The sequence below is a fragment of the Pseudomonas sp. GD04019 genome (genome assembly GCF_029837695.1).
Classification (GTDB): domain Bacteria; phylum Pseudomonadota; class Gammaproteobacteria; order Pseudomonadales; family Pseudomonadaceae; genus Aquipseudomonas.
Window position 1 is genome coordinate 1 of record NZ_JAOEEA010000007.1, and the last position, 55,742, is coordinate 55,742.

Sequence of the window (55,742 nt, forward strand, 5' to 3'; positions counted from 1 at the left end):
ACGTTTCTGGGGGAGTTGGGCGATCAGTCGCCCCGGTACTCGCATCCACTCGTGCAGGTTTCATGCACACGAATGCGCGACAGTTCCGGTAGCAGCGGCTTGAGCTCCAGCCAGATCCATTTGGCCAGGTTCTCGCTGGTGGGGTTTTCCAGGCCGGGGATGTCGTTCAGGTAGTTGTGGTCGAGGCGCTCGTAGATCGGCTTGAATATCGCCTTGATCTCGGCGAAGTCGCGGATCCAGCCAGTGTGGGGATCGACCTCTCCTTCGATGTAGATAGCGGCGCGGAAGGAGTGCCCATGCAGGCGGCCGCATTTGTGGCCAACTGGCACATGCGGCAGGAGATGGGCGGATTCGAAGGTGAATTCTTTGAACAGTTCCAAGGTAAACGCTCTGCTGGATAGGCCGCGAAGCGGCGTGAAGCTCGCCTCGCAGTTTACCAGCTAGAACCTTTACTGCGCCTGTCGCAGGCGAGTGAGCTCGGCGTTGAGCCAATCGGCAGAAGGCTGCAGCTGGCCTTGGCAATTTACCTGGTAAGGCTCGCCGCTCATGCTGCTTTCGGTCGCCGCGATGGCGATGAAGTCCTCGGACGAGTCGATCTTGTCCTTATCCTCCAGATAGTCGAGCTTCTTTTGCAGGTGCTTACGCGCATCCGCAGGTTGGTGTTCGCTACCGTTGCGAATAAACAGGCAACCGCTGCTTTCGACGAAAGCGAGCAGGGCATCAACTTCTTTTTTCCCTTCTTCATCGAGGGCGGCCTGACTACTGCCGCAGACGAGCAGCGTGGAAAGAGCGAGCGTTCTGGTGAGGGACATTATTGCTTCCTTGCAGTGTGTGAGTCAGAGAGGTTGCAGGCGTTCGCCAAGGCGTCCGCTGTCAGCCAGCTCGAGGAATTCGTCACCCATGCGCTGGCTTTCCGCCATGGCCTTGCGCCAATAGCGCTCGCGGCCGATGTCGTCGCCCAGATAGCGCTTGAAGTCGCTGCGGTCTGGCAGCTTGCCGTGGGGAAGACCTGCGAGGTACTCGCGGGATGGTGCCAGCAGCAGTACATCCTGCAAGCGATCACTGTTGCCGCGTCGCCAGGGCAGGCCCTTGTCGAACCAGCCGGGGACGACCCGGTCGGTGAAGTGCGGATAGAGCACCACGCCTTCGCTCTGATAGGGCAGGTCGAGGTGATAGTCGAGCAGGCCGCCGTCACGATAAGCGCCCGGCTCCAGCCCGGGAATCTCGCGGATCGCCTCCATCACCATGGGAATCGAGCCGGAGGCGAGCAGGGCGTGACGCAGGTTGCCTTCGGCCAGCGTGTGGAAGTGCGAGCGGAAGTCGTTCAACGTGGCGAGCGGCGGTGCCAGGCGCGCATCGTGCAGGATCACCCGCTCGAAGTGTCGACCCAGGCGGCTGCGGCTCAGCAGGTTGTTGCCGATCACCGACGATAGCCCCAGTCCCAGCTTGCCGCGATGATCGTGTTGCAGCAGGCCGTGGCTGCGTACCACCACGATGTTCAGGCGATACAGCTGATTGTTCAGCACCGCGGCATCCTGCCCTTCAAACAGATCGTCGAGCAGCTGCACACAGCTACGGGAGACCTCGGCCATGCTCACGCCCTTGGCGAAGCGCTGGCTGGTATATAGCTCGCCGAGGCGCTTGATACCGGCGCAGGCATCGGGCAGGCAGGCGCTGGCGAAGCGCCAGGAGCCGATCGATGCACCGATCAGGGTTCGTTCGCGTGGCGCGCGTGGCAGCCAGTCGCCGAACAGGGCCAGGTCCAGGCCTTGAATGCCCAGGCCTTTCGGGCCGCCCGCAGCGCCCGGCAGGATACCGACGTCGGCCGGCTGCAAACCCTCCTCGCGGATACGCGCAAGCGCGCGCTTGCCGGCGCGCAGGCTGAGGGCGGGGGATTTGATCTGAATAGCGGTCATGCTCGGCTCCACACTGCAAGCCAGCGATTATAGTGGCCTCGCCTGGCAGGCCAAGCGGCTTCAGGACGTGAATGACGTGGCAGTTGTGAGCCACAGCCGACATCGGGACAATTCAGCTTCAATTAAGTCGGCTTGAGTATCTTGGGCACCGTAGACAAACAGACACCCCCGAGGAGAACACCATGAACAAGCTGACCAGCCTCTTTGCCATAACCGCCCTGGCCGCCACCGCCGGCATCGCCCAGGCCCGTGACCTGGGTCCAGACGAGGCGCTGAAACTGCGCGATGCCGGTACCATCCAGAGCTTCGAGAAGCTTAACGCCGCAGCTTTAGCCAAGTACCCGGGTGGCAAGGTCGAGGACACCGAACTTGAGCAGGAGCAGGGCCGTTACGTCTATCAGGTCGAAGTGCGCGACGCCCAGGGCGTGCAATGGGATGTGGAGCTGGACGCCACCAACGGCCAGATCCTAAAAGAGCACCGGGATGACTGATGAAATTCGTTGCACGCTATAGCGGCATAGTCGTCCTGATCCTGGCGGTGCTTGCGCTCGATGCGCAGGCTCGCGACCTGGACCAGGACGAGGCCCTGAAGCTGCGCCGCGAAGGCGTTATTCAGCCGCTGGAAATGCTGATGGAGCCGGCCCTGGGGCGTTACCCCGGGGCCGTGCTGCTGGAGGCGGAACTGGAAGAGGAAGACGATGTGCTGGTTTACGAGGTCGAGTTGCTGACCGCTGACGGCACCGTCCGCGAACTGGAGCTGGATGCCCGTGACGGCCGCATCCTCAAGGACGAAGTGGAGGACTGATGCGTCTGTTGCTGGTTGAAGATCATGTGCCCCTGGCCGACGAGCTGGTCGCCGGCCTGAGTCGCCAGGGCTATGCAGTGGACTGGTTGGCGGACGGCCGCGATGCGGTTTACCAGGGCGCCAGCGAACCTTACGACCTGATCATTCTCGACCTTGGCCTGCCCGGCAAGCCGGGGCTCGAGGTGCTGCGCGAGTGGCGCGCCGGTAGCTTGGCCACGCCAGTGCTGATCCTCACCGCGCGCGGCTCCTGGGCCGAGCGCATCGACGGCCTCAAGGCCGGCGCCGACGACTACCTGACCAAACCCTTCCATCCGGAAGAGCTGGCCCTGCGCATCCAGGCGCTGCTGCGTCGCGCCCATGGCCTGGCCAACCAGCCGCAACTGGAGGCCGCGGGCCTGCAGCTGGATGAGAGTCGGCAGTGCGTGAGCCGTGACGGCAAAGAGATCGAGCTGACCTCCGCTGAATTCCGTCTGCTGCGCTACTTCATGCTGCATCCGGGTCAGATCCTGTCGAAGAGCCAGCTGGCCGATCACCTGTATGACGGCGAGAGCGAACGTGATTCCAATGTGCTGGAGGTTCACGTCAACCGCCTGCGCGGCAAGCTCGGCCGCAAGGTGATAGAAACCCGCCGCGGCCAGGGTTACCGCTACGCCGGGGTCAGCGCTTGAGGTCGATCCAGCGTCGCCTCAGCCTGAGCTTGGCCGGTGTGCTGGTGGCGGTAGGGCTGATTCTGGCGCAGAGCAGCCTGTGGCTGTTCGACCACAGCCTGCGCCGTTACCTGCAGGAAGACCTGAAAGACGAGGCGCAGGGCCTGCTGATCGCCCTGGTGCGTGGCCAGAACGGCATTCAGTTGGATGAACGGCGCCTCGATCCGGCGTTTCAGCGGCCGTTCTCCGGCCACTATTTCCGTATCGATTTCGCCGACGAGACCTGGCGCTCGCGCTCGCTGTGGGATCGCGAACTGCAGCCGCCACCGGCAGAGGGTTTGCAAGGCGGCCTGGGCGATGGCCCGCGTGGCCAGCGCCTGCTGGTGTTTCGTGCGGACTACCAGCGTTTCGGCAAGGCCTTCTCCATCAGCGTGGCGCAGGACTACACGCCGATCCTGCAGAGCTTCCGCCGCCTGCAGTGGTTCGGCCTGGGTCTGGGCGGGGCGGCGCTGCTGCTGATTTTGCTGGCCCAGCGCTATACGGTGCGTGCGGCGTTGCGTCCGCTGGAGCGTGTGCGTGGACAGATCGCCCAATTGCAGCGGGGCCAGCGCAGCGAGCTGGATGCCCGTGTGCCGCAGGAGCTGGAGCCGCTGGTAGGGCAGGTCAATCACCTGCTGACCCACACTGAGGACACGCTCAGGCGCTCGCGCAACGCGCTGGGTAACCTAGGTCATGCCCTCAAGACGCCATTGGCCGTACTGGTCAGCCTCAGCGAACGCGAAGACCTGCGTGCCCAGCCTGAGTTGCAGGCCACCCTGCGTGAGCAGCTCGCGCAGATCCAACAGCGCCTGGAGCGCGAGTTGGGCCGCGCCCGTCTGGCGGGCGAGGCTTTGCCTGGCGCGCACTTCGATTGCGCCGCGGAGCTGCCGGGACTGTTTTCCACCCTGGGCATGATCCACAGCCACGGCCTCGAACTGGGGTGGCAGGCCGAGCCCGGTCTGTGTCTGCCCTGGGACCGCGAAGACCTGCTGGAACTGCTCGGCAACCTGCTGGACAACGCCTGCAAATGGGCAGACGCGCAGGTGCGCCTGAGCCTGGTGGAAGAGGCGGATGGCTATCGCCTGTGCATCGACGACGATGGTCCCGGCATCGCCGAGGAGCGGCGCGATGAGGTCATGGGCCGTGGTGCTCGCCTGGACGAGCAGGTAGCCGGTCACGGTCTGGGGTTGGGCATAGTGCGCGACATCGTCGATGCCTGGGGCGGCACCCTGCGCCTGGCAGACAGCCCGCTGGGCGGGCTGAGGGTGGAGATATTGCTGCCGAAGCGGCGCTGATCACATGCCGTTGGCGAAGGATGGGTTGCTTAGGTCGATGCTCGCGCGCACCGGCTTGAGCGCCTCGGCGTACTTGCCGAGGATGTCCAGGGCGTAGTCGGCGCGCTTGCGGATGCGCAGGTCGTCCTCGCCATTGGCCTCGCCCTCGTTGAGCACTGCTTCCACATGCCGCACGATCAGGTGCTCCGGCAGGTAACCGATGCGGCAGTTCTTGTAGCCCGAGGCGCGTAGTTCGCTGATCGGGTAGGCGCCGCCAATCCCCGAGGAAACCCCCACCAGCAGCGCCGGCTTATGCGCCAGCTCGGCCTTGCTCGCATAGAGGAAGAAATTCTTCACTGCCGGGCAGGCCATGCCGTTCCATTCAGGGGCGATCACCACCAGTGCGTCGGCGGCGGCCAACTGCTGCTGATACTCGGCCCAGGGCCCCTTGTCGTCGGCCGGCCACAGGGGCAGGGCGCGCTCGCCCAGATCGATCAGGCTGCTCTGCGCGGCGCTGGTCAGGCCCAGGTCGATCAGGCGTTGGCGCAGGTAGCGGGCGACCTTGGCGGATTGGCTGCCGCTGCGGCTGGAGCCGGCGACCAGGGCGATATTGAGCATCTTCGGGACCTCTTGTGAATGATGGCGCGCAGGCTACCGGCGGCTCTGCGACGGGGCAAGTGAGCGAGCGTCAGGATGGTTGGCGGATGGCGCCAAGAAAAACGCCCGGCGAGGCCGGGCGTTGTCATGCGGACCTGGCTCAGACGCGGAATTGATCCATCAGGCCCTGCTGGTGGTTGGCCAGGCTGTTGAGGGTCTGGCTGACCCGTGCCGACTCGTCGGCCTGGCCGGACAGGGCCTCGGTAACGTCGCGGATGGTCGCCACGTTACGATTCACCTCCTCGGCCACTGCGCTCTGCTCCTCGGCGGCGGAAGCGATCTGCAGGTTCATGTCGTTGATCACGGTGACCGCATCGCCGATGCGGCGCAGCGAGGTAACGGCCTGCTCGACCAGCTCGACGCTGCCCTGGGCCTGCTTGTGGCTGCTGTGCATGGAGCCGACCACGTCGCGGGTGCCGTTCTGCAGGTTCTCGATCACCTGGCGGATTTCTTCCACCGAGTCCTGGGTGCGCTTGGCCAGGTTGCGTACCTCGTCGGCGACCACAGCAAAGCCGCGACCGGCTTCGCCGGCGCGGGCGGCTTCGATGGCGGCGTTGAGGGCGAGGAGGTTGGTCTGCTCGGCGATGGCGCGGATCACCTCCAGCACCGAGCCGATCTGCTCGCTGCTGCTGGCCAGGCTTTCCACCTCCTGCATGGCCGCGTTCAGCTCGTTGGCCAATTGCTCGATGGACAGGGTGGTGCGGTCGATCACCGCCAGGCCCTCGCGGGCGGCGGCATCCGCGCCACGGGCGGCATCGGCGGCCTGGGAGGCGTTGTTGGCGACGTCGTGGGCGGTGGCGCTCATTTCCTGGGAGGCGGTGGCCACCTGGTCCACTTCACGGAACTGCTGCTGCATGCCGGCGCTGGTCTGGCTGGCGATGGCGGCGGACTGGTCGGCGGTGCTGCGGGCGTCCTGCACCGAGCGCTTCACGTCGGCGATGATCGGCTGCAGCTTGTCGAGGAAGCGGTTGAACCAGCCGGCCAGCTCGCCCAACTCGTCCTGCCTGGCGTAGTCCAGGCGCTTGGTCAGGTCGCCTTCGCCGCTGGCGATGTTCTTCAGCATGCTGGCCACGCCGAGGATGGGGCGGGTGACGCCGAGCGCGGTCAGCCACATTAGGGCGAGGCCGAGGAGAATGGCGATCAGCGCCAGCACCACCGAGAAGGTGGTGTCGCTGGTACGGCGCTCGTCCAGCTGCTTTTCCAGCGCCAGCGCCGGGCCGAGCAGGGTGGCCTTGGGCACCTCCAGCAGCACGCCCCAGGACTTGGCCTCGGGGATCGGCAGCAGCGGCTCGAACACCCGCAGGTTGCCTTCCAGTTCGAGGAACTGGGCCTGGCCGCCGCTGAGCAGCTGGGCGATCTGGCCGCCCTGGTTGGGGAAGGCGCTGGTCAGCGACTTGCCGAGCTGGCCAGGATCGCGGCTGTGTCCGGCAAGCAGGCCGGCGGGGCTGATGATGCTGACGTGGGCCTGGCCGTCGTATAGCTCGCTGCTGGCCTTTTGGCTGATCTGCTGCAGATTTTCCAGGCTGATGTCGACGCCCATCACTCCGATCACCTTGCCGTTCTGCTCCAGCGGGAAGGCGATGCTGGTCATCAGCACCTGCTTGCCGTTGACATCGTCGAAGTAGGGATCGAGTACACAGGCGCGGCGGTTGTCGCGCGGGCAGGTGTACCAGGCGTTGTAGGGCGCGCCGCTGGGGCCGGTGGTGGTGTCGCCCAGCTGGGCCTCGCCCATGGCCTCGGACTCCAGAGTACCCGGCGTGCTCTGCGACCAGTAGAGGGAGAAGCGGCCCTTGTCGTTGCCGCCGACCTCGGCGACGCCGGCGAACAGTTCGTCCTTGCCGTCCAGGCCGTTGGGCTCGAACACCAGGTACAAGCCGAGCAGGTTGGGGTTGGCCTCCAGTGCCGAGCGGGCCTGGCGGGTCATGTCCTCGCGCAGGTCGAAGGCATCCAGGAAACGCTTCTCGGCCTGCTCCTTGAGGAACAGCACCTGGCGGGAGAAACCCTTGCCGTACTGGTAGGCATCCATGAAGTAGCGCTGGATACGGATGGCCTGCAGCTCGCCGCGGGCGGCCATGCGCAGACGGGCGGACTCTTCCAGCATCTCGCTGCTCGAGGCCTTGACCAGCGCGGCGCTGTGGGTGGACTGGTACAGCGAGGCCCCCACCAGCATGGTCACGATGGCCAGCAGGCAGAGGCCGGCGAGTAGGGTGATTTTCCACTGGATGGACAGACGCGACAGCATGACGGGGTCCTTTCAAAAGTCAGACTTGCTGGTCATTTATCGGTGTTTTCGTCAATAACTTGACCGTGCCAGCCGATTTAATGAGCCACTTGAGCTTTTTCGATGAAGCGCCTGAATTGCAAGCAAGAATTGTGCTCAGCCGCCCGCTTTCCGCGCATCGCCTGCGTTTTGACAGGGCCTGACCGATCGGGCAGAGTTCGCGCCCTTTCCCGGGCGCGCGGCGCGCGGGCAGCCTCTTTATCGTAGTGGGAGCTACTCATGAACGCAGTCGTTGCCGCGGTCGGCATCATGCTGATCCTCAGTCTGTGCCGGGTGCACGTGGTGGTCGCACTCATCGTCGGTGCCCTGGCGGGTGGATTGCTGGGTGGCCTCGGCATTGAGGGTTCGCTGGCCGCCTTCAACAAGGGCCTGGGAGCCGGCGCCACGGTGGCGCTCTCCTATGCATTGCTCGGGGCTTTCGCCGTGGCCATTGCCAAGTCCGGTCTGGCCCATGCGTTGGCCGACAGGGCCCTGGCCCTGGTCGGGCGCCAGGAGGAGCGGGGCGGTAGTGCCCTGAAGTGGCTGATGATCGGCCTGCTGTTGGTGGTGGCGGTGTCTTCGCAGAACATCCTGCCGATCCATATCGCCTTCATTCCGCTGTTGGTGCCGCCACTGCTCTATGTGCTGACCAAGCTGCAGATCGATCGCCGCCTCATCGCCTGCGTGCTCACCTTCGGCCTGATCACCCCCTACATGTTCCTGCCGGTCGGCTTCGGCAACATCTTCCTCAATGACATCCTGCTGGCCAATGTGGTCAAGGGTGGGGTCGACGTCCAGGGCGTCAACGTCACCGAGGCCATGTTGATCCCCGCCGTCGGCATGCTGGCGGGCCTGCTGATTGCGGTGTTCTTCAGCTATCGCAAGCGTCGTAGCTACGAGCTGGAGAAAATCGTCGACGCCGAGCAGGTCAGCATCGCTTACAACCGCAAGAGCCTGCTGGTGGCTGGCGTTGCAGTGGCGGTGGCCTTCGGCATGCAGCTGTGGCTGGACTCGATGATCATCGGCGCGCTGCTCGGCTTCGTGATCTTCTCGGTGTCCGGCGTGGTGCGCTGGCGCGAGGCCGACGACCTGTTCACCGAAGGCATGAAGATGATGGCCATGATCGGCTTCATCATGATTGCCGCCCAGGGCTTCGCCGAGGTGATGAGCGCCACCGGCCAGGTCAAAAGCCTGGTGGATGCATCCGCCTCGTGGATCGGCAATAGCAAGGCCATGGGCGCGCTGCTGATGCTGCTGGTCGGCTTGCTGGTGACCATGGGCATTGGCTCGTCGTTCTCGACAGTGCCGATCATCGCCGCCATCTTCGTGCCGCTGGGCGTGCAGCTGGGCTTCAGCCCGCTGGCCATCGTCAGCATCATCGGCACCGCCGGCGCTCTTGGCGACGCGGGTTCGCCGGCCTCCGACTCGACCCTCGGACCCACCTCGGGCCTCAATGTGGACGGCCAGCACAACCATATCTGGGACACCGTGGTGCCGACCTTCCTGCACTACAACCTGCCGCTGCTGGCGTTTGGCTGGATCGCGGCGATGATGCTGTAATAGCTGCAGACAGGACTTCAGGCTGAAACGGGGTTGCCGATAACACGGCAACCCCGTTTTGCTTCATGCGGTTCCAACAGGAAGGAAAGAACATGCGCCTCACGCTGAAAACCAAAGTGCTACTGCTAGCCCTGGTGCCGGTCATCCTGTTCGCCCTGGTGCTGAGTGGCGCGGCGGCGAAGATCCTTACCGATCTGGCCGAGCACGAAGTCGCGCAGACCCGCGAGCGCCTGGTGGAGGAGAGCCGCCAGGAGCTGAAGCACTACATGCAGATCGCCCTCGGCTCGGTACAGAGCCTGTACGACGGCGCTACCCAGGGCGACATGGCCAGTCGCGAGCAGGCCATCGCCATCCTGTCGAAGATCAAGTACGGCAAGGACGGCTACTTCTTCGGCCACGACTCCAGCGTGGTACGTCTGTTCCGTGGCGACAGCCCGGTGGACGTGGGCAAGAACCTGTCCGAGCGCAAGGACCCCAACGGCGTCTACGTCAACCGCGAACTGGTGCGGGTGGCCAAGGACGGCTCCAACTATGTGGAATACAGCTCGCCGCTGCCCACCGACGAGAGTGTGCTGGTACCCAAGCTGGCGTACAGCTACTACCTGCCGAAGTGGGACCTGGCGCTGGGCACCGCGGTCAACCTGGACGGCGTCGCGGCACAGGTGGCCGAGGTCGAGGCGGCCATCGACGAACGCGTGAGCACCATCCTCACCAGCATCCTGGTGATTGCCGCCATCATGCTGCTGGTGTTCGGCGTGGCCGGTCTGGCCCTGAGCAATGCCTTCCTGCGCCCGCTGCAGCTGATCAAGGAAAACCTGGACGACATCGCCGCCGGCGAGGGCGACCTGACCCGCCGTCTGCCGGTGGCCAGCGACGACGAACTGGGCCAGCTGGCCGGCTCGTTCAACCGCTTCGTCGAGAAGATCCACGGCCTGGTACGGCAGATCGCCGAGATGACCACCCAGCTGACCGGCCTGGTCGGCGAGGTGGCGGCCCAGGCGCAGCGCTCCGAGCAGGCCATGGAGCGTCAGCGCCACGAGACCGACCAGGTTGCCACGGCGATCAACGAGATGTCCGCTGCCGCCCATGAAGTGGCCAAGAGCGCCCAAGGCGCCGCCGAAGCGGCGCAGCAGACCGACCAGGAAGGCCAGGCGGCGAAGAAGGTGGTCGATGGCAGCATCTCCCGCATCCACGCTCTGGTCGGCGACATCCGCGAGAGCGGCCAGTCGCTGGACAGCCTGCAGCAGGACGTGCAATCCATCGTCAGCGTGCTCGGCGTGATCCGCTCCATCGCCGAGCAGACCAACCTGTTGGCCCTCAACGCCGCCATCGAAGCCGCGCGGGCCGGCGAGGCCGGGCGTGGCTTCGCCGTGGTCGCCGATGAGGTACGCGCGCTGGCTAGCCGCACCCAGCAGAGCACCCAGGAAATCCAGGGCATGATAGACCGCCTGCAGCAGGGCACTCAGGCCTCGGTCACCGCCATGCGCCGTTCCAGCGATGCCGGCGAGATCACCAGCGAGCAGGCCAACCAGGCCGGTTCCTCGCTGGATGCCATCGCCGGGCTGATCGGCACCATCAACGCGATGAACGCGCAGATCGCCAGCGCCGCCGAGGAGCAGACCGCGGTGGCCGAGGAGATCAATCGCAGTGTGCACCAGATTGCCGTGGCGGTGGACAGCGTGGCGGACGAAACCCGCCATGGCGCCGCCACCGCGCGCAGCCTGTCCGGCCTGGGCGAGCGCCTGGGTAGCCTGGTGCGGCAGTTCCGCATCTGAGTCTGGTTGTATGAAAGAAGGCGCTGCGGCGCCTTTTTTCATGGCCGCGCCAAGGCAAAAAGGCCGCACTTTGCCGTCACGTTGGGGGACTAAGCAGGAACAGCCCTGTCAGGCGGTCGCCCAATGCCTTCATCCCGCGTCGAACACAAAGCCTTTCTCACCCTGCTGGTGGTGGTGACCCTGGCCTTCGCCTGGGTCCTCCTGCCGTTTTATGGCGCGCTGTTCTGGGCCGTGGTGCTGGCCGTGCTGTTCGCCCCGCTGCAGCGCCGCCTGGCCCTGCGCATCGGCGGGCGTGGCAACCTGTCGGCGCTGATCACCCTGTGCGTGTGCCTGCTGGTGGCGATCCTGCCGGTGATCGTCATCACCCTGATGCTGGTGAACGAGGGGGCGGCGGTGTACGAGCGCATCGAGGCGGGCGAGTTGGACGTCGGCGCCTTCGTCGCCCAGGGCAAGGACATGCTGCCGCACGCCGTCCAGCGTCAGCTCGACCGCCTCGGCTTGGGTAATTTCGACGGCCTGCGCGACCGCGTCGCGCGTGGCGCGCTGGAGGGCAGCCAGTTTCTCGCGACCAAGGCCTTTGCCATCGGCCAGAACACCTTCGAATTCGTGGTCGGCTTCTTCGTCATGCTCTATCTGCTGTACTTCTTCCTGCGCGACGGACCGGAGCTGGTGCGCACCGTGCGCAGTGCCGTGCCGCTGGCCGAGGGCCTCAAGCGCCGCCTGCAGATCAAGTTCACCCGGGTGGTGCGTGCCACGGTGAAAGGCAATATCGCCGTGGCGGTGGTGCAGGGCGCGCTGGGCGGGCTGATCTTCTGGGTACTGGGCATCAGCAGCCCGCTGCTGTGGGGCGTGCTGATGGCCTTCCTGTCGCTGCTGCCGGCGGTGGGCTGCGGGCTGGTGTGGGGGCCGGTGGCGCTGTTCCTGCTGGCGCGTGGCGAGCTGTTGCAGGGCGTGGTGCTGATCCTGTTCGGCGTGCTGGTGATCGGCCTGGTGGACAACCTGCTGCGGCCGATCCTGGTGGGCAAGGACACGCGCATGCCGGACTATCTGGTGCTGATCTCCACCCTCGGTGGGCTGACCCTGTTCGGTCTCAACGGCTTCGTCATCGGCCCGCTGATCGCCGCGCTGTTCATTGCCAGCTGGGATATCTACCACAGCGGCAGCCAGGCGCCACGGTTGCCCTGAAACTCGGAAAGAACAGCCCGGCAGTGGTAGCCCGGATGCTATCCGGGAAGCAGGTCACCCCGCCCCGGGCTTCAGGCTTTGGCCTCAACGGCTCCATGCTTGCCCTGAATCGCAGGCAGAAAAAACCCGGCCAGTGCCGGGTTTTTCATTGCTGCTGGCCTCAGTGGGCCACGGCCACCAAGCCGGCGTGCTGCACCAGTTCCAGCAGCGGCTGCGGGTAGACGCCGAGGAAGAAGGCGAGCAGGGCGACGAACAGCAGCATGATGCCGCCGGCGCGCTGGCCCCAGTTGAACGGCGCGTCGTGGCGCTTGAGGTTCGGTTCAGCGAGGAACATGGTGACCATCACGCGCAGGTAGTAGTACACGCCGATGGCGCTGCCCAGCACCAGCGCGCCCAGCAGCCACCACTGTTGCGACTGCACGCCAGTGGCGACCACATAGAACTTGCCGATGAAGCCGGCAGTCAGCGGAATGCCGGCCAGGGACAGCATCATCACGGTCAGCACGGCGGTCAGGTACGGACGGCGCCAGAACAGGCCGCGGTACTCGTACAGGGCGTCGGCGTCGCGGCCGCTGTACGGCGTGGACATCAGGGTGATCACGCCGAAGGCACCGAGGCTGGTCAGCACGTAGGTGGCCAGGTACACGCCGATGGCTTCCTCGGCCAGGCCCTTGCTGGCGATCAGGGCGATCAGCAGGTAACCGAAGTGGGCGATGGACGAGTAGCCGAGCAGGCGTTTGAGGTTGCTCTGCAGCAGGGCCAGCAGGTTACCGAACAGGATCGAGGCGATGGCCAGCACGGTTAGCAACTCGTTCAGCCAACCACCGCTGGTCACCGGCGAGATCTGGTACAGACGCAGCAGCACGGCGAATACCGCCACCTTGCTGGCGGTGGCCAGGAAGGCCGCGACCGGTGCCGGGGCGCCCTCGTAGACGTCCGGGGTCCACAGGTGGAAGGGTACCAGCGACAGCTTGAAGGCCAGGCCGATCAGCATCATGCCGAAGCCGACCTGGGCGATCAGGCTCGGCAGGCCGTCGGCGGCCAGCTTGGCGCCGATGCCGGCGAAGCTCAGGCTGCCGGACTCGGCGTAGAGCAGGGCCATGCCGAACAGCAGGAACGCAGAGCCTGCAGCGGAAAGCACCATGTACTTGATGCCGGCTTCCAGCGAACGCTTGTTGAAGAAGGCGTAGGCGATCATGCCGTAGGTCGGTACCGACAGCAGTTCCAGGCCGATGAACAGGCCGGCCAGGTGCTGCGCGCTGACCAGAACCAGGCCGCCGGCGGCGGACAGCAGGATCAGCAGGTACAGCTCTTCACGGTTGCCCGGGTAGCCCTGCTTGCCCGATTCGCCGCCCAGGTAGGCGTGGACCAGGGTGGTGCAGGCCAGCGTGGCAGCCAGGACCAGCGCCATGTAGTAGCAGGCGAACTTGTCGATCAGCAGCAGCGGGGTGACCTGGATCGGCGTCACGCTCACGGCCGGAATCACTGACAGCAGGGCCAGGTTGAGGCCCAGCACCGAGAGGATGAAGGCCATGGCGTGGTTGCGCTTCCAGGCGATGGCCAGCATCACCACGACGATGGTGGTGCAGGTGACCAGCAGCGGCAGCAGCGCGATGAAGTGTTGAGTCGTCAGTTCCATAGCGCTTGATTACCGGACCGAGGCGAGTTGAGTGAGTGCACCGCTGAACCACTGCTGCACGCCGTGCATGCTGGCAGCGGAGGTGTCGAGCACCGGTTGCGGGTAGACGCCGAGCAGGATCAGCAGCACCGCCAGGCCCAGCACCATGTACAGCTCGCGAGCCTTCATGGCCTGCAGCGGCGCATCGGACTTGGCCGGGCCGAAGTAGGCGCGGTGGATCATCGCCAGCGAGTAGACGGAGCCCAGTACCAGGCCGCAGGCGGCCAGGACCACGACCCACGGAGCGGCCGGGAAGCTGCCGATCAGGATAAGGAACTCGCCGACGAAGTTACCGGTACCCGGCAGGCCGAGCGCGGCGGCGGCGAAGAACAGGCTCACCGCAGGCAGCCACGGCAGGCGTGCCCAGATGCCGCCCATCTCGCGCATGTCGCGGGTGTGCAGGCGCTCGTAGAGCTGGCCGCAGAGGATGAACAGGGCGGCGGCGGACAGGCCGTGGGCCATCATCTGCACCACGGCGCCCTGCAGGGCGATCTGGCTGCCGGAATAGATGGCAATCAGCACGAAGCCCATGTGCGAGACGCTGGAGTAGGCCACCAGGCGCTTGATGTCGGTCTGGGCGAACGACAGGAAGGCACCGTAGGCGATGGCGAACACGCCGAGCCACATGGCGATCGGCGCGAACTCGGCCGAGGCGTTGGGGAACAGCGGGATGGCGAAGCGCATCAGGCCGTAGGCGGCGGTCTTCAGCAGGATACCGGCGAGGTCGACGGAGCCTGCGGTCGGCGCCTGGGCATGGGCATCCGGCAGCCAGGAGTGCACCGGTACCACCGGGAACTTCACGGCGAAGGCGGCGAAGAAGCCGAGCATCAGCAGGTATTCGGTACCGGCCGGCAGGTCGGTCTTCAGCAGGTCGCTGTAGTTGAAGGTCAGCACGCCGGTGGCGTTGTAGTTGATCAGCACCAGGGCGAGGATCGCCACCAGCATGATCAGGCCGCTGGCCTGGGTGAAGATGAAGAACTTGGTGGCGGCGTTGATCCGCGAGTGACCCTTGCTGCCGCTATGACCCCAGAGCGCGATGAGGAAATACATCGGCACCAGCATCATTTCCCAGAAGAAGAAGAACAGGAACAGGTCGATGGCGAGGAACACGCCGACCACGCCACCGAGAATCCACATCAGGTTGAGGTGGAAGAAGCCGACGCGGTTCTGGATCTCGTTCCACGAGCACAGCACGGACAACACGCCGAGCAGGCCGGTGAGGCAGATCATCAGGATCGACAGGCCGTCGAGGCCGAGGTGGATGCTGATGCCCAGACGCTCGATCCACTGCACCTTAAACTCGGCGGACCAGACCGGATCGGCACCGGGCGCCGGAGCCAGGCTGAAGTCGGCCGTGGCCCACAGCCACAGGCCGAGACCGAACAGCAGGCCCATGGTCAGCAGGGCGATCCAGCGCGGCAGGGTGTTGCCGAAGCGCTCGGTCTGCCAGCACAGCAGGCCGCCGATGAAGGGAATCAGGATTAGCCAGGGGAGAATCATCAGGCTGTTTTCCTTAACTCAGAAAGAGGAGGACGGCGAGTACCAGCACGGCACCCCCGGCAATCGAAGTGGCGTACCAGCGCACCTGACCGGTCTGGGCGCGGGCCAGCAGACCGTTGCCGCCACGGGCGAGGCGCGTTACCAGGCCGATGCTCTGGTCGATCGGGTCACGCCCGAGCAGACGGCAGATCAGCAGGTACGGCTGCACGAAGAGCTTGTCGTAGAGCCAGTCGAAGCCCCAGGCGGCGAACCACCAGGCCGACAGGAAGCGGCCCGGGGCGCTCTGCGCCACGGCCGTGGCGAAGCGACGCTGGCCGAGGAACAGCAGGGCAGCCAGGAGGATACCGGCCAGGGCGATGGCGCCCGAGGCGATCTCCAGGCCGTGCTTGGCCTCGCCACCGGCATGGCCGATGCTCTGCGGCAGCACACCGGCCAGCGGCGGGGTGATCAGCGCGCCGACGAAGGTCGACAGCACGATCAGGGCCGCCAGCGGCAGGTTGTGGGCGATGCCGTGACCGGCATGGGCCTCGGTCTTCTGCTCGCCGTGGAAGGCGATGAAGATTAGGCGGAAGGTGTAGATCGAGGTCAGGAAGGCACCGGCCAGGCCTGCGTACAGCAGTTCGCTGTGGCCGCTGGCGAAGGCTTCCCAGAGGATCTCATCCTTGGAGTAGAAGCCGGCGGTGACCAGCGGCAGTGCCGCCAGGGCTGCGCCGCCGACGATGAAGCTGGCGTAGGCCAGCGGCAGCTTCCTCCACAGGCCGCCCATCTTGAAGATGTTCTGCTCGTGGTGGCAGGCGTGGATCACCGCACCGGAGGCGAGGAACAGCAGGGCCTTGAAGAAGGCGTGGGTCATCAGGTGGAAGATCGCCGCGTCCCAGGCCTGCACGCCGAGGGCGAGGAACATATAGCCGATCTGGCTCATGGTCGAGTAGGCGAGGATGCGCTTGATGTCGGTCTGCACCAGGGCGGCGAAGCCGGCCAGCACCAGGGTCACGGCGCCGACGATGCCGACCAGCTCGAGAATCTCCGGGGTCAGCAGGAACAGACCGTGGGTACGGGCGATCAGGTACACGCCCGCGGTCACCATGGTAGCGGCGTGAATCAGCGCGGAGACCGGGGTCGGGCCCGCCATCGCGTCGGCCAGCCAGGTCTGCAGCGGCAGCTGGGCGGACTTGCCGACCGCGCCGCCGAGCAGCATCAGGGTGGCGACCCACAGCCAGGTATCACCGGCCACGTACTTCTGCGGCGCTAGCACCATCAGCTCCTGGATGTTCAGGGTGCCGAGGTTGAGGAACAGCAGGAACAGGCTGATCATCAGGAACACGTCACCGATACGGGTGACGATGAACGCTTTCAGCGCCGCGTTACCGTTGGGCACGTGCTTGTAGTAGAAGCCGATCAGCAGGTACGAGCACAGGCCCACGCCTTCCCAGCCGAAGAACAGCACCAGCAGGTTGTCGCCGAGCACCAGCAGCAACATGCTGAAGATGAACAGGTTGGTGTAGGCGAAGAAGCGCGAGTAACCCTCTTCACCACGCATGTACCAACTGGCGAACAGGTGGATCAGGAAGCCGACGCCGGTAACAACGCCGAGCATGGTGGCCGACAGGCCGTCCAGGTGCAGGGTGAAGCTCGGCGCGAGGCCGGCGACGTTCATCCACTGCCACAGCGTCTGGGTGTACACGCCATTGGCCGGTTCGGCACCGAGGAACTGGAACACGACCCAGGCGGCGCTCAGCGCGGCCAGGCCGACCGAGCCGACGCCGATCACGGCGGCGGTGTTTTCCGAGATGCGTCCGCGGGAGAAGGCCAGCAGGAACCAGCCGAGCAGCGGGAATAGGAGGGTGAGGAATAGAAGGTTCATCCGCGCATCTCGCTGGCAGCGTCGACATCGAGGGTGTTGAAGCGGCGATACAGCTGCAGCAGGATCGCCAGGCCGATACTGGCCTCGGCGGCTGCCAGGGTAATCACCAGAATGAACATCACCTGGCCGTCGGCTTGTACCCAGCGGCTGCCGGCGACGACGAAGGCGAGGGCGGTGGCGTTCATCATCACTTCCAGGCTCATCAGCACGAAGAGGATGTTACGGCGCACCATCAGGCCGATCAGGCCCAGGCTGAACAGCACGGCGGCCAGGGCCAGGCCGTGCTCCAGAGGAACGGCATTCATACGGTCGGCTCCTTGGCTTCGTGGCGGCCCAGGTGGTAGGCGGCGACCAGGGCGGCGAGCAGCAGCATGGAGGCCAGCTCGACTACCAGCAGGTAGGGGCCGAACAGGCTGACGCCGACGGCCTTGGCGTCCACGGTCTCGAGACCGATGGCAGCGCCGCTCGGGCTGGCGAACAGGGCGTAGAGCAGCTGGCCCAGCAGCAGCAGGGAGAGAATGGCGGGACCGGTCCAGATGCCGGGCTTGAGCCATTGCTTCTCCTGCTCGGCAGCAACCGGGCCGAGGTTGAGCATCATCACCACGAAGACGAACAGCACCATGATGGCGCCGGCGTAGACGATGATCTCCAGGGCGCCGGCGAACGGCGCGCCGAGGGCGAAGAAGGTCGAGGCCACGGCCAGCAGCGAGACGATCAGGTTGAGCAGGGCATGCACCGGGTTGGTCCCGGTGATGACCATCACTGTAGACGCCACGGCAACGCCCGCGGCGAGGTAGAAAGCAAACTCCATCATCCTCTCCTTAGGGCAGCAGGCCTTTGACGTTGATCGGTTCGGCCTCGTTCTGCGCGGCGCCTTTCGGCTTACCGGCGATGGCCATGCCGGCGACGCGGTAGAAGTTGTAGTCCGGGTTCTTGCCGGGGCCGGAGATCAGCAGGTCTTCCTTCTCGTAGACCAGGTCCTGGCGCTTGTACTCGCCCATCTCGAAGTCCGGCGTCAGCTGGATCGCGGTGGTCGGGCAGGCCTCTTCGCACAGGCCGCAGAAGATGCAGCGGGAGAAGTTGATGCGGAAGAACTCCGGGTACCAGCGACCGTCGTCGGTCTCGGCCTTCTGCAGCGAGATGCAGCCGACCGGGCAGGCCACGGCGCACAGGTTGCAGGCTACGCAGCGTTCCTCGCCATCGGGGTCACGGGTCAGCACGATGCGGCCGCGGTAGCGCGGCGGCAGGTATACCGGCTCTTCCGGGTATTGCAGGGTGTCGCGCTTGCGGAAGCCATGGCTGAAGACCATGACCAGGCTGCGCAGCTGGGTCCAGGTGCCGTGCACCACATCCCATATGTACTTGAGCATTGCGTGTTTCTCCTTACTGGGCCGAGGCCAGCACGAGCGCGCCGGTCACCAGCAGGTTGATCAGAGTCAGCGGCAGGCAGAACTTCCAGCTGAACGCCATGACCTGGTCATACCGCGGGCGCGGAATCGACGCGCGCAGCAGGATGAAGATCATGATGAAGAAGCAGGTCTTGGCCGCGAACCAGATGAACGGGATCTGCGGCAGGATGCCGAACGGGCCGTGCCAGCCGCCGAAGAACAGGGTCACCAGCAGCGCCGAGATGGTCACGATGCCGATGTACTCGCCGACGAAGAACATGCCCCATTTCATGCCGGCATATTCGATGTGGTAACCGTCGGCCAGCTCCTGCTCCGCTTCCGGCTGGTCGAACGGGTGACGGTGAGTCACGGCGACGCCGGCGATGAAGAAGGTACAGAAGCCGAAGAACTGCGGAATGATGAACCACAGGTTTTCGGCCTGGTAGTCGACGATGTCGCGCATGTTGAACGAGCCGACCTGGGCGACGATGCCCATCAGCGCCAGGGCCAGAAACACCTCGTAGGAGATGGTCTGGGCCGAGGCACGCAGGCTGCCGAGCAGGGCGAACTTGTTGTTGCTCGACCAGCCGGCGAACAGCACGGCGTACACCGACAGACCGGCCATGGCGAAGAAGAACAGGATACCGATGTTCAGGTCCGCCACGCCCCAGGTCGGGGTGACCGGGATGATGGCGAAGGCCATCAGCATGGCGGCGAAGGCGATCATCGGCGCGATCATGAAGATGAACTTGTCGGCGAACGGCGGCGTCCAGTCTTCCTTGAAGAACATCTTCAGCATGTCCGCCGCGATCTGGAACATGCCGAACGGGCCGACGCGGTTCGGACCGTAGCGGTCCTGCCACCAGCCCAGCAGACGGCGCTCGATGAAGCTGAGCAGCGCGCCGCAGACCACCACCACCAGCAGGATGACGATGGCCTTGAGAACGGCAATGAAGACGTCTAGCAGTTCGGGCGTCAGCCAGTTCATTGCGCGGCCTCCTGCAGTCCGGTTGCAGTGGCACCGGCGATGGCTGCCGGGATGCCGGCGAAGCCGGCTGGCAGACCGACCAGGCCCAGGGCCAGGTCTTCGCTGACTTTCACCGGCAGGCGCAGGGCCTGGCCGGCGACGGTCAGGCTGAGCAGCGCGCCGTCGTTGACGCCCAGACGATCGGCCTCGGCCTTGGCCAGGGCGACGTAGGCGGGCTGGATGCGCTCCTGCACGGGAGCGGCGCGGGAGGAGTTCTCCTCGCTGCCGAACAGGTGGTGGAACGGCACGACCTGCCAGGTGCCCTGGGCCGGGGCGAAGGCGCCCGGCACAGCGAACCAGGCCAGGGTCTTGCCTTGGGACTCGATCAGGCGCACGCCCGGATCACCGGCGCGCAGATGGCCACCGACTTCGTCCTGGAACTTGTTCCAGGCCTGCGGCGAGTTCCAGCCCGGCGACCAGGCGAACGGAATCTGCTGACGGTCTTCCTTGCTGCCCGAATAGCCTTCCATGGAGAAGGCGAAGGCGGAGTCCTGGTCCTGCGGCTGACGCGGCTCGTGCACGCTGATGTTGGCGCGCATGGCGGTACGGCCGCTGTAACGCAGCGGCTCACGCGCAAGCTTCATACCCTTGATGCGGAACGAGGCGCTCGGCGCGGCGTCCGTGATCGCGGCCAGTACGGAGCTGCTGGCGGCGACGGCGGCAGTGACCTGGTCCAGCTGGGTCCAGTCCACGGCCTTGCCCTGCAGGGTGCTGTGCAGCGCGTGCATCCAGCGCCAGCCTTCGCGGACGAGGATGTTGCTGTCGTAGTAGCTCGGCTCGAACACCTGGAAGAAGCGCTGGGCGCGGCCTTCCTGGCTGACCAGGGTGCCGTCGCCTTCGGCGAAGCTGGCGGCGGAGAGCACCAGGTTGGCCTTGGCGGTGGTGGCGGTCTGCTGGTGGTCGGCGACGATCACAGCCTTGGCGGCGGCGAGGGCAGCATCGACCTTGGCGGCGTCGGCGCGGCGGTACAGGTCGTTCTCCAGCACCACCACGGCGTCGGCCTGGCCAGAGGTCAGGGCCTCAAGCGCGGCGTCTACCGATTTCCCGCCGAACTCTTCACCCAGAAGCAGCGCCAGGCCCATGCTGTTGGCTTCCGGCACCACCAGGCTGATGGAGGCGTTCTTCTCGCGGTTCTTCAGGGCCTGGGCGATGTTCGCCGCGGCCTCGATGATGCTCTTCTCGCCCAGCGAGGCGCCACTGACGATCAGCGGGCGCTTGCCGGCCAGCAGGGCGTCGGCGATCAGTTGCACCAGTTCGGCAGCCTCGTCGTCCAGGCCGTTTACGGCCGGGGCGCTCGGGTCGATGGCGTGGGCCACGGCGAAGCCGATACGCGCGAGGTCAGCTGGAGCGGCATGCACGCAGGCTTCGGCGACGTCGTCCAGGCGGGTGGCGTCGACGCTGGCGATGAACAGCGGATGCAGGGCGTCCTGGGCCACGTTCTGCACGGCGGCCATGTGCCAGTCCTGGATCTTCATCGAGGCGGCGATTTCGGTGGCCTTGCCCTTGACCGACTGGCGCAGGGCCAGGGCGACGCGCGCGGCGGTCTGGGTCAGGTCTTCACCGAGGACGAATACGGCGTCGTGGTCTTCGATCTCGCGCAGCGACGGAATCGGCAGCGGGCCGTTCTGCAGCACATCGCGGATCAGGTGGATGTTTTCCAGCTCGACGGCGCCAATGCCGCTGTAGAAGTTGGCTTCGCCGACCAGTTCGCGTAGGGCGTAGTTGCCTTCGAGGCTGGCGCGCGGCGAACCGATGCCGATCACGCGCTTGCCCTTGAGCAGCTCGGCGGCCTTGTCCAGCGCGGCGTCGATGCCGAGCTTCTGGCTGCCCAGCTGCGGCTGGCGCGGACGGTCTTCGCGGTTGGTGTAGCCGTAGCCGAAGCGGCCGCGGTCACACAGGAAATAGTGGTTCACCGAGCCGTTGAAGCGGTTCTCGATGCGGCGGATCTCGCCGTAGCGCTCGCCGGGGCTGATGTTGCAGCCGCTGGAGCAGCCATGGCAGATGCTCGGGGCGAACTGCATGTCCCACTTGCGGTTGTAGCGCTCGGAGTGGGTCTTGTCGGTGAATACGCCAGTTGGGCAGACCTCGGTGAGGTTGCCGGAGAACTCGCTTTCCAGCACGCCGTCTTCGACACGGCCGAAGTACACGTTGTCGTGTGCGCCGTACACGCCCAGGTCGGTGCCGCCGGCGTAGTCCTTGTAGTAGCGCACGCAGCGGTAGCAGGCGATGCAGCGGTTCATCTCGTGGGAGATGAACGGGCCGAGCTGCTGGTTCTGGTGGGTGCGCTTGGTGAAGCGGTACCGGCGCTGGTTGTGGCCGGTCATCACCGTCATGTCCTGCAGGTGGCAGTGACCGCCTTCCTCGCACACCGGGCAGTCGTGCGGGTGGTTGGTCATCAGCCACTCGACGACGCTGGCGCGGAACGCCTTGGACTCTTCGTCGTCGATGCTGATCCAGGTGTTGTCGGTCGCCGGCGTCATGCAGGACATGACGATGCGGCCGCGCTTGTCGTTTTCATCGGTGTACTGCTTCACCGCGCACTGGCGGCAGGCGCCGACGCTACCGAGCGCCGGGTGCCAGCAGAAGTAGGGGATGTCGAGCCCGAGAGACAGACAGGCCTGCAGCAGGTTGTCCGCCCCATCGACTTCGAAATCTTTGCCGTCTACGTGGATAGTGGCCATGGTTCAGGTTTCTTCTTTACCCGCCGAAGCAGGCTTGGCTAATGGAAAGCTTTTCTCCCCTCTCCCCTTGGGAGAGGGGCGGGGGGGAGGGGCAATGGCGCATGGCCAACTTCCCTCACCCCAGCCCTCTCCCAGAGGGATAGGGGGCATTCTTTATATGCTCACGGCTTCAGCTCGGCCGGCCGGAGCGGTCGAGCTGGATACGCCAGCCTCGAACTCCGGACGGAAATACTTGATCGCACTACCCAGCGGTTCGACGGCGCCCGGTGCATGGGCGCAGAAGGTCTTGCCGGGGCCAAGGAAGTTGACCAGGCCGAGCAGGGTGTCGATGTCCTGCTGGGTGCCTTGTTTGCGTTCCAGGGCGCGGAGAATCTTCACGCTCCACGGCAGGCCGTCGCGGCACGGGGTACACCAGCCGCAGGATTCGCGGGCGAAGAACTCTTCCATGTTGCGCAGCAGCGAGACCATGTTGACCGAGTCGTCTACGGCCAGAGCCAGACCGGTACCCATACGGGTGCCGACCTTGGCGATGCCGCCAGCGAACATGGCTGCGTCGAGGTGCTCGGGCAACAGGAAGCCGGTGCCGGCGCCGCCGGGCTGCCAGCACTTGAGCTTGTAGCCGTCACGCATGCCGCCGGCGTAGTCCTCGAACAGCTCGCGAGCCGGGATGCCGAACGGCAGTTCCCACAGGCCGGGGTTCTTCACCTTGCCGGAGAAGCCCATCAGCTTGGTGCCCATGTCTTCGCTGCCCGGACGGGCCAGGGTCTTGTACCAGTCGACGCCGTTGGCGACGATCGCCGGCACGTTGCACAGGGTCTCGACGTTGTTCACACAGGTCGGCTTGCCCCACACGCCGACAGCGGCGGGGAAGGGCGGCTTGGAGCGCGGGTTGGCGCGGCGGCCTTCTAGGGAGTTGATCAGCGCGGTTTCTTCACCGCAGATGTAGCGACCGGCGCCGGTGTGGACGAACAGCTCGAAGTCGAAGCCGCTGCCGAGGATGTTCTTGCCCAGCAGGCCGGCGGCCTTGGCTTCATCGATGGCGCGGTTCAGGTTGGCGGCCGCGTCGACGTACTCGCCGCGCAGGAAGATGTAGCCGCGGTAGGCCTTGAGTGCACGCGCGGAGATCAGCATGCCTTCCACCAGCAGGTGCGGCAGCTGCTCCATGAGCATGCGGTCCTTCCAGGTGTTCGGCTCCATTTCGTCCGCGTTGCACAGCAGGTAGCGGATGTTCATGGATTCGTCGGCCGGCATCAGGCCCCACTTCACACCGGTGGGGAAGCCCGCACCGCCGCGGCCCTTGAGGCCGGAATCCTTGACCGTCTGCACGATGTCGGCCTGAGCCATTTCGCTCAGGGCCTTGCGCGCGGCGGCGTAGCCGTTCTTTGCCTGGTATTCCTCCAGCCATACCGGCTGGGCGTCGTCACGCAGGCGCCAGGTCAGCGGATGGGTTTCCTCGGTGCGGGCGATGCTGTTGATCGGGCCGATGGAGGTGAGAGTCTTCATAGCGGCGCGCCCAGTCATTGATAAGACTCCAGCAGCTCGGCGACGGAGTCGCCGTTGAGGTTGCCGTAGGTATCGTCGTCGATCATCACCGCCGGAGCCTTGTCGCAGTTACCCAGGCAGCACACCGGCAGCAGGGTGAAGCGGCCGTCGGCGGTGGTCTGGCCGGGGATGATGCCGAGCTTGTCCTTGAGGCTGCCGAGCAGGTTCTCGTGGCCGCCGATGAAGCAGGTCATGCTGTCGCACACGCGGATCACGTGGCGGCCGACCGGCACGCGGAAGATCTGGCTGTAGAAGGTGGCCACGCCCTCGACGTCGCTGGCAGGAATGCCGAGGATGTCGGCGATGGCGTAGATGGCGCCGTCCGGCACCCAGCCACGCTGCTTCTGCACGATCTTCAGGGCTTCGATGGACGCCGCGCGCGGGTCCTCGTAGTGGTGCATTTCGTGTTCGATGGCGTCGTGCTCGGCCTGGCTGAGCTCGAAGCGGTCGGTTTGGATCATATTCTGAGAATCTGCTGCTTGGCTCATGGTTAGCGGTCCACGTCGGCCATAACGAAGTCGATGCTACCCAGGTAGGCGATCAGGTCCGCGATCATGCTGCCGCGGATCACCGAGGGGATCTGCTGCAGGTGGGCGAAGCTGGGCGTCCGGATGCGCGTGCGGTAGCTCATGGTGCTGCCGTCGCTCGTCAGGTAATAGCTGTTGATGCCCTTGGTCGCCTCGATCATCTGGAAGCTCTCGTTGGCCGGCATGACCGGGCCCCAGGAGACTTGCAGGAAGTGGGTGATCAGGGTCTCGATGTGCTGCAGGGTGCGCTCTTTCGGCGGTGGCGTGGTCAGCGGATGGTCCGCCTTGTACGGGCCTTCGGGCATGTTGCGCAGGCACTGGTCGATGATGCGGATGCTCTGGCGCATCTCCTCGACACGGACCATGCAGCGGTCGTAGGCGTCACCGTTGTGGGCCAGCGGTACCTCGAACTCGAAGTTCTCGTAGCCGGAGTACGGGCGCGCCTTGCGCAGGTCGAAGTCTAGGCCGGTGGAACGCAGGCCGGCGCCGGTGACGCCCCATTCCAGCGCTTCCTTGGTGTTGTATTGGGCCACGCCCTTGGTACGGCCGATCAGGATGCTGTTCTTCAGGGCAGCCTTGGTGTACTCGTCGAGGCGCTTGGGCAGCCAGTCGACGAATTCCTTGACCAGCTTGTCCCAGCCGCGTGGCAGGTCGTGGGCGACGCCACCAATGCGGTACCAGGCCGGGTGCAGGCGGAAGCCGGTGATGGCCTCGATCACCTTGTAGGCGCGCTGGCGGTCGGTGAAGGTGTAGAACACCGGAGTCATGGCGCCGACGTCTTGGATATAGGTACCCAGGAACAGCAGGTGGCTGGTGATGCGGAAGAACTCGGCGAGCATCACGCGGATGAAGTCGACGCGGTCCGGCACCTTGATCCCGGCCAGCTTCTCGACCGAGAGGACGTAGGGCAGGTTGTTCATCACCCCGCCGAGGTAGTCGATACGGTCGGTGTAGGGGATGAAGCTGTGCCAGGACTGGCGCTCGGCCATCTTCTCGGCACCACGGTGGTGGTAACCGATGTCCGGAACGCAGTCGATGATCTCTTCACCGTCCAGCTGCAGGATGATGCGGAACGCACCGTGCGCAGACGGGTGGTTCGGGCCGAGGTTGAGGAACATGTAGTCCTCGTGCTCGCCCTGGCGCTTCATGCCCCAGTCTTCCGGCTTGAAGCGCGCGGCTTCTTCTTCAAGCTGCTGCTTGGCCAGGGTCAGGCTGAAGGGATCGAATTCGGTGGCGCGCGCCGGGTAGTCCTTGCGCAGCGGGTGACCTTCCCAGGTCGGCGGCATCATGATGCGGGTCAGGTGCGGGTGGCCCTGGAAGGTGATGCCGTACAGATCCCAGACCTCACGCTCATACCAGTTGGCGTTGGGCCAGATACCGGTGACGGTGGGGACGTTGAGATCGCCTTCCTTGAGGGCGACCTTGATCATGATGTCGCTGTTACGCTCGACCGACATCAGGTGGTAGAACACGGTGAAGTCGGCGCCCGGCAGGCCGCGGCGCTGGGTGCGCAGGCGCTCATCGACGGCGCTGAGATCATACAGCATGACGTAGGGGCGCGGCAGGTTGCGCAGGAAGGTCAGCACGTTGATCAGGCGATCACGGGCGACCCACAGCACCGGCATGCCGGTACGGGTGCTCTGGACGGTGAAGGTCTCGGCACCGAAACGGGAGTTCAGCTCGACCACCACGTCCTGGTCGTCGGCCTTATACGGTGGAACGGACAGAATGCTGTCAGTCATGTCTTTAGTCGCTATCGGCGGTGTTCGGCGTCAGTGAGCGGGCCAAGAGGCCGGCTCACACTTCGTCGGGGCTGCGCAGGTTGGTAACAGCGATACGCTGCTCGCGGCGCTGCTCCTTTTGCGACGGCATTTCGGCACGGTAGATGCCTTGATCGCCGACGACCCAGGAAAGCGGGCGGCGCTCCTGTCCGATGGATTCCTGCAGCAGCATCAGGCCTTGCAGGAATGCTTCGGGACGGGGCGGGCAGCCAGGAATGTAGACGTCCACGGGGAGGAACTTGTCGACCCCCTGGACCACCGAATAGATGTCGTACATGCCGCCGGAGTTGGCACACGAGCCCATGGAGATCACCCACTTGGGTTCCAGCATCTGCTCATAGAGGCGCTGAATGACCGGCGCCATCTTGATGAAGCAGGTGCCGGCGATGACCATGAAGTCGGCCTGACGCGGGGACGCACGAATCACTTCCGCACCGAAGCGGGCGATATCGTGAGGCGCGGTGAAGGCCGTGGTCATTTCCACGTAGCAGCAGGACAGACCGAAGTTGTACGGCCACAGGGAGTTCTTGCGACCCCAGTTCACCGCACCGTTGAGAACATCTTCGAGCTTGCCCATGAAGATGTTCTTGTGGACCTCATCCTCCAGCAGTGGATCGGCTACGGTCTCCCGCGAGCCGATCGGGTACTGCTCGTTGGGAGCATCCGGATCGATCCGTGTAAGTTTGTATTGCATCGCCAAAGCCTCATTGTTTTAGCTTCGCCTGCCGATTACGACGGCCTTCGGGCGCCCAGTCGAGCGCGCCGATACGCCAAAGGTAGACAAGACCAGCCAACAGAATTGCTATGAAAACTGTAGCCTCGATCAGGCCGGCCCAGCCGCTTTCGCGTACCGAGACTGCCCAAGCGAAGAGAAAGAGGGCTTCAACGTCGAAGATCACGAAGAGCATCGCGACCAGATAGAACTTCGCTGATAGGCGCAGGCGCGCACTACCGACCGGCAGCATGCCCGACTCGAACGGATCGTTCTTGCTACGTCCCCAGGCCTTGCTACCGAGCAGGCTGGACAGGCCGAGCATGAAGGCTATGAGTCCGAAGACTCCGAGCAGGAATACAGCAAAAGCCCAGTTATGGGACATGGTCGTTACCGCATCAGGCATGCCGGGGCTCCTTGGGTAAAGGGGCGGCTTTTTAATAATGGTAGAGCAACCTGATGGTGGTTGCCCTGCAGAGTAGTGGGGGCAATTTTATGCGCGCATGGCGCGTTAAGTAAATTTTTCCGAATAAGAAAATGAACGGCCGTTCCGTTCCGTTTGTTCGTCTATTGGCGCCAGGCCCCGTATGGCGGGGCCTGCGCGAGGCTCTACGGCTTTGGTCTTATGGTATCTGACTATTCGGATGACGCTTTTTCGAAAGAGTCTGTCGGGAATTGTTTACATCTACGGGCTTAATTGATGCGTGAGGGGAGCGCAGCGTTGTTATTTTGCCGGCAGAACTTCTATTTTCGCTGGCTGATATAGCCTTGCGAGCTGCGCCGGCTGTCCACGGCGAAGATCAATGCGCCGCCGCGCAATGCGGCGACCACCTGGTCGCGATCGGCGTCGGCCAGCACCAGGCAGCCGTGGCTACGGCCGGCCACGCCGTGGCGCCGGACGAAATCCTCCTCCATGTAATCGCGAGCGTGCAACACGATGGCGCGTCGCTCGGCGTTGGCATTGCTGTCGCTCAGGCCCAGCAGGCGCATGGATAGACCATGACCGGGCTCTTCACTGACATACACGGTGCTGGTGCGAAATACGCCGAGCGAGCTGGCGTGGCTGCCTTCGGCGTCGGAGAAGGAGTCGGCGTAGCCATCATGGTCAGGATCGGAGCCGCGCCCGTGGGCTGCCCGATAACTGCTCACCAGGCGCAGGCTGTCGCGCTCGAACAGCAGGAAGCGCGGCTGACTGGAGTGGCGGGCGTAGTCGATCACGGCGAAGTGCTGGTGCCGGTCATCCTGCAGTTGTTCGAGGATGCCATTGGCCGTGGCAGCGGGGAGCAGGTGCTGCAGATCGCCGGCGATTGCGCCGGTGCAGCAGAGGGCGAGCAGGCAGGTTGCCAGAAGGTTGCGCATGGCCGCTTCCGTCAGTGGGGTGCGGTCTTGGTACGCCAGAGTGAGGGCTTATGACAAGGGCGAAAACGACGAAGCCCCGGCATTGCTGCCGGGGCTTCGTCTGATAACACCTGCGGCTAGGCCGCAGAGCCGGTTCCTATTAGTGGAACTGGTTCATGGTGTTGTCTTTACCGCCTGCTTTCAGGGCAGCTTCACCAGCGAAGTACTCTTTGTGAGCGTCGCCGATGTCGGAGCCGGACATGTTCTGGTGCTTAACGCAGGCGATACCCTGACGGATCTCCTGACGCTGAACGCCTTTCACGTAGGCCAGCATGCCTTGGTCTGCGAAGTAACCTTTGGCCAGGTTGTCGGTGGACAGCGCGGCGGTGTGGTAGGTCGGCAGGGTGATCAGGTGGTGGAAGATACCGGCCTGAGCAGAGGCGTCGCGCTGGAAGGTGCGGATCTTCTCGTCGGCAACCTGGGCCAGTTCGGTCTCGTCGTACTCGGCGCTCATCAGCTTGGCGCGGTCGTAGGCGGAAACGTCCTTGCCTTCGGCAACGAAAGCGTCGAACGCTTGCTGACGGAAGTTCAGAGTCCAGTTGAAGGACGGGCTGTTGTTGTAAACCAGCTTGGCGTTCGGGATGACCTTGCGGATCTCGTCAACCATGCCTTTGATCTGACCAACGTGCGGCTTCTCGGTTTCGATCCACAGCATGTCGGCGCCGTTCTGCAGGCTGGTGATGCTGTCCAGTACGCAACGAGCTTCGCCGGTGCCAGAGCGGAACTGGAACAGGTTGGAAGCCAGACGCTTCGGACGCAGCAGCTTGCCTTCGCGCTTGATGACAACGTCGCCGTTGCCCAGGTCGGCGGCGGAGATTTCTTCGCAATCCAGGAAGGAGTTGTACTGGTCGCCCAGGTCGCCCGGCTCGTTGGTCACGGCGATCTGCTTGGTCAGGCCGGCACCCAGGGAGTCGGTACGAGCGACGATCACACCGTTGTCGATGCCCAGCTCGAGGAAGGCGTAGCGAACAGCGTTGATCTTGGCCAGGAAGTCAACGTGCGGAACGGTGACTTTGCCGTCTTGGTGGCCGCACTGCTTCTCGTCGGAAACCTGGTTCTCGATCTGGATGCAGCAAGCACCGGCTTCGATCATTTTCTTGGCCAGCAGGTAGGTGGCTTCGGCGTTACCGAAACCAGCGTCGATGTCGGCGATGATCGGGACTACGTGAGTCTCGTGGTTGTCGATCTGAGCCTGGATTTCAGCTTCCTTGGCCTTGTCGCCAGCAGCGCGAGCAGCGTCCAGAGCGGTGAACAGCAGGTCCAGTTCGCGGGCGTCAGCCTGACGCAGGAAGGTGTACAGCTCTTCGATCAGAGCGGCAACCGAGGTTTTCTCGTGCATGGACTGGTCCGGCAGCGGGCCGAAATCCGAACGCAGGGCAGCAACCATCCAGCCGGACAGGTAGAGGTAGCGCTTGTTGGTGGTCTTCAGGTGCTTCTTGATCGAGATCAGCTTCTGCTGACCGATGAAGCCGTGCCAGCAGCCCAGGGACTGGGTGTAGACGGACGAGTCGGCGTCGTACTCGGCCATGTCTTTGCGCATGATGTCAGCGGTGTACTGAGCGATTTCCAGGCCGGTCTTGAAGCGGTTCTGGGCGCGCATACGAGCGACGTATTCCGGGTTGATCGCGCTCCAGCTGCTGCCTGCGGCTTCTTTCAGGGCGGCAACGGCTTTGATGTCGTTTTGATAAGCTGACATGGTCAATCCTTCAAAGTATGAGTTTGGTTGAGCACCGACTTCCCACCCAAAACCAACGTGCAAACAAAGCTTGCAGTGTTGCGGGCGACACAGGACGGACTTCGAGATATTGACGGGGACGAGAGTGTTGCGGAGAGGAGGAGAGGACGAAACGAGACAGTTCGATGAGGCAGATTCGCAGCTTGCCGGCTCGTGGAAACCGTTGGGCGGTGCGGTCTGGTCAAACGATCTGGCTAATAACGCTAAGGCTTCCCCGTCCCTCAGGACAACTTACGTTCCAGTCGCAACCTCGTCGAAACGCCTTGTGGGCTGTTAGAACACGGACCGACCCGAATGGTGTTACGGGACCGATCTGGAGGCTCTGCAACAGAGCCCCTGGCTAGCGGGAGCGGGGCAATGATGCGCTTTCAAACGGGCGTTCGTCAATCGCTTTGTAGTGCTTTTTTTGAGCAACTACATATTGGCGGTGGCCTCAGTCGAGGGCTTCGACCTTGATGCGCATGCTCATGTCGTTGGCGCCGCGGGTGGATTGCTGGCGCAGGAAGCCCGAGTCGTCACCCTGGCTCGACTGGCTGACGCCGCCCAGAGGAATCCACTCGCCGAGGCGGCCGCTGACCCGGGTATCGGTGCTCTGCACGTCGATCACGCCAGGCTGGTAGCGATTCACCCGGTCGTTGTTGCTGCTGATGCTGACATGCACCACGTCGCCGGTGAGGCTGGCGGTGACGTAGAAGCCCTGGGTGACATTGCGGTACTCGGTGTTCTGGTAGACCTGGCCGTAGGGGCCGACGCTGGTGTTGGTCAGTGGCACGCTCTGGCCGACCTGGATCAGCGCCGGATAGCCTTCGGTCGCCTGCACCTGCTGGGTGCCGCCGCTGCGGCTGTCGGTGGAGCGGCGGATCACGCGGACCTGGTCGCGGCCATGCACTTCGCCGCGCCCGGCTATCACTTCGGCGTCACCGGCGCTGACACTGCCATCGACGCGATAGCCGTCGCGATCCTGGAAACTGCTCTCATTGGTGTCGACGCTGATCAGCAGGCGCCGCGGTGCGGTATCCAGCTGCTGCAGCAGGTCACGTACTTCCTGGATTTTCTCCGGTGCGGCGTTGATCACCAACTGGTTGCCGTAGGAGCTGACCTTGCCCTGACTATCCAGCGCCGACTGCACCACCGGCAGCACGTCTTCGGCGGTGCGGTAGTTGAGCTGGATCAGCTCGGTGGCGGCCTGTAGCGGCAGGCTGAGGCCGAGTGACAGGGCGAGCAGGCAGGCGCGCAGGGTCATAGCAGGAAGCTCCGCAGGTCGGGGTCGAGAACGCTGATGTCCCAGGCCTGGTCGAATTGCGCCTGACGCTGGCGCACGCGGCCGGGATCGTTGTACAGGGCATAGCCGGCATATTGCTCCGGCAGCTCACGCAGTAGCAGGCCGCGGTCGTCGGCCAGCAGGTAGGCGCTTTCGTCGCTGGGGTGGTCCGGATTGATCTTGCGGATATGCAGGTTGCTGGTGATGCGCTGGGCCAGGTTGAGCAGGCGATGGCCCTGCTTGACCGGCTTGCCGGCATCGCGCACCAGGATGCGCAGGCGGTTCTTCGGGCTGGCCAGGAGAAACTGGGTGCAGGCCTCCTGCACGCTGCTGTGGCTGTAGAGCCAGGACTCCAGGTCCGGGCTGTAGATGCTCAGGCTATGGCGGGCCTGCTGCAGCAAGGCCAGTGCGTGGGCCTGAGCCTGCTCCGGGCGGTTGAAGCGCTGCAGGTCGGCCTGCTGGCCGAGCTGGAAGGGCGCTGGCTCGCGCGGTTCGGCAGTCACCGCGGGAAAACTGTCTGGGTTATGTACGGCAAAACGCCCCGGCGACTGGAAATCGATGGCCGGCAGATCCGGTTCGTTCGCGTCGAGCGGGGCGTCTTCTTCGTGCATGAGCTCTGTCCTAGTCGCTGTGGCGCACCATCAGTACGTGGGGGATGCCGGCCTCGAGGTACTCGCCGCCTTCTACCTGGAAGCCCAGGCGTTCGTAGAACGCGGTGGCATGTACCTGGGCGCTGAGCTTCTGCTCGCGCTGGCCACGCGCCTCGGCGGCTTCGATGGCGGCACGCATCAGCGCATCGCCAACCTTGAGGCCGCGCCAATCCTTGAGTACCGAGACCCGACCGATCTGGCCGTCCGCCACCAGGCGCGCGGTGCCGATCGGATAGTCGCCTTCGCAGGCGAGGAAATGCACGGCCTCGATGTCCTCGTCATCCCATTCGAGTTCTGCCGGCACGGCCTGTTCCGCGACGAATACCGCTTCGCGAATGCGCCGTAGGTCGGCGTTATCCTTCTGCCAGTGGGCAAGACGGACGTGAATATCACTCATCAGCAAACTCCAAACTTCCTTGCTGGACCAGTTCCTTCACCAGTGTACGCCCGTCCTCGTCGGCCAACCAAGGCGCCAGGTTGTCGCTGTGCAGGGCCTCGGCGGCGCAGACCAGGCGCAGCAGCTCTTTCAGGTGCGCCGGCAGCAGGCGGCTCTGGCCGCTGGCGAACAGCACCAGGCCGACATCGACCTCGCTCCAGGCCAAGCGTGCGCTGGGGTTGCGCACCAGTACCGCGCCGTCTTCGAGGGCGGCGAGGAAGTCTTCTTCCTCGATCTCCGGGCCGGCGACCAGCTCGGGGTAGCGCGGCTCGGTCATGAACTGGCCGAACCAGGTCAGTAGCAGGCGCTCGTCGCTCATGTGCTCGGTCAGCAGCTTCTTCAGGCGGTCGAGGGCGTCCTGCTGGATCTGGTGCGGGTCGCTGATCGGCGCCATGCCGGCGTCGCTGTAGCGCTCCTCGTCCGGCAGGAACTGGGCGAGGAAGTCGGTGAAGTGGGTCAGCACTTCGGCGGCGCTCGGCGCGCGGAAGCCGACCGAGTAGGTCATGCAGTCGTCTTCGGCGATGCCGTAGTGGGCCAGGCGCGGCGGCAGGTAGAGCATGTCGCCCGGTTCCAGCACCCATTCGTCGGTCTGCTCGAAATCGGCGAGGATGCGCAGGTCGGCGTGCTGCAGCAGCTTGCTGTCGGCATCGCACATCTGGCCGATCTTCCAGCGGCGCTGGCCTTCGGCCTGCAGCAGGAACACGTCGTAGTTGTCGAAGTGCGGGCCGACGCTGCCACCGGGTGCGGCGAAGCTGATCATCAGGTCGTCGATACGCCAGCTGGGCAGGAAGCCGAAGTCCTTGAGCACATCGGCCACTTCTGGCACGAACTGGTCGACGGCCTGCACCAGCAGGGTCCAGTCGCGCTCCGGCAACTGGCTGAAGGCGTCCTCGGCGAATGGGCCGCGGCGCAGTTCCCACGGATGGGCGCCGTGCTCCAGGACCAGGCGCGACTCGACTTCCTCTTCCAGGGCCAGGCCGGCCAGTTCGTCGCCGGTGATCGGGCTCTCGAAGCCGGGGATGGCCTGACGGATCAGCAGGGGCTTCTGTTGCCAGTAGTCGCGCAGGAACTCGCGAGGAGTGAGGCCGCCCAGCAGCTGCAGAGGAGTATCAGGATTCATGGCTAAGCCCTTGAAAGAGATGAAATGGCTAAAACAAAAACGCCCGGCTCAGCCGGGCGTTGAGGAGGCTGGTGGCGCTCAGATGCGCTGGGCCTGGGCGACGGCGTTGCCGATGTAGCCCGCCGGGGTGAGTTGCTTGAGCTCCTCCTTGGCGGCGGCCGGCATGTCCAGGCCATCGATGAAGGCGAGCAGCGCCTCCGGGGTAATGCCCTTGCCGCGGGTCAGCTCCTTGAGCTTCTCGTAGGGGTTCTCGATGGCGTAGCGACGCATCACGGTCTGGATCGGCTCGGCCAGCACTTCCCAGCAGGCGTCCAGGTCGGCGGCAATGCGTTGCTCGTTCAGCTCCAGCTTGCCGATGCCCTTGAGGCTGGCTTCGTAGGCGATGACGCTGTGGGCGAAGCCGACACCGAGGTTGCGCAGCACAGTGGAGTCGGTCAGGTCGCGCTGCCAGCGGGAGATCGGCAGCTTGCTGGCCAGGTGCTGGAAGATCGCGTTGGCGATGCCCAGGTTGCCCTCGGAGTTCTCGAAGTCGATCGGGTTGACCTTGTGCGGCATGGTCGAGGAGCCGATCTCGCCGGCCACGGTCTTCTGCTTGAAGTAGCCGAGGGAGATGTAGCCCCACACATCGCGGTCGAAGTCGATGAGGATGGTGTTGAAGCGGGCGATCGCGTCGAACAGCTCGGCGATGTAGTCGTGCGGCTCGATCTGGGTGGTGTAGGGGTTGAACTGCAGGCCCAGGTCACCTTCGATGAACTGCTTGGCGTTGGCCTCCCAGTCGATCTGCGGGTAGGCGGACAGGTGGGCGTTGTAGTTGCCCACGGCGCCGTTGATCTTGCCCAGCAGCGGTACGGCGGCTACCTGAGCGATCTGGCGCTCCAGGCGGTAGACGACGTTGGCCAGTTCCTTGCCGAGGGTAGTCGGCGAGGCCGGCTGGCCGTGGGTGCGCGACAGCATGGGCACGCCGGCGAACTTGACGGCCAGCTCGCGGATGGCGGCGGCGATCTGCTTCATTAGCGGCAGCAGAACGGTGTCGCGGCCTTCGCGCAGCATCAGGGCGTGGGACAGGTTGTTGATGTCCTCGCTGGTGCAGGCGAAGTGGATGAACTCGCTGACGGCGGCCAGTTCCGGCAGCTTGGCGGCCTGCTCCTTGAGCAGGTACTCCACGGCTTTGACGTCGTGGTTGGTGGTGCGCTCGATCTCTTTCACACGCTCGGCGTGCTCGACGGCGAAGTTCTCGGCCAGCTCGTTGAGCAGGGCGTTGGCTTCGGCGGAGAAGGGCGCCACTTCGGCGACGCCTTCATGGGCGGCCAGACGTTGCAGCCAGCGCACTTCGACCATCACGCGGAAACGGATCAGGCCGTATTCGCTGAAGATCGGGCGCAGGGAGCTGGTTTTGCCGGCGTAGCGGCCATCGACGGGGGAAACCGCGGTGAGCGAGGAGAGCTGCATGGAGGCGTTCTCGGACAGGTCGGTCAACGAAAAGGGCGCACATCATACATGAAGTCGCCCGGACTGGTCCGTCCGGTTAGCGGACGGCGGGTCGACGCGCGATGGACAGCAGGCTGGCGCTGAAGATCAGCGCCGCGCCGATCAGCGACGTGAGGTCCGGCATTTCGCCCCAGCGCAGCCAGGCGACGATGCCGGCGAAGACGATGGCCAGGTAGGCGAAGGGGCCGATCAGGCCGGGTGGCGCCAGGCCGTAGGCCTTGGACATGACGATCTGGCTGACGGTGGCGAGCAGGCCGATCACCAGCAGCAGGCCGAGCTGGTGCTGGTCCAGCGGCTGCCAGGCCCAGGTCAGCGGCACCGCGGAAATCAACGCGCTGAACAGCGAGAAGTAGAAGACGATACGGAAGGCTGGCTCGGTGTCGCTCATCTCGCGGATGGAGACGAAGGCGAAGGCAGCCAAGATGCTGGCGGCCAGGCCGACCAGGGCCTGGGTGTCGAGCAGCGCCTCGCTGGGCTTGGCCACCAGCAGCACGCCGACCAGGCCGATGGCGGTGGTCAGTAGCATGCGCCTCGTCAGCGGCTCCTTGAGCAGCCACCAGGCCAGTACCGGGGTGAATACTGGTGCCGAGTAAGTGAAGAGCATGGCGTCGGCCAGCGGCAGGTGGGCGATGGCGTAGAAGAAGCAGTACATCGCCGCCAGGCCGTAGGTGGTGCGCCACAGGTGCGACTTGATGCGTCCGGTCTTCAGCGGGCCGGTGCCCTTGAGCAGCACCAGTGGCAGGAAGAACAGCACGCCGACCAGGTTGCGGAAGAACACCACCGACTCGTTGTTGACCCCGCTGGACACCTCACGGATGCCCACGCCCATTAGCGAGAACAGCAGGGCAGACAGCGCCAGGAGCAGGGCGCCCTGCACCGGTTTCACGCTGCGGCTGGGAATGCTCACGACTCAGCTCCGCAGCAGCGGGTAGAGTTCCTTGAGCAGCTTGCCGCGGCTGAACACCAGCTGCCAGCGATGGCCGCCGAGCTGGCGCCACAGACGCGCCGAACGAATGCCGGTGAGCAGCAGGGCGCGTACCTTGGCGGCGACGGCCGGTTGCTGCAGGAAGCGCATGTCGCCATGCACCTGGATGCGCTGGCGGAAGGTGCTGATGGTGTCCTGGTAAAGCCCGCCGCAGGCAGCCACCACGTTGTCGTGGGTCAGGCCGAAGTGCTCGACCTGGTTCTGGATCTGGTCCAAGCGGTTGCCGACTGTCTGCAGCATGTCGTCACGCTTGGCCAGCTGGCGCTCCAGGCCGAGCAGGGCCAGGGCGTAGCGCAGCGGCTCGCGCTGCAGGCTGGCGGGATTGCGCTCCAGGGTGCTTACAAGGGCCTTGTAGCCCTCGCGCAGATTTAGGTCGTCGCCGCCGTAGACTTCCAGGGTGCTCTGCGGATCACGCACCAGCAGGCTACCGAGCAGGCAGCCCAATTGCGCGTCGCTGATCTGCCCGGTGCGGGCCAGCTTGTCCACCAGGCTGGCGGCCTGGAACACGGCGGAGAGGGCGATCAGTTGTTCCTGCGTCGGGCTCATGCCAGGCCGGCTCCCTCGAACCAGGGCTCGGCCGTTTCGATTACGCCGCCGCCGAGGCAAACTTCACCGTCGTAGAACACCACGGATTGGCCTGGAGTGACGGCGCGCTGCGGCTCGTCGAATACGGCGCGATAGCCGTTCTCGGTCTTTTCCAGGGTGCAGTGCTGATCGGCCTGGCGGTAGCGTACCTTGGCAGTGAGGCTACGTGGACTGGACAGGTCGACCGGGTTGACCCAGTAGATCTCGGAGGCGAGCAGAGCGCGGGAGAACAGCCAGGGGTGTTCATTGCCTTGGCCAACCACTAGCACGTTATGGGTCAGGTCCTTGGCCAGGACGTACCAGGGCTCGTCGCCGGCATTCTTCAGACCGCCGATACCCAGGCCCTGGCGCTGGCCGATGGTGTGGTACATCAGACCGACATGGCGGCCGATCACCTCGCCCTCGGTGGTCTCGATGTCGCCCGGTTGAGCCGGGAGGTATTGCTTGAGGAAGTCGCTGAAGCGGCGCTCGCCGATAAAGCAGATGCCGGTGGAGTCCTTCTTCTTGGCAGTCGCCAGCTCGTATTTCTCGGCGATGGCGCGTACCTGGGGCTTTTCCAGTTCACCGACTGGGAACAGGGTGCGGCCGATCTGCTCGCCGCCGACGGCGTGCAGGAAGTAACTCTGGTCCTTGTTCGGGTCGAGGCCCTTGAGCAGCTCGCTACGGCCGTCGACATCGCGGCGTCGCACGTAGTGGCCGGTGGCGATCAGGTCGGCGCCCAGGCTCAGTGCGTAGTCGAGGAAGGCTTTGAACTTGATCTCGCGGTTGCACAGGATGTCCGGGTTCGGCGTGCGCCCGGCCTTGTATTCAGCGAGGAAGTGCTCGAACACGTTGTCCCAGTATTCCGCGGCGAAGTTGGCGGTGTGCAGCTTGATGCCGATGCGGTCGCACACGGCCTGGGCGTCGGCCAAGTCGTCCATGGCGGTGCAGTATTCGGTGCCGTCGTCCTCTTCCCAGTTCTTCATGAACAAACCTTCCACCTGGTAGCCCTGCTCGAGCAGCAGGAGGGCGGAAACGGAGGAGTCGACGCCGCCGGACATGCCGACGATCACTCGGGTATTGGCTGGTTCGCGCATGGGAATTCGAAGAGGGCTGACTGCAGAAAGTGGGCGATTCTATCAGGAGCGGGCGGCGCGCGGCGAATCAGGCCGGGCCGCGATAGGCCAGGTCGCGGATCAGGCTCAGGCTGTGGCGTTCGCCGGCCAGGTAGTCGTCGATGCAGCGCAGCACCAGCTCGCTGCGCCAGCGTTCGGGCTGGGCGGCCAGCTCGTCGCGGGTCATCCATTGCGGGCCGATGATGCCTTCGTCCAGCGGCGAATCCGGCAGGTGGCGTAGTGGCTTGGCGGCGAAACACACGCGCTGGTAGGTCACGCCGTTGCTCGGTGCAGTGTACAGGTAGATGCCGGTGACGGCGGTCAGCTCGACCTGCCAGCCGGTTTCCTCCAGTGTTTCGCGCAGGGCGGCCTCGATCAGACTTTCGTCGGCTTCCAGATGGCCGGCGGGCTGGTTAAATACCGCCTGGCCACCAGCCAGCTCTTCGACCAGCAGAAAGCGGCCCTGGTCCTCGACGACGGTGGCGACTGTGACATGGGGGGTAAAGCGCATTGCGGAAACCTCTGCGAAGCGGCGGGCTAACTGTCGGCTGAGACCGGAGTCAAAGCATTCTGGAGCCGAGCTGCTAGGATTGAAAACGCCCTCGCGGGACATTCTGTAGCGCATCTGTAGTTTGACTACATGGATGGCGCCGAGCCAGGATTCAAGCAGTCTAGGCTGTCACCGGGCTGTCAGTAAATGTCGAAAAGTGCGTGACTTCCTGTAGAAAAACTACAAGAATGCGACACCTTTCCGAGACCCAAAGTATCGTCCGTCGCGCCACCCGTTCGACGGATTGTCAGACCACGAAAACAAACGGAGTCCAGCATGGGATACCAGAAGATCCAGGTGCCTGCGAACGGCGACAAAATCACCGTCAACGCCGACATGTCCCTGAACGTGCCGAACAACCCGATCATCCCCTTCATCGAGGGTGATGGCATCGGTGTCGACATCAGCCCGGTGATGATCAAGGTCGTCGACGCTGCCGTCCAGAAAGCCTACGGCGGCGAGCGCAAGATCGCCTGGATGGAAGTCTATGCCGGCGAGAAAGCCACCCAGGTCTACGACCAGGACACCTGGCTGCCGAAAGAAACTCTGGAAGCCGTGCGCGACTACGTCGTGTCCATCAAGGGCCCTCTGACCACTCCGGTCGGCGGCGGCATCCGTTCGCTGAACGTTGCCCTGCGTCAGGAGCTGGATCTGTACGTCTGCCTGCGCCCGGTGCGCTGGTTCGAAGGCGTGCCCAGCCCGGTGAAGAAGCCAGGCGACGTCGACATGACCATCTTCCGTGAGAACTCGGAAGACATTTACGCCGGTATCGAGTGGAAGGCCGGTTCGCCAGAGGCGACCAAGGTCATCAAGTTCCTGAAAGAAGAAATGGGCGTCACCAAGATCCGTTTCGACCAGGACTGCGGTATCGGCGTCAAGCCGGTATCCAAGGAAGGCACCAAGCGCCTGGTGCGCAAGGCTCTGCAGTACATCGTCGACAACGACCGTGACTCGCTGACCATCGTGCACAAAGGCAACATCATGAAGTTCACCGAAGGTGCCTTCAAAGACTGGGGCTACGAAGTGGCTCGCGATGAGTTCGGTGCCGAGCTGCTGGACGGCGGTCCGTGGATGCAGTTCAAGAACCCGAACACCGGCAAGAACGTCGTGGTGAAAGACGCCATCGCTGACGCCATGCTGCAGCAGATTTTGCTGCGTCCGGCCGAGTACGACGTGATCGCCACCCTGAACCTCAACGGTGACTACCTGTCCGATGCCCTGGCGGCGGAGGTGGGCGGTATCGGTATCGCTCCGGGCGCCAACCTGTCCGACAGCGTGGCCATGTTCGAAGCTACTCACGGCACAGCGCCTAAGTACGCCGGTCAGGACAAGGTCAACCCGGGCTCGGTCATCCTCTCCGCCGAGATGATGCTGCGCCACATGGGCTGGCTGGAAGCTGCCGACCTGATCATCAAGGGCACCAACGGTGCCATCGCCGCGAAGACCGTGACTTACGACTTCGAGCGTCTGATGGAAGGCGCCAAGCTGCTGTCCTGCTCCGAGTTCGGCGACGCTCTCATCGCGCACATGTAAGCGACGAGTGGTAAACAAAAAGGCCGGTCATTGACCGGCCTTTTTTATTTAAGCTCTCTTTCTTTTCAGGCTTCTACCGGAGTGCTTTGCGGCGAGCTGGTGGTCGCCGGGGATTCACTGGTTGCCAGAATCGGGCCGATATTGACTGCATGCAGGCCCTTGGGACCTTGCACAATATCGAACTTGACCGCTTGGCCGGCCTTGAGAGTCTTGTAGCCGTCCATCTGGATAGCCGAGTAATGGGCGAACAGGTCCTCATCTCGGCCGTCGGCCACGATGAATCCGTAGCCCTTGGCGTTGTTGAACCACTTGACCTTACCGCTGAGCATGCTGACATCCCTCTGCAAAGGACTCCATCACTGGAGTATCATCCACTTCAGCTCCACGTCCGACTTCGGCCGTAAGGGCACTAGCCGCGGAACCCCGATACCCGAGAAGGGTATTCACTGTTTGTAACACCGTTTTGCCTTTAGTCAAGGCGCTAAGGCGGCCGGCTGAGAAACCGATCAAACTCCGTCTAGCATCAACCTCCGACCGGTCATGAGACCATTAGTTCAGCATGCATTCACGCAGCCAGATTCGACTAACATTCAATCAAGATCGTCCGAGCGAGCACGAGGATGATTCGACCGGCCTGGCAGTGCAGGAAGCGAAGCCGGCACTGCAGGCACCGCCTCTGTATAAGGTGCTGATGTTCAACGACGATTACACTCCGATGGATTTTGTGGTCGAAGTACTAGAGCTGTTCTTTGGTATGAACCGGGAGCTGGCCACCAAGGTCATGCTTACTGTGCATACGGAAGGAAAGGCAATCTGCGGGGTGTTTACCCGCGATATCGCAGAGACCAAGGCGATGCAGGTCAACCAGTACGCCAAGGAAAGCCAGCATCCGCTACTCTGTGAGATAGAAAAGGACGGTTGAGCCGTCCCGCTTGGGCAAGAGGTGAAGCTATGTTGAATCGAGAGCTGGAAGTCACCCTCAATCTGGCCTTCAAGGAGGCACGTGCCAAGCGCCATGAGTTCATGACGGTCGAGCACCTGCTTCTCGCCTTGCTGGATAACGAGGCTGCAGCAACCGTACTGCGCGCCTGTGGCGCCAACCTGGACAAGCTCCGGCACGATCTGCAGGAGTTCATCGACTCCACCACCCCACTGATTCCGCAGCACGACGAAGAACGTGAGACCCAGCCAACCCTGGGCTTCCAGCGTGTGCTGCAGCGCGCCGTGTTCCACGTGCAGAGCTCCGGCAAGCGTGAAGTCACTGGCGCCAACGTGCTGGTCGCGATCTTCAGCGAGCAAGAAAGTCAGGCGGTGTTCCTGCTCAAGCAGCAGAGCGTCGCCCGTATCGACGTGGTCAATTACATTGCCCATGGCATCTCCAAGGTGCCGGGCCATGCCGACCACCACGAGAGTGAGCAGGAAATGCAGGACGAAGAGGGCGGTGAGTCCGCAGCCTCCGGTAATCCGCTGGATGCCTACGCCAGTAATCTCAACGAGCTGTCGCGTCTGGGTCGTATCGATCCGTTGGTGGGGCGTGAGCATGAGGTCGAGCGCGTGGCGCAGATTCTCGCGCGCCGCCGCAAGAACAACCCGCTGCTGGTCGGTGAGGCTGGGGTCGGCAAGACTGCCATCGCCGAAGGCCTGGCCAAGCGCATCGTCGACGGCCAGGTGCCGGATTTGCTGTCCGAGAGCGTGGTCTACTCCCTCGACCTCGGTGCACTGCTGGCAGGTACCAAGTACCGTGGCGATTTCGAGAAGCGCTTCAAGGCGCTGCTCAACGAGCTGCGCAAGCGCCCGCACGCGATCCTGTTTATCGACGAAATCCATACCATCATCGGTGCCGGTGCGGCGTCGGGTGGCGTGATGGATGCCTCCAACCTGCTCAAGCCGCTGCTGTCTTCCGGCGAAATTCGCTGCATCGGCTCCACCACCTTCCAGGAATTCCGTGGCATCTTCGAGAAGGACCGGGCTCTGGCGCGGCGCTTCCAGAAGGTCGATGTCACCGAGCCTTCCGTCGAGGACACCGTGGGCATCCTTAAGGGGCTCAAGGCGCGTTTCGAGCAACATCACCACATCGAGTACAGCGACGAGGCCCTGCGTGCCGCGGCCGAACTGGCGGCGCGCTACATCAATGACCGGCACATGCCGGACAAGGCCATCGATGTGATCGACGAGGCGGGCGCCTACCAGCGTCTGCAGCCGGAGGAGAAGCGCGCCAAGCGAATCGAGGTGGCTCAGGTTGAGGACATCGTCGCGAAGATCGCGCGGATTCCGCCGAAGCATGTCAGTAGCTCGGACAAGGAGCTGCTGCGCAACCTGGAGCGTGACCTCAAGCTCACCGTGTTCGGCCAGGATGCGGCGATCGACTCGCTGTCCACGGCCATCAAGCTGTCTCGCGCCGGTCTCAAGGCGCCGGACAAGCCAGTCGGCTCCTTCCTGTTTGCCGGTCCGACCGGTGTGGGCAAGACCGAGGCCGCTCGCCAGCTGGCCAAGGCCATGGGCATCGAGCTGGTGCGCTTCGACATGTCCGAGTACATGGAGCGCCACACCGTGTCGCGCCTGATCGGCGCTCCGCCCGGTTACGTCGGTTTCGATCAGGGTGGTCTGCTGACCGAGGCCATCACCAAGCAGCCGCATTGCGTGTTGCTGCTGGACGAGATCGAGAAGGCTCACCCGGAAGTGTTCAACCTGCTGCTGCAGGTGATGGACCACGGCACGCTGACTGACAACAACGGTCGCAAGGCGGACTTCCGCAACGTGATCCTGATCATGACCACCAATGCCGGGGCGGAGACCGCGGCGCGTGCCTCGATCGGCTTCACTCTGCAGGACCATTCGTCCGACGCCATGGAAGTGATCAAGAAGAGCTTCACACCGGAGTTCCGCAACCGCCTGGATACCATCATTCAGTTCGGCCGCCTGACCCACGAAGTGATCAAGAGCATCGTCGACAAGTTCCTCACCGAACTGCAGGCGCAGCTGGAGGACAAACGGGTGCAGTTGGTGGTCAGCGACGCGGCGCGTGGCTGGCTGGCAGAGGGTGGTTACGACGTGCAGATGGGGGCGCGCCCGATGGCGCGGCTGATCCAGGACAAGATCAAGCGGCCGTTGGCCGAGGAGATCCTGTTCGGCGAACTGGCCGAGCACGGCGGCGTGGTGCATATCGACCTGGAAGGTGGCGAGCTGCACTTCGAGTTCGAGACCACGGCCGAGCCGGCCTGATATCGGTAGGCAAACGAAAACGCCCGGCGATGCCGGGCGTTTTTGTATTCGGACCTTATCTGGTCGACTCCGCCAGGGCGGAATCAGCGGGCGCGGTAGGTGATGCGGCCCTTGCTCAGGTCGTACGGCGTCAGTTCGACGCGGACCTTGTCGCCAGTCAGAATGCGGATGTAGTTCTTGCGCATCTTGCCGGAGATGTGCGCGGTAACGACGTGCCCGTTTTCCAACTCCACACGGAACATGGTGTTGGGCAGGGTGTCGACGACAGTACCTTCCAATTCGAAGCTGTCTTCTTTCGACATGCAGTAAAGCCCTCGGTATCCAAAGATTGGCTCGGTGCAACGGCGCCCGAGCAAAAGCGGCGTGCATTGTGCCCGAAAAGGGTAAGGGCCGCCAAGTGGCTGGAGAGTCGGGAAGTGGCCGTGGCCGTTGCGCTCAGGTCAGCACGACCCAGCGCTGGTTGACGAACAGCTCGATGGGCCGGTACTGGGTCTTGTAGCTCATCTTTCGGCAATTCTTGATCCAGTAGCCGAGATAGACCGCCTGCAGTCCCAGGCGTGCAGCCTCACCGATCTGCCAGAGAATGGCGAAGCGGCCGAGGCTGCGGCGTTCCTCGGCAGGGTCGTAGAAGGTGTAGACCGCCGATAAGCCGTTGGGCAGCACGTCGGTCACGGCCACCGCGACTAGGGTTCCAGCCAGGCGGAACTCATAGAAGCGGGCGAAGGGCAGATCGCGGACCAGAAAAGTGCTGAACTGGTCGCGGCTCGGCGGATACATGTCGCCGTCGGCGTGGCGCTGCTCGATGTAGCGCACGTAGAGGGCGTAGTACTCCTCGCTGAAGGCTGGGCGTACGGCGCGCACCTGAATATCGGCGTTGCGCTTGAGGATGCGTTTCTGCTGGCGGCTGGGGATGAACTGGTCGGCGGGTATGCGGGCTGGCACGCAGGCAGTGCAGCGCTGGCAGTGCGGGCGATAGAGGTGGTCGCCGCTGCGGCGAAATCCCATCTCCGACAATTCGGCATAGACCTGCACATCCATGGGCTGGCTGGGATCGAGGAACAGGGTGGTGGCCTGTTCTTCGGGCAGGTAGCTGCATGGATGTGGCTGAGTGGCGTAGAACTTGAGGCGAGCCAGCTCGGTCATGGTCAACCCTCGGGAAACCCCTGGGACAAGTGTATGCCAGCCTCCTGGCTGCTACCACAGGCCTGGTTCATGGTCGCCAATTGGCGCTGCTGGGCTGGTCCAGATAGCGCTGCAGGTAGTTGGCGAACTCCTGGCGGGGGATGGGGCGGGCGCCGAAGCTATGCAGGTGCTGGGTCGGCATCTGGCAGTCGATCAGGGCGAAGCTCCAGTCGCGCAGTTTGCCGACCAGGGTAGCGAAGCCGACCTTGGAGGCATTGTCGGCGCGGCTGAACATCGACTCACCGAAGAACAGGCGTCCCATGGCCAGGCCGTAAAGCCCGCCGACCAGCAACTCGCCGTCCCACACCTCCACTGAATGGGCAAAGCCGCGCCTGTGCAGCTCCAGGTAGGCAGTGCGCATCGAGTCGGTGATCCAGGTGCCGTCGGCATAGTCGCGCGGCCCGGCACAGCCCTCGATGACGGCGGAGAAGTCCTGATCGAAAGTCACGCGATAGCGCTGCTGGCGGATCAGCTTGGCCAGACTGCGTGACAGGTGGAATTCGTCGGGAATCAGTACGGTGCGCGGATCGGGCGACCACCAGAGCAGTGGCTGGCCCTCGGAGAACCAGGGGAAGCAGCCGTGCCGGTAGGCGGCGATCAGGCGTTGCGCGGACAGGTCGCCACCGGCGGCGAGCAGGCCGCTGGGCTCGCGCAGGGCCTTGTCCAGTGGCGGAAAGTCCAGCGAGTCGCGCTGCAGCCAGGTCAGCATACGGATGAGGAGGGCAGGGCGGGCGCCAGGCGCCCGCCCATGGGCTCAGACGTCGAGATATTTCTCGGCGTCCAGCGCGGCCATGCAGCCGGCGCCTGCCGAGGTGATGGCCTGGCGGTAGACGTGGTCGGCCACGTCGCCGGCGGCGAATACGCCCTCGATGCTGGTGGCGGTGGCGTTGCCTTCGCTGCCGCCCTGGATGAGCAGGTAGCCGTCGCGCATTTCCAGCTGGCCCTGGAACAGGTCGGTGTTGGGCTTGTGGCCGATGGCGATAAATACGCCTGCCAGTTGCAGCTCCTTGATGCTGCCGTCGGCGGTGCTCTTCAGGCGCACGCCAGTGACGCCGGTGTTGTCGCCCAGCACTTCATCCAGGGTGTGGTTCCAGTGCAGGCGCACGTTGCCGTTGGCGGCTTTCTCGAACAGCTTGTCCTGCAGAATCTTCTCCGAGCGCAGCTTGTCGCGGCGGTGGATCAGGTGGACTTCCTTGGCAATGTTCGACAGATACAGCGCTTCCTCGACGGCGGTGTTGCCGCCGCCGATCACGCAGACCACCTGGTTGCGGTAGAAGAAACCGTCGCAGGTGGCGCAGGCGGACACGCCCTTGCCGGCAAAGGCTTCTTCGGACGGCAGGCCGAGGTATTGGGCGCTGGCGCCGGTGGCGATGATCAGGGCATCGCAGGTATAGGTGCCGCTATCGCCCTTGAGGGTGAAGGGCTTGCTCTGCAACTCGGCGGTATGGATATGGTCGTAGACGATCTCGGTGTCGAAGCGCTCGGCGTGCTCCTGCATGCGCTGCATCAGCGCCGGGCCGGTCAGGCCGTGTACGTCGCCCGGCCAGTTGTCGACTTCGGTGGTGGTGGTGAGCTGGCCGCCGGGCTGAATTCCGGTGATCACGACAGGCTTGAGGTTGGCGCGGGCAGCATAGACGGCAGCGGTGTAGCCGGCCGGGCCGGAGCCCAGGATGATCAGGCGTGAATGCTTGACTTCGCTCATAAAAAGACCCCATAAGCCTTTGTCACAAAAGAGAATGCATGCTCCAATTGAGCCGCACGTAAGAGATAGCCGGGTATGCTACACCGAAGCAGGAGAAGCCGGCAAAACGGCCCGGTGGCCTGGCACGATACCTGTAAATTTGTACAATGGTCGCCACTTTGCGTGTTCCACCGATCGTCAGTCGCGCCCCGAGCGCAGGAATGACAGCGTTTTGAAGAATTCCAGCACAGCAGCTCAGGCCCCGGTCTGGCGCCAGCAATTGCAGTACCGCCTCAAGGAAGGTGCCCTGATCGCGCTCGGCGCGCTCTGCCTGATCCTGTGGATGGCGTTGCTGACCTACGACCAGAACGACCCGGGCTGGAGCCACACCAGCAGCGCCCAGCAGGTGCAGAACGCCGCCGGCCGCGCCGGTGCCTGGTTCGCCGACGTCCTGTTCATGGCCCTGGGCTATTTCGCCTATGTGTTCCCGCTGCTGCTGGCGGTGAAGACCTGGCAGGTATTCCGTAATCGCAACCAGCCTTGGCAATGGAGCGGCTGGCTGTTCTCCTGGCGTCTGATCGGCCTGGTGTTCCTGGTGCTGGCCGGTGCCGGCCTGGCACACATCCAGTTCCAGTCCGCCCCCGGCCTGCCGGCCTCGGCAGGCGGCGCCCTGGGCGAGAGCCTCGGCCAGCTGGCCAAGGACGCGCTCAACGTACAGGGCAGCACGCTGATGTTCCTGGCGCTGTTCCTGTTCGGCCTGACCGTGTTTGCCGATCTGTCGTGGTTCAAGCTGATGGACCTGACCGGCAAGATCACCCTCGATCTGATCGAACTGGTGAACAGCCTGATCACTCGCTGGTGGGAAGCCCGCCTGCAACGCAAGCAACTGGTGGCCCAGCTGCGCGAGGTGGATGCGCGCGTCGCCGAGGTGGCCGCGCCCGTGGTGTCGGACCGCCGCGAGCAGGCCAAGGTCAAGGAACGCCTGATCGAGCGCGAGGAGACCCTGGCCAAGCACATGGTCGAGCGCGAGACTCGCGTCGCCCCCGTTATCGCGCCGCCACCACCGCCCAAGGCCGCCGAGCCGAGCAAGCGCGTGCTCAAGGAGAAACAGGTTTCCCTGTTCGAGGATTCCGCGGTCGCCGGCACCCTGCCGCCGATTTCCATCCTCGACGTGGCGGAGAAGAAACAGAAGAGCTTCTCGCCCGAGTCGCTGGAGGCCATGTCGCGCCTGCTGGAGATCAAACTCAAGGAGTTCGGCGTCGAGGTGGTGGTGGAGTCCGTGCATCCGGGCCCGGTGATCACCCGCTTTGAGATACAGCCGGGCATCGGCGTCAAGGTCAGCCGCATCTCCAACCTGGCCAAGGACCTGGCGCGCTCGCTGGCGGTGATCAGCGTGCGCGTGGTCGAGGTCATCCCGGGCAAGACCACCGTCGGCATCGAGATTCCCAACGAAGACCGCCAGATCGTGCGCTTCTCCGAGGTGCTGTCCTCGCCCGAATACGACGACGCCAAGTCGCCGGTGACCCTGGCCCTGGGCCACGATATCGGCGGCAAGCCGGTGATCACCGACCTGGCCAAGATGCCGCACCTGCTGGTGGCCGGTACCACCGGCTCCGGTAAGTCGGTGGGCGTCAACGCCATGATCCTGTCGATCCTGTTCAAGTCCGGCCCGGAAGACGCGCGGATGATCATGATCGACCCGAAGATGCTAGAACTGTCGATTTACGAGGGCATCCCGCACCTGCTGTGCCCGGTGGTGACCGACATGAAGGAGGCCGCCAACGCCCTGCGCTGGTCGGTGGCCGAGATGGAGCGTCGCTACAAGCTGATGGCGGCCATGGGCGTGCGCAACCTGGCCGGATTCAACCGCAAGGTGAAGGACGCCGAGGAAGCCGGCACGCCGCTGTCTGATCCGCTGTACAAGCGCCAGTCGATGGAAGACGAGGCGCCGCTGCTGAAGACCCTGCCGACCATAGTCGTGGTGGTCGACGAATTCGCCGACATGATGATGATCGTCGGCAAGAAGGTCGAAGAGCTGATCGCGCGTATCGCGCAGAAGGCGCGGGCCGCCGGTATCCACCTGATCCTCGCTACCCAGCGCCCGTCGGTGGACGTGATCACCGGCCTGATCAAGGCCAACATCCCGACCCGTATGGCCTTCCAGGTCTCCAGCAAGATCGACTCGCGCACCATCCTCGACCAGGGTGGCGCCGAGCAGTTGCTGGGCCACGGTGACATGCTCTACCTGCCGCCGGGCACCGGTCTGCCGATTCGCGTACACGGCGCCTTCGTCTCCGACGACGAGGTACATCGCGTGGTCGAGGCCTGGAAACAGCGTGGCGCGCCGGACTACATCGAGGACATCCTGGCCGGCGTCGAAGAGGCCGGTAGCGGCTTCGAAGGCGGCGGTGGTGGCGAAGGCGGCGAGGGCAGCGAGGAAGATCCGCTGTACGACGAAGCCGTCAACTTCGTCCTGGAAAGCCGCCGCGCCTCGATTTCCGCCGTGCAGCGCAAGCTGAAAATCGGCTACAACCGCGCTGCGCGCATGATCGAGGCCATGGAAATGGCCGGCGTCGTGACCGCGATGAACACCAACGGCTCGCGCGAAGTCATAGCGCCGGGGCCGTCCCGAGACTGACCAAGAGGATTTCCATGCGCCTGATCCGCATGCTGCTGCTGGCCGCCCTGGCTTGCAGCCCCGTTTTTGCCCATGCCGACGACGAGGCCGCGGTGAAGCGCCTGACCGGCCTGCTCGACCGCGCCCAGACCCTGACCGGGCGCTTCTCCCAGCTGACCCTGGACGGCAGCGGCACCCAGCTGCAGGAAACCTCCGGCCAGCTGGCGCTGCAGCGCCCGGGCCTGTTCCGCTGGCACACCGATGCCCCGCAGGAGCAACTGCTGGTGTCCAACGGCCAGAAGGTCTGGCTGTACGACCCGGACCTGATGCAGGTGACCATCCAGACCCTCGACCAGCGCCTGACCCACACCCCGGCGCTGCTGCTGTCCGGTGATGTGTCGAAGATCCGCGAGAACTTCGAGATCACCTTCAAGGAAGGTGGTGACGTGGTCGACTTCATCCTCAAGCCCAAGGCCAAGGACACCCTGTTCGACAACCTGCGCCTGTCCTTCCGCAAGGGCATGATCAACGACATGCAGCTGATCGACAGCATCGGTCAGCGCACCAACATCCTGTTCCTCGGCGTGAAGATGAACGAGAAGCTGGATGCCGCGCAGTTCGATTTCCAGGTGCCGGAAGGCGCCGACGTCATCCAGGAATAACGAGGCCGCCGCACACCGTGGATCTGTTCCGCTCTGCCCCTGTCGCCCAGCCCCTGGCGGCGCGTCTGCGCGCCACCAGTCTGGACGAGTACGCGGGGCAGGAGCATGTGCTAGGCCCCGGCAAGCCGCTGCGTGAGGCGCTGGAGCAGGGCGCGCTGCACTCGATGATCTTCTGGGGGCCACCCGGGGTCGGCAAAACCACCCTGGCCAAGCTGCTGGCCCAGGTCTCCGATGCGCACTTCGAGACGATCTCCGCCGTGCTGTCCGGGGTGAAGGAAATCCGCCAGTCGGTGGAGATGGCCAAGCAGCAGGCCGCCCAGTACGGCCGCCGCACCATCCTCTTCGTCGACGAAGTGCACCGCTTCAACAAGAGCCAGCAGGATGCCTTCCTGCCCTATGTGGAAGACGGCACGCTGATCTTTATCGGCGCGACGACGGAAAATCCTTCTTTCGAGCTGAACAACGCCTTGCTCTCGCGGGCCCGCGTCTACGTGCTGAAGAGCCTGGACGAGGCGGCCATGCGCAAGCTGGTGCAGCGCGCGCTGAGCGAAGAGAAGGGCCTGGGCAAGCAGCACCTTAGCCTGCCGGAAGAAAGTTTCCAGATTCTCCTGGCCGCTGCCGACGGCGATGGCCGCCGCCTGCTCAACCTGCTGGAGAACGCTGCCGACCTGGTGGAGGATGGCGGCGAAATCGGCATCGAGCTGCTGCAGAACCTGCTGGGTGATAGTCGCCGTCGTTTCGACAAGGGCGGCGAAGCTTTCTACGACCAGATTTCCGCTCTGCACAAGTCGGTGCGCGGCTCCAATCCCGACGCCGCGCTGTACTGGTACGCGCGCATGCTCGACGGTGGTTGCGACCCGCTGTACCTGGCCCGGCGTGTGGTACGCATGGCCAGCGAGGATATCGGCAACGCCGACCCGCGCGCCCTGACTCTGTGCCTCAACGCCTGGGATGTGCAGGAGCGCCTCGGCAGCCCCGAGGGCGAGCTGGCGGTGGCCCAGGCCATCGTCTATCTCGCCTGTGCGCCGAAGAGCAACGCGGTGTACATGGGCTTCAAGGCCGCCATGCGCGAGGCCGCCGAGCACGGCTCGCTGGAAGTGCCGCTGCACCTGCGCAACGCGCCAACCAAACTGATGAAAGAGCTGGGCTACGGCGAAGAATACCGCTACGCCCACGACGAGCCGGATGCCTATGCCGCCGGCGAGGACTACTTCCCCGAGGAGCTGGAGCCACGCCGCTACTACGAGCCGGTGCCGCGCGGCCTGGAACTGAAGATTCGCGACAAGCTGGCCCACCTGGCAAGCCTGGATGCAGCCAGTCCACGGCAGAGACGCAAGCCATGATTGGCGTGGTGTTCGCCGTCGCCCTGGGCGGTATGATCGGCACCCTGGTGCGCTATGCGACCGGCAATTGGGTCACCAGCCACTTTCCCCAGCATTTCTACAGCGCTACCCTGGCGGTCAATCTGGTTGGCTGCCTGCTGATCGGCTATCTGTACGGGCTGTTCCTCATGCGCCCGGAAGTGCCGGAAGCGCTGCGCGCCGGGTTGATGGTCGGTTTCCTCGGCGGTTTGACCACTTTTTCATCCTTTTCCCTCGACACGCTGCGCCTGCTGGAAAACGGCCAGGCACCCATGGCCATCGGCTATGCGGCCATCAGCGTGTTGGGCGGCCTGCTCGCTACCTGGGCCGGCCTGACATTAACCAAGCTCTGAACGAGAACCTCCCATGCTCGACTCCAAACTGGTCCGTACCCAACTGCAGGACATCGCGGACCGCCTGGCTACCCGTGGCTTCCAACTGGACGTGGCGCGCTTCGAAGCGCTCGAGTCCCAGCGCAAGTCGGTGCAGATGCGCACCGAACAGCTGCAGGCCGAGCGTAACTCCCGCTCCAAGTCCATCGGCCAGGCCAAGGCGCGTGGCGAGGACATCGCGCCGCTGCTGGCGGAAGTCGACAAGATGGGTAGCGACCTGGAAGAGGGCAAGCGTGAGCTGGACAGCATCCAGACCGAGCTGGACAACCTGCTGCTGAACATCCCCAACCTGCCGCACGAATCCGTGCCGGTGGGGGCAGACGAAGACGGTAACGTCGAGGTGGCACGCTGGGGCACCCCGCGCAGCTTCGATTTCGAGATCAAGGACCACGTCGCCCTCGGCGAGCAGCACGGCTGGCTGGACTTCGAGACCGCCGCCAAGCTCTCCGGCGCCCGTTTCGCCCTGCTGCGCGGCCCGATTGCCCGCCTGCACCGTGCCCTGGCCCAGTTCATGATCAACCTGCACACCGGCGAGCACGGCTACGAGGAGGCCTACACCCCGTACCTGGTGCAGGCTCCGGCCCTGCAGGGCACCGGCCAGCTGCCGAAGTTCGAGGAAGACCTGTTCAAGATCAGCCGCGAAGGTGAGGCGGACTTCTACCTGATCCCGACCGCTGAGGTGTCGCTGACCAATATCGTTTCCGGCGAGATCCTCGACGCCAAGCAGCTGCCGCTGAAGTTCGTCGCCCACACCCCGTGCTTCCGCAGCGAGGCGGGCGCCTCCGGTCGTGACACTCGCGGCATGATCCGCCAGCACCAGTTCGACAAGGTCGAGATGGTGCAGATCGTCGATCCAGCCACCTCCTTCGAGGCCCTGGAAGGCATGACCGCCAACGCCGAGCGCGTGCTGCAGCTGCTCGAGCTGCCCTACCGCAAGCTGGCCTTGTGCACCGGCGACATGGGCTTCTCCGCCGTGAAGACCTACGACCTGGAAGTCTGGGTGCCGAGCCAGGACAAATACCGCGAGATTTCCTCCTGCTCCAACTGCGGCGACTTCCAGGCCCGCCGTATGCAGGCGCGTTTCCGCAACCCGGAAACTGGCAAGCCGGAGCTGGTGCATACCCTCAACGGCTCCGGCCTGGCGGTGGGCCGTACTCTGGTGGCGGTGTTGGAGAACTACCAGCAGGCCGACGGCAGCATCCGCGTGCCGGACGTACTCAAGCCCTATATGGGCGGCATCGAAGTTATCGGCTAGGTCGATAGCGAATGCACAATAGCGGGGTGGCGATGGCCACCCCGTTTTTTTACCTCTGGTGAGAGTGAGTCATGGATTTCCTTCCGCTGTTCCACAAGCTTCAAGGGCGTGTCGTGCTGGTCGTCGGTGGTGGCGAGGTGGCGCTGCGCAAGGCGCGCCTGCTCAGCGATGCCGGTGCGCAGCTGCGCGTGGTTGCGCCGGAGATTCGTGGTGACCTGCGCGAGCTGGCGGGTGAAGGGGCGACCTCCCTGCGTGGCTACGAGTCTGCGGACCTGCAGGGCGTGGCCCTGGTGATCGCCGCTACCGACGACGAGCCGCTCAATGCGCGCATCTCGGCCGAGGCTCAGGCCCTAGGCATTCCGGTCAACGTGGTGGACGCCCCGGCCCTGTGCAGCGTGATCTTCCCGGCCATCGTTGATCGCTCGCCGCTGATCGTGGCAGTGACCAGTGGCGGCGACGCGCCGGTGCTGGCGCGGCTGATCCGCGCCAAGATCGAGACCTGGATTCCCGCCACCTACGGCCAACTGGCTGGCCTGGCCAAGCGTTTCCGTGACCGGGTCAAGCAGCTGTTCCCCGATGTGCAGCAGCGTCGGGTGTTCTGGGAAGACGTGTTCCAGGGGCAGATCGCCGAGAGCGTGTTCGCCGGCAAGCTGGGCGAGGCCGAGCGCCTCCTCGACGCCAAGGTCGCCGGTGCCGCGCCGCGCGCGCTGGGCGAGGTCTATCTGGTCGGTGCTGGTCCGGGCGACCCCGATCTGCTGACCTTCCGCGCCCTGCGCCTGATGCAGCAAGCAGACGTGGTGCTCTACGACCGCCTGGTGGCGCCGGCCATTATCGAGCTGTGCCGTCGCGATGCCGAGCGTATCTATGTCGGCAAGCGCCGCTCCGAGCATGCGGTGCCGCAGGAGGAGATCAACCAACTGCTGGTGGACCTGGCCAAACAGGGCAAGCGCGTGCTGCGCCTGAAGGGCGGCGATCCGTTCATCTTCGGTCGTGGTGGCGAGGAGATCGAGCAGCTGGCCGCCGAGGGCATCCAGTTCCAGGTGGTGCCGGGCATCACCGCGGCCTCCGGTTGCGCGGCCTACGCCGGCATCCCGCTGACCCATCGTGATCACGCCCAGTCGGTGCGCTTCGTCACCGGTCACCTCAAGGATGGCAGCACCGACCTGCCTTGGGCCGATCTGGTGGCGCCGGGCCAAACCCTGGTGTTCTACATGGGCCTGGTCGGCCTGCCGAGCATCTGCCAGGAGCTGATCGCCCACGGTCGCGCCGCCGACACGCCAGCCGCCCTGGTGCAGCAGGGCACCACGCAGAACCAGCGGGTGTTCACTGGCACCCTGGCCAACCTGCCGCAACTGGTGGCCGAGCACGAAGTGCATGCGCCGACCCTGGTGATCGTCGGCGAGGTGGTCACCCTGCGCGAGAAGCTGGCCTGGTTCGACAAGGCCCAGTAAGCCCCCGGCGCTTCAGTCCTTGCGGGCGATACCACGCCCGCTCAGGTACTCGCGCCCGTGAGGTGCGTCGAAGCGTTGCTGTGGGCCCAGCGGCACGATGCCGGTCGGGTTGATGGTGCGGTGGCTGGCGTAGTAGTGGTGCTTGATGTGCTGGAAGTCCACGGTCTGCGCCACGCCCGGCAGCTGGTACAGCTCGCGCAGCCAGCCGCTGAGGTTTGGGTAGTCCGCCAGGCGCCGCAGGTTGCACTTGAAGTGGCCGTGGTAGACCGCATCGAAGCGGATCAGTGTGGTGAACAGGCGGACATCGGCCTCGGTCAGGTGCTCGCCGGCCAGGTAGCGGCGCTTGCCCAGCAGGGTCTCAAGGCTATCGAGCTCGGCAAACAGTGTGGCGAAGGCCTCCTCGTAGGCTTCCTGGGTAGTGGCGAAGCCGGCGCGATACACGCCGTTGTTTACCGCCGGGTAGATGCGGGCGTTGAGTGCGTCGATCTCCTCGCGTAGCGCCTCCGGGTAGAGGTCCAGGTCGTTTCCGGTGATGCCGTCAAAGGCCGAGTTGAACATGCGGATGATCTCCGCCGACTCGTTGCTGACGATGCGCTGTTGCTGCTTGTCCCACAGCAGCGGCACGGTTACCCGGCCGGTGTAGTGCGCGTCGTCCAGGGTGTAGCGCTGGTGCAGGTACTGCAGATCGTCCAGGGCGTCGCCGCTGGAGCCGGTCTCTGCATCGAAGGTCCATCCCTGTTCGCGCATCAGCCAGCTGACCACCGAGACGTCGATCAGTCCGCTCAGGCCCTTGAGCTCGCGGTAGATCAGCGTGCGATGGGCCCAGGGGCAGGCCAGGGAGACGTAGAGGTGGTAGCGGCCAGCCTCGGCGCGAAAGCCGCCTTCGCCACTCGGGCCGGGCGTACCGTCGGCGGTGATCCAGTTGCGGCGCTGGGCGTTCTCACGCTGGAAGCGGCCGTCCTTGCTGGTGTCGTACCACTGATCGTGCCAGCGGCCTTCGATGAGCTGTCCCATGGCGGGCTCCATTTGCAGATAACTGTTGGAGCCCAGTCTATGGGTTTGTGTTCGATGAAAAAGCGCAAAAACAGGGTTTCAACTATCGATCAGATCGATTGGTGGCGTGCATCCCAGAGCCGGCGGGCCTCGGCGAAGGCTGCCGCGCGATCAAGCCCCAGTCCGCGCAGGGCCAGGGCCATGCTGCTGAGCACCGCCAGCTCGCCGTAGCTGTCGCCGATCTCGCCGCGCCAGAAGGCCAGCAGCTGCTGCGGCTCCAGGCTCTCCGGCTTGACGTGGCGCTGGGCGGAGAGGGCGGGCCACTCTTCGTCCCAGTTTTCGCCATTCTCGGTGCCGTACAGGTGGCAGGTGCCGTCCGGGTTGACCTCGATCTCGCCGCCTTCACCCTTGACCACGATGGCGTGGTCGCCAAGCAGCTGGCTGGCCTCGCGGTGCACCGCCTGGTAGCCGGGGTGGAAGATGCTCTGCAGGCCAACGCGTGCGCCCAGCGGGTTGAGGATGCGTGCCAGCGAGTGGATAGGCGAGCGCAGGCCGAGGGTGTTGCGCAGGTCGATCATGCGTTGCAGCTGCGGCGCCCAGGCGCCCAGCGGGGTGAATGCCAGGTTGTGCTTGTTCAGCGCCTCGTCGACTTCGCTCCAGTCGCTGCACAGCGGAATCTCCAGCGTCTGCAGCAGCTGTTCGCTGTACAGGCGCCCAGCGGTGTGAGCGCCGCCGCCGTGGATCAGGATGCGCAGGCCGCTGCTGGCCAGCGCCTTGATGGCCAGGAGGAACCAGGGCAGGTGGCGTTTCTTGCCGGCATAGGTCGGCCAGTCGATGTCCACCGCGATCTGCGGCGCATCCAGGCGCGCGCGGATGGCCTCGGTGAAACCGGCCAGCTCCTCGGCGCTTTCCTCCTTGTGCCGCAGCAGCATGAGGAAGGCGCCCAGCTGGGTGTCCTCGACCTTGCCATCGAGCAGCATGCCCATGGCCTCGCGGGCTTCCTCGCGGGTCATGCTGCGCGCGCCGCGCTTGCCCTTGCCGAGGATGCGCACGAACTGGGCGAAGGGGTGTTCCGGTGGGGCGACGAGGTTCATAGGCAGTTGGTAGGCTTGGGCAGGCCGGCCAGCTTGGCGGCGAGTTTGGCGGGGGTGCCCTTGAACAGGCGGTTGAGGTGCAGGCTGTTGCCCTTGTCCGGACCCAGCTTGAGGGCCACGTATTTGATCAGCGGGCGGGTGGCTGGCGACAGCTGGAATTCGGCGTAGAAGGCGCGCAG

At 64.5% G+C, this 55,742-nt stretch carries 53 protein-coding genes (1 of these 53 running past the window's edge); 16 read left to right on the forward strand and 37 right to left on the reverse strand.

Annotation, left to right across the window (positions count from 1 at the left end; genetic code table 11):
- Nucleotides 1-23: 23 nt before the first annotated feature.
- The 3 genes from queD to N7607_RS12250 form a co-directional block, all read right to left on the reverse strand.
- Nucleotides 24-380, reverse strand: coding sequence for a 6-carboxytetrahydropterin synthase QueD (gene queD / locus N7607_RS12240; RefSeq protein ID WP_279865473.1), 357 nt, complete (start codon nucleotides 378-380; stop codon nucleotides 24-26).
- 69 nt (nucleotides 381-449) lie between these two features.
- Complete coding sequence (locus tag N7607_RS12245) at nucleotides 450-812, reverse strand: DUF5329 domain-containing protein (protein ID WP_279865472.1); 363 nt, start codon at nucleotides 810-812, stop codon at nucleotides 450-452.
- A 24-nt stretch (nucleotides 813-836) separates the two neighbouring features.
- A complete protein-coding gene (locus tag N7607_RS12250) occupies nucleotides 837-1,916 on the reverse strand; it encodes a patatin-like phospholipase family protein (protein ID WP_279865470.1) in 1,080 nt (359 codons plus the stop codon).
- Between the two features lie 182 nt (nucleotides 1,917-2,098).
- On the opposite strand from N7607_RS12250, the gene N7607_RS12255 reads away from it, so the two are divergent.
- Genes N7607_RS12255 through N7607_RS12270 form a run of 4 tightly spaced genes read left to right on the forward strand, consistent with a single transcriptional unit; the run spans nucleotide 2,099 to nucleotide 4,702 of the window.
- Nucleotides 2,099-2,407 (forward strand): PepSY domain-containing protein, encoded by a 309-nt coding sequence (locus N7607_RS12255; protein ID WP_279865469.1) that lies wholly within the window; start codon nucleotides 2,099-2,101, stop codon nucleotides 2,405-2,407.
- Entirely contained in the window at nucleotides 2,407-2,721 is a 315-nt protein-coding gene (locus tag N7607_RS12260; protein ID WP_279865468.1) for a PepSY domain-containing protein, read from the forward strand. The genes N7607_RS12255 and N7607_RS12260 overlap by 1 nt, the downstream gene beginning before the upstream one ends.
- The gene (locus N7607_RS12265) at nucleotides 2,721-3,389 is read left to right on the forward strand and encodes a response regulator transcription factor (protein ID WP_279865465.1); all 669 of its coding nucleotides are present in this window, start codon (nucleotides 2,721-2,723) and stop codon (nucleotides 3,387-3,389) included. The genes N7607_RS12260 and N7607_RS12265 overlap by 1 nt, the downstream gene beginning before the upstream one ends.
- Nucleotides 3,386-4,702, forward strand: coding sequence for a sensor histidine kinase (locus N7607_RS12270; RefSeq protein ID WP_279865464.1), 1,317 nt, complete (start codon nucleotides 3,386-3,388; stop codon nucleotides 4,700-4,702). Before N7607_RS12265 ends, N7607_RS12270 begins: the two co-directional genes overlap by 4 nt.
- On the opposite strand, the gene N7607_RS12275 is transcribed toward N7607_RS12270, so the two are convergent.
- Nucleotides 4,703-5,299 carry an NAD(P)H-dependent oxidoreductase gene (locus tag N7607_RS12275; RefSeq protein ID WP_279865463.1) on the reverse strand — a complete coding sequence of 199 codons (597 nt, stop codon included), beginning with the start codon at nucleotides 5,297-5,299 and terminating at the stop codon, nucleotides 4,703-4,705.
- Between the two features lie 139 nt (nucleotides 5,300-5,438).
- Nucleotides 5,439-7,580: a methyl-accepting chemotaxis protein gene (locus N7607_RS12280; RefSeq protein WP_279865462.1), complete on the reverse strand. Its 2,142-nt coding sequence runs from the start codon at nucleotides 7,578-7,580 to the stop codon at nucleotides 5,439-5,441.
- Between the two features lie 258 nt (nucleotides 7,581-7,838).
- Here N7607_RS12280 and N7607_RS12285 point away from each other — a divergent pair, with 258 nt between their 5' ends.
- From N7607_RS12285 to N7607_RS12295, 3 genes are all read left to right on the forward strand, one after another.
- Nucleotides 7,839-9,158, forward strand: coding sequence for a Na+/H+ antiporter NhaC family protein (locus tag N7607_RS12285; RefSeq protein ID WP_279865461.1), 1,320 nt, complete (start codon nucleotides 7,839-7,841; stop codon nucleotides 9,156-9,158).
- A 92-nt stretch (nucleotides 9,159-9,250) separates the two neighbouring features.
- A complete protein-coding gene (locus tag N7607_RS12290) occupies nucleotides 9,251-10,933 on the forward strand; it encodes a methyl-accepting chemotaxis protein (RefSeq protein WP_279865460.1) in 1,683 nt (560 codons plus the stop codon).
- A gap of 123 nt (nucleotides 10,934-11,056) precedes the next feature.
- Nucleotides 11,057-12,118, forward strand: coding sequence for an AI-2E family transporter (locus tag N7607_RS12295; RefSeq protein ID WP_279865459.1), 1,062 nt, complete (start codon nucleotides 11,057-11,059; stop codon nucleotides 12,116-12,118).
- 160 nt (nucleotides 12,119-12,278) lie between these two features.
- On the opposite strand, the gene nuoN is transcribed toward N7607_RS12295, so the two are convergent.
- From nuoN to N7607_RS12415, 24 genes are all read right to left on the reverse strand, one after another.
- Nucleotides 12,279-13,757 (reverse strand): NADH-quinone oxidoreductase subunit NuoN, encoded by a 1,479-nt coding sequence (nuoN, locus tag N7607_RS12300; RefSeq protein WP_279865458.1) that lies wholly within the window; start codon nucleotides 13,755-13,757, stop codon nucleotides 12,279-12,281.
- A 9-nt stretch (nucleotides 13,758-13,766) separates the two neighbouring features.
- The gene (gene nuoM, locus N7607_RS12305; RefSeq protein WP_279865457.1) at nucleotides 13,767-15,296 is read right to left on the reverse strand and encodes an NADH-quinone oxidoreductase subunit M; all 1,530 of its coding nucleotides are present in this window, start codon (nucleotides 15,294-15,296) and stop codon (nucleotides 13,767-13,769) included.
- A 13-nt stretch (nucleotides 15,297-15,309) separates the two neighbouring features.
- Entirely contained in the window at nucleotides 15,310-17,160 is a 1,851-nt protein-coding gene (gene nuoL, locus N7607_RS12310; protein WP_279865456.1) for an NADH-quinone oxidoreductase subunit L, read from the reverse strand.
- Nucleotides 17,157-17,465 carry an NADH-quinone oxidoreductase subunit NuoK gene (nuoK, locus tag N7607_RS12315; protein WP_043311287.1) on the reverse strand — a complete coding sequence of 103 codons (309 nt, stop codon included), beginning with the start codon at nucleotides 17,463-17,465 and terminating at the stop codon, nucleotides 17,157-17,159. The genes nuoL and nuoK overlap by 4 nt, the downstream gene beginning before the upstream one ends.
- Entirely contained in the window at nucleotides 17,462-17,971 is a 510-nt protein-coding gene (gene nuoJ / locus N7607_RS12320; protein ID WP_279865455.1) for an NADH-quinone oxidoreductase subunit J, read from the reverse strand. The genes nuoK and nuoJ overlap by 4 nt, the downstream gene beginning before the upstream one ends.
- Before the next feature lie 10 nt (nucleotides 17,972-17,981).
- Nucleotides 17,982-18,530 carry an NADH-quinone oxidoreductase subunit NuoI gene (nuoI, locus tag N7607_RS12325; protein ID WP_252275110.1) on the reverse strand — a complete coding sequence of 183 codons (549 nt, stop codon included), beginning with the start codon at nucleotides 18,528-18,530 and terminating at the stop codon, nucleotides 17,982-17,984.
- Between the two features lie 13 nt (nucleotides 18,531-18,543).
- Nucleotides 18,544-19,536 carry an NADH-quinone oxidoreductase subunit NuoH gene (gene nuoH / locus N7607_RS12330; RefSeq protein WP_279865454.1) on the reverse strand — a complete coding sequence of 331 codons (993 nt, stop codon included), beginning with the start codon at nucleotides 19,534-19,536 and terminating at the stop codon, nucleotides 18,544-18,546.
- On the reverse strand, nucleotides 19,533-22,256 hold the full coding sequence (gene nuoG, locus N7607_RS12335; RefSeq protein ID WP_279865453.1) for an NADH-quinone oxidoreductase subunit NuoG: 2,724 nt from the start codon (nucleotides 22,254-22,256) through the stop codon (nucleotides 19,533-19,535). The genes nuoH and nuoG overlap by 4 nt, the downstream gene beginning before the upstream one ends.
- Nucleotides 22,257-22,409: 153 nt before the next feature.
- A complete protein-coding gene (gene nuoF / locus N7607_RS12340) occupies nucleotides 22,410-23,759 on the reverse strand; it encodes an NADH-quinone oxidoreductase subunit NuoF (RefSeq protein WP_279865452.1) in 1,350 nt (449 codons plus the stop codon).
- 14 nt (nucleotides 23,760-23,773) lie between these two features.
- Nucleotides 23,774-24,286: an NADH-quinone oxidoreductase subunit NuoE gene (gene nuoE, locus N7607_RS12345; RefSeq protein ID WP_279865451.1), complete on the reverse strand. Its 513-nt coding sequence runs from the start codon at nucleotides 24,284-24,286 to the stop codon at nucleotides 23,774-23,776.
- Between the two features lie 2 nt (nucleotides 24,287-24,288).
- Complete coding sequence (gene nuoC, locus N7607_RS12350) at nucleotides 24,289-26,067, reverse strand: NADH-quinone oxidoreductase subunit C/D (RefSeq protein WP_279865450.1); 1,779 nt, start codon at nucleotides 26,065-26,067, stop codon at nucleotides 24,289-24,291.
- A 55-nt stretch (nucleotides 26,068-26,122) separates the two neighbouring features.
- Entirely contained in the window at nucleotides 26,123-26,800 is a 678-nt protein-coding gene (locus N7607_RS12355; protein ID WP_043311298.1) for an NADH-quinone oxidoreductase subunit B, read from the reverse strand.
- Between the two features lie 10 nt (nucleotides 26,801-26,810).
- On the reverse strand, nucleotides 26,811-27,224 hold the full coding sequence (locus N7607_RS12360) for an NADH-quinone oxidoreductase subunit A (RefSeq protein WP_021700254.1): 414 nt from the start codon (nucleotides 27,222-27,224) through the stop codon (nucleotides 26,811-26,813).
- A 338-nt stretch (nucleotides 27,225-27,562) separates the two neighbouring features.
- Nucleotides 27,563-28,177 (reverse strand): murein L,D-transpeptidase catalytic domain-containing protein, encoded by a 615-nt coding sequence (locus tag N7607_RS12365; protein ID WP_279865447.1) that lies wholly within the window; start codon nucleotides 28,175-28,177, stop codon nucleotides 27,563-27,565.
- A 139-nt stretch (nucleotides 28,178-28,316) separates the two neighbouring features.
- A complete protein-coding gene (locus tag N7607_RS12370; RefSeq protein WP_279865446.1) occupies nucleotides 28,317-29,912 on the reverse strand; it encodes an isocitrate lyase in 1,596 nt (531 codons plus the stop codon).
- Between the two features lie 472 nt (nucleotides 29,913-30,384).
- Nucleotides 30,385-31,194 carry a secretin N-terminal domain-containing protein gene (locus N7607_RS12375; protein WP_279865445.1) on the reverse strand — a complete coding sequence of 270 codons (810 nt, stop codon included), beginning with the start codon at nucleotides 31,192-31,194 and terminating at the stop codon, nucleotides 30,385-30,387.
- Nucleotides 31,191-31,823: a histone acetyltransferase HPA2 gene (locus N7607_RS12380; protein WP_279865444.1), complete on the reverse strand. Its 633-nt coding sequence runs from the start codon at nucleotides 31,821-31,823 to the stop codon at nucleotides 31,191-31,193. The genes N7607_RS12375 and N7607_RS12380 overlap by 4 nt, the downstream gene beginning before the upstream one ends.
- A gap of 10 nt (nucleotides 31,824-31,833) precedes the next feature.
- Nucleotides 31,834-32,259 carry a GNAT family N-acetyltransferase gene (locus N7607_RS12385; protein WP_279865443.1) on the reverse strand — a complete coding sequence of 142 codons (426 nt, stop codon included), beginning with the start codon at nucleotides 32,257-32,259 and terminating at the stop codon, nucleotides 31,834-31,836.
- Entirely contained in the window at nucleotides 32,252-33,418 is a 1,167-nt protein-coding gene (locus N7607_RS12390) for a cupin domain-containing protein (protein WP_279865442.1), read from the reverse strand. The genes N7607_RS12385 and N7607_RS12390 overlap by 8 nt, the downstream gene beginning before the upstream one ends.
- 78 nt (nucleotides 33,419-33,496) lie before the next feature.
- Entirely contained in the window at nucleotides 33,497-34,867 is a 1,371-nt protein-coding gene (gene purB / locus N7607_RS12395; RefSeq protein ID WP_279865441.1) for an adenylosuccinate lyase, read from the reverse strand.
- A gap of 76 nt (nucleotides 34,868-34,943) precedes the next feature.
- Nucleotides 34,944-35,813 carry an EamA family transporter gene (locus N7607_RS12400; RefSeq protein WP_279865440.1) on the reverse strand — a complete coding sequence of 290 codons (870 nt, stop codon included), beginning with the start codon at nucleotides 35,811-35,813 and terminating at the stop codon, nucleotides 34,944-34,946.
- A gap of 3 nt (nucleotides 35,814-35,816) precedes the next feature.
- Complete coding sequence (gene hflD / locus N7607_RS12405) at nucleotides 35,817-36,437, reverse strand: high frequency lysogenization protein HflD (RefSeq protein ID WP_279865439.1); 621 nt, start codon at nucleotides 36,435-36,437, stop codon at nucleotides 35,817-35,819.
- The gene (gene mnmA / locus N7607_RS12410) at nucleotides 36,434-37,552 is read right to left on the reverse strand and encodes a tRNA 2-thiouridine(34) synthase MnmA (RefSeq protein ID WP_279865438.1); all 1,119 of its coding nucleotides are present in this window, start codon (nucleotides 37,550-37,552) and stop codon (nucleotides 36,434-36,436) included. The genes hflD and mnmA overlap by 4 nt, the downstream gene beginning before the upstream one ends.
- Nucleotides 37,553-37,619: 67 nt before the next feature.
- Entirely contained in the window at nucleotides 37,620-38,081 is a 462-nt protein-coding gene (locus N7607_RS12415) for an NUDIX hydrolase (protein WP_279865437.1), read from the reverse strand.
- 315 nt (nucleotides 38,082-38,396) lie between these two features.
- Here N7607_RS12415 and icd point away from each other — a divergent pair, with 315 nt between their 5' ends.
- A complete protein-coding gene (icd, locus tag N7607_RS12420) occupies nucleotides 38,397-39,653 on the forward strand; it encodes an NADP-dependent isocitrate dehydrogenase (protein WP_279865436.1) in 1,257 nt (418 codons plus the stop codon).
- Nucleotides 39,654-39,718: 65 nt separating this feature from the next.
- On the opposite strand, the gene cspD is transcribed toward icd, so the two are convergent.
- A complete protein-coding gene (gene cspD / locus N7607_RS12425; RefSeq protein WP_279865435.1) occupies nucleotides 39,719-39,982 on the reverse strand; it encodes a cold shock domain-containing protein CspD in 264 nt (87 codons plus the stop codon).
- A 230-nt stretch (nucleotides 39,983-40,212) separates the two neighbouring features.
- On the opposite strand from cspD, the gene clpS reads away from it, so the two are divergent.
- A complete protein-coding gene (gene clpS, locus N7607_RS12430; protein WP_279865434.1) occupies nucleotides 40,213-40,575 on the forward strand; it encodes an ATP-dependent Clp protease adapter ClpS in 363 nt (120 codons plus the stop codon).
- A gap of 29 nt (nucleotides 40,576-40,604) precedes the next feature.
- Nucleotides 40,605-42,875, forward strand: a complete 2,271-nt coding sequence (gene clpA / locus N7607_RS12435; RefSeq protein ID WP_192398028.1) for an ATP-dependent Clp protease ATP-binding subunit ClpA — start codon at nucleotides 40,605-40,607, stop codon at nucleotides 42,873-42,875.
- An 83-nt stretch (nucleotides 42,876-42,958) separates the two neighbouring features.
- Here the strand turns inward: clpA and infA are convergent, their stop codons facing one another.
- The 4 genes from infA to trxB all read right to left on the reverse strand — a co-directional run bounded on the left by infA (nucleotide 42,959) and on the right by trxB (nucleotide 45,759).
- Nucleotides 42,959-43,177: a translation initiation factor IF-1 gene (gene infA / locus N7607_RS12440; RefSeq protein ID WP_137973350.1), complete on the reverse strand. Its 219-nt coding sequence runs from the start codon at nucleotides 43,175-43,177 to the stop codon at nucleotides 42,959-42,961.
- Between the two features lie 133 nt (nucleotides 43,178-43,310).
- Entirely contained in the window at nucleotides 43,311-44,018 is a 708-nt protein-coding gene (locus N7607_RS12445; protein ID WP_137973349.1) for an arginyltransferase, read from the reverse strand.
- A gap of 67 nt (nucleotides 44,019-44,085) precedes the next feature.
- The gene (gene aat, locus N7607_RS12450) at nucleotides 44,086-44,766 is read right to left on the reverse strand and encodes a leucyl/phenylalanyl-tRNA--protein transferase (RefSeq protein ID WP_279865433.1); all 681 of its coding nucleotides are present in this window, start codon (nucleotides 44,764-44,766) and stop codon (nucleotides 44,086-44,088) included.
- 45 nt (nucleotides 44,767-44,811) lie between these two features.
- The gene (gene trxB / locus N7607_RS12455) at nucleotides 44,812-45,759 is read right to left on the reverse strand and encodes a thioredoxin-disulfide reductase (protein WP_279865432.1); all 948 of its coding nucleotides are present in this window, start codon (nucleotides 45,757-45,759) and stop codon (nucleotides 44,812-44,814) included.
- Between the two features lie 211 nt (nucleotides 45,760-45,970).
- On the opposite strand from trxB, the gene ftsK reads away from it, so the two are divergent.
- From ftsK to cysG, 6 genes are all read left to right on the forward strand, one after another.
- Nucleotides 45,971-48,376, forward strand: coding sequence for a DNA translocase FtsK (gene ftsK, locus N7607_RS12460; RefSeq protein WP_279865431.1), 2,406 nt, complete (start codon nucleotides 45,971-45,973; stop codon nucleotides 48,374-48,376).
- A gap of 14 nt (nucleotides 48,377-48,390) precedes the next feature.
- Entirely contained in the window at nucleotides 48,391-49,017 is a 627-nt protein-coding gene (gene lolA, locus N7607_RS12465) for an outer membrane lipoprotein chaperone LolA (RefSeq protein ID WP_137973346.1), read from the forward strand.
- A 17-nt stretch (nucleotides 49,018-49,034) separates the two neighbouring features.
- On the forward strand, nucleotides 49,035-50,360 hold the full coding sequence (locus N7607_RS12470; RefSeq protein WP_279865430.1) for a replication-associated recombination protein A: 1,326 nt from the start codon (nucleotides 49,035-49,037) through the stop codon (nucleotides 50,358-50,360).
- Complete coding sequence (crcB, locus tag N7607_RS12475; protein ID WP_279865429.1) at nucleotides 50,357-50,731, forward strand: fluoride efflux transporter CrcB; 375 nt, start codon at nucleotides 50,357-50,359, stop codon at nucleotides 50,729-50,731. Before N7607_RS12470 ends, crcB begins: the two co-directional genes overlap by 4 nt.
- A gap of 13 nt (nucleotides 50,732-50,744) precedes the next feature.
- The gene (gene serS / locus N7607_RS12480; protein WP_279865428.1) at nucleotides 50,745-52,025 is read left to right on the forward strand and encodes a serine--tRNA ligase; all 1,281 of its coding nucleotides are present in this window, start codon (nucleotides 50,745-50,747) and stop codon (nucleotides 52,023-52,025) included.
- Between the two features lie 71 nt (nucleotides 52,026-52,096).
- A complete protein-coding gene (cysG, locus tag N7607_RS12485) occupies nucleotides 52,097-53,476 on the forward strand; it encodes a siroheme synthase CysG (protein WP_279865427.1) in 1,380 nt (459 codons plus the stop codon).
- 12 nt (nucleotides 53,477-53,488) lie between these two features.
- Here cysG and N7607_RS12490 read toward each other — a convergent pair whose 3' ends face one another.
- The 3 genes from N7607_RS12490 to N7607_RS12500 all read right to left on the reverse strand — a co-directional run.
- A complete protein-coding gene (locus N7607_RS12490) occupies nucleotides 53,489-54,490 on the reverse strand; it encodes a glutathione S-transferase family protein (RefSeq protein ID WP_279865426.1) in 1,002 nt (333 codons plus the stop codon).
- Between the two features lie 89 nt (nucleotides 54,491-54,579).
- The gene (locus N7607_RS12495) at nucleotides 54,580-55,563 is read right to left on the reverse strand and encodes a glycosyl transferase family protein (protein WP_279865425.1); all 984 of its coding nucleotides are present in this window, start codon (nucleotides 55,561-55,563) and stop codon (nucleotides 54,580-54,582) included.
- Nucleotides 55,560-55,742: the 3' portion of a TusE/DsrC/DsvC family sulfur relay protein gene (locus N7607_RS12500; RefSeq protein WP_279865424.1), read on the reverse strand. It continues 153 nt past the right edge of the window; 183 of the gene's 336 nt are visible here — the last part of the coding sequence; its start codon lies off the right edge, out of view; it ends in the stop codon at nucleotides 55,560-55,562. The genes N7607_RS12495 and N7607_RS12500 overlap by 4 nt, the downstream gene beginning before the upstream one ends.

Excerpts from the sequence above, each read along its gene's own strand:
- nuoH (WP_279865454.1), bottom strand. The coding sequence starts at position 19,536 with ATGAACTGGCTGACGCCCGAACTGCTAGACGTCTTCATTGCCGTTCTC.
- clpA (WP_192398028.1), top strand. The coding sequence starts at position 40,605 with ATGTTGAATCGAGAGCTGGAAGTCACCCTCAATCTGGCCTTCAAGGAG.
- trxB (WP_279865432.1), bottom strand. The coding sequence starts at position 45,759 with ATGAGCGAAGTCAAGCATTCACGCCTGATCATCCTGGGCTCCGGCCCG.
- N7607_RS12290 (WP_279865460.1), top strand. The coding sequence starts at position 9,251 with ATGCGCCTCACGCTGAAAACCAAAGTGCTACTGCTAGCCCTGGTGCCG.
- N7607_RS12375 (WP_279865445.1), bottom strand. The coding sequence starts at position 31,194 with ATGACCCTGCGCGCCTGCCTGCTCGCCCTGTCACTCGGCCTCAGCCTG.
- nuoC (WP_279865450.1), bottom strand. The coding sequence starts at position 26,067 with ATGACTGACAGCATTCTGTCCGTTCCACCGTATAAGGCCGACGACCAG.
- nuoF (WP_279865452.1), bottom strand. The coding sequence starts at position 23,759 with ATGAAGACTCTCACCTCCATCGGCCCGATCAACAGCATCGCCCGCACC.
- nuoE (WP_279865451.1), bottom strand. The coding sequence starts at position 24,286 with ATGAGCCAAGCAGCAGATTCTCAGAATATGATCCAAACCGACCGCTTC.
- serS (WP_279865428.1), top strand. The coding sequence starts at position 50,745 with ATGCTCGACTCCAAACTGGTCCGTACCCAACTGCAGGACATCGCGGAC.
- N7607_RS12295 (WP_279865459.1), top strand. The coding sequence starts at position 11,057 with ATGCCTTCATCCCGCGTCGAACACAAAGCCTTTCTCACCCTGCTGGTG.
- N7607_RS12490 (WP_279865426.1), bottom strand. The coding sequence starts at position 54,490 with ATGGGACAGCTCATCGAAGGCCGCTGGCACGATCAGTGGTACGACACC.
- N7607_RS12385 (WP_279865443.1), bottom strand. The coding sequence starts at position 32,259 with ATGAGTGATATTCACGTCCGTCTTGCCCACTGGCAGAAGGATAACGCC.
- N7607_RS12275 (WP_279865463.1), bottom strand. The coding sequence starts at position 5,299 with ATGCTCAATATCGCCCTGGTCGCCGGCTCCAGCCGCAGCGGCAGCCAA.
- nuoL (WP_279865456.1), bottom strand. The coding sequence starts at position 17,160 with ATGAACCTTCTATTCCTCACCCTCCTATTCCCGCTGCTCGGCTGGTTC.
- mnmA (WP_279865438.1), bottom strand. The coding sequence starts at position 37,552 with ATGCGCGAACCAGCCAATACCCGAGTGATCGTCGGCATGTCCGGCGGC.
- N7607_RS12255 (WP_279865469.1), top strand. The coding sequence starts at position 2,099 with ATGAACAAGCTGACCAGCCTCTTTGCCATAACCGCCCTGGCCGCCACC.
- N7607_RS12265 (WP_279865465.1), top strand. The coding sequence starts at position 2,721 with ATGCGTCTGTTGCTGGTTGAAGATCATGTGCCCCTGGCCGACGAGCTG.
- N7607_RS12355 (WP_043311298.1), bottom strand. The coding sequence starts at position 26,800 with ATGCAATACAAACTTACACGGATCGATCCGGATGCTCCCAACGAGCAG.
- nuoK (WP_043311287.1), bottom strand. The coding sequence starts at position 17,465 with ATGAATGCCGTTCCTCTGGAGCACGGCCTGGCCCTGGCCGCCGTGCTG.
- clpS (WP_279865434.1), top strand. The coding sequence starts at position 40,213 with ATGCATTCACGCAGCCAGATTCGACTAACATTCAATCAAGATCGTCCG.
- lolA (WP_137973346.1), top strand. The coding sequence starts at position 48,391 with ATGCGCCTGATCCGCATGCTGCTGCTGGCCGCCCTGGCTTGCAGCCCC.
- N7607_RS12280 (WP_279865462.1), bottom strand. The coding sequence starts at position 7,580 with ATGCTGTCGCGTCTGTCCATCCAGTGGAAAATCACCCTACTCGCCGGC.
- nuoN (WP_279865458.1), bottom strand. The coding sequence starts at position 13,757 with ATGGAACTGACGACTCAACACTTCATCGCGCTGCTGCCGCTGCTGGTC.
- hflD (WP_279865439.1), bottom strand. The coding sequence starts at position 36,437 with ATGAGCCCGACGCAGGAACAACTGATCGCCCTCTCCGCCGTGTTCCAG.
- N7607_RS12495 (WP_279865425.1), bottom strand. The coding sequence starts at position 55,563 with ATGAACCTCGTCGCCCCACCGGAACACCCCTTCGCCCAGTTCGTGCGC.
- N7607_RS12245 (WP_279865472.1), bottom strand. The coding sequence starts at position 812 with ATGTCCCTCACCAGAACGCTCGCTCTTTCCACGCTGCTCGTCTGCGGC.
- cspD (WP_279865435.1), bottom strand. The coding sequence starts at position 39,982 with ATGCTCAGCGGTAAGGTCAAGTGGTTCAACAACGCCAAGGGCTACGGA.
- N7607_RS12380 (WP_279865444.1), bottom strand. The coding sequence starts at position 31,823 with ATGCACGAAGAAGACGCCCCGCTCGACGCGAACGAACCGGATCTGCCG.
- infA (WP_137973350.1), bottom strand. The coding sequence starts at position 43,177 with ATGTCGAAAGAAGACAGCTTCGAATTGGAAGGTACTGTCGTCGACACC.
- N7607_RS12390 (WP_279865442.1), bottom strand. The coding sequence starts at position 33,418 with ATGAATCCTGATACTCCTCTGCAGCTGCTGGGCGGCCTCACTCCTCGC.
- nuoG (WP_279865453.1), bottom strand. The coding sequence starts at position 22,256 with ATGGCCACTATCCACGTAGACGGCAAAGATTTCGAAGTCGATGGGGCG.
- icd (WP_279865436.1), top strand. The coding sequence starts at position 38,397 with ATGGGATACCAGAAGATCCAGGTGCCTGCGAACGGCGACAAAATCACC.
- N7607_RS12365 (WP_279865447.1), bottom strand. The coding sequence starts at position 28,177 with ATGCGCAACCTTCTGGCAACCTGCCTGCTCGCCCTCTGCTGCACCGGC.
- cysG (WP_279865427.1), top strand. The coding sequence starts at position 52,097 with ATGGATTTCCTTCCGCTGTTCCACAAGCTTCAAGGGCGTGTCGTGCTG.
- nuoI (WP_252275110.1), bottom strand. The coding sequence starts at position 18,530 with ATGCTCAAGTACATATGGGATGTGGTGCACGGCACCTGGACCCAGCTG.
- purB (WP_279865441.1), bottom strand. The coding sequence starts at position 34,867 with ATGCAGCTCTCCTCGCTCACCGCGGTTTCCCCCGTCGATGGCCGCTAC.
- N7607_RS12285 (WP_279865461.1), top strand. The coding sequence starts at position 7,839 with ATGAACGCAGTCGTTGCCGCGGTCGGCATCATGCTGATCCTCAGTCTG.
- N7607_RS12260 (WP_279865468.1), top strand. The coding sequence starts at position 2,407 with ATGAAATTCGTTGCACGCTATAGCGGCATAGTCGTCCTGATCCTGGCG.
- N7607_RS12370 (WP_279865446.1), bottom strand. The coding sequence starts at position 29,912 with ATGTCAGCTTATCAAAACGACATCAAAGCCGTTGCCGCCCTGAAAGAA.
- nuoM (WP_279865457.1), bottom strand. The coding sequence starts at position 15,296 with ATGATTCTCCCCTGGCTAATCCTGATTCCCTTCATCGGCGGCCTGCTG.
- crcB (WP_279865429.1), top strand. The coding sequence starts at position 50,357 with ATGATTGGCGTGGTGTTCGCCGTCGCCCTGGGCGGTATGATCGGCACC.
- aat (WP_279865433.1), bottom strand. The coding sequence starts at position 44,766 with ATGCTGACCTGGCTGCAGCGCGACTCGCTGGACTTTCCGCCACTGGAC.
- N7607_RS12250 (WP_279865470.1), bottom strand. The coding sequence starts at position 1,916 with ATGACCGCTATTCAGATCAAATCCCCCGCCCTCAGCCTGCGCGCCGGC.
- N7607_RS12415 (WP_279865437.1), bottom strand. The coding sequence starts at position 38,081 with ATGCGCTTTACCCCCCATGTCACAGTCGCCACCGTCGTCGAGGACCAG.
- N7607_RS12445 (WP_137973349.1), bottom strand. The coding sequence starts at position 44,018 with ATGACCGAGCTGGCTCGCCTCAAGTTCTACGCCACTCAGCCACATCCA.
- nuoJ (WP_279865455.1), bottom strand. The coding sequence starts at position 17,971 with ATGGAGTTTGCTTTCTACCTCGCCGCGGGCGTTGCCGTGGCGTCTACA.
- N7607_RS12360 (WP_021700254.1), bottom strand. The coding sequence starts at position 27,224 with ATGCCTGATGCGGTAACGACCATGTCCCATAACTGGGCTTTTGCTGTA.